This window comes from Coprococcus sp. OM06-34AC, from assembly GCF_003462545.1.
Lineage (GTDB): Bacteria > Bacillota > Clostridia > Lachnospirales > Lachnospiraceae > Coprococcus > Coprococcus aceti.
The window spans coordinates 286,707-344,377 of the sequence record NZ_QTZF01000003.1; the positions used below are offsets into that span (position 1 = coordinate 286,707).

Here is a 57,671-nt window from a genome sequence, read left to right on the forward strand (position 1 = left end):
TGGAGATTCAAGACACATCTTGCAAATCTTCCAATCTACTATGAATACAAGGCTGATGGAATCGATACTACAGATGCGATCAAGGGTACATATCTTGATAATTACAAAAATGTATGGGATCTGTACATCAACAACTCAACAACCGATCCAAAGCAGCTCAGCACAAAGACTGGTGATGATGCGGTTGCAGAGTTTGTTTCAGGACAGGCAGTATTTTATCAGAATGGTACATGGGCATACGCAGATGTATCATCACTTGGCGATGACAACCTCGGAATGCTCCCTATCTATATAGGAGTAGATGGTGAGGAGAATCAGGGACTCTGTACAGGAAGTGAGAATTACTGGTGTGTAAATGCTAAGGCTTCAGAGGAAGATATCCAGGCAACTCTTGACTTCATGGAGTGGTGTGCTACAAATGACACCGCACTTAAGGCAATCTGTGGTTCAAAGGGCGCTATGCCATCAGGAGCCGATGGAATGGGATTTGTAACACCATTCAAGAAGAACCTTGAGTCAACAAACCTTCTTGTAAACATCGCAAATCAGTATGTAGCAGAGGGCAAGACACCTGTAAGCTGGAACTTCACAACAATGCCATCAGAGCAGTGGAAGAACGACCTCGGATCAGCACTTACAACATATGCGGCAGATCAGACAGATGCCAACTGGGATCTTGTAAAGAGCGCATTTGTAGATGGATGGGCTAAAGAGGCAGCTGCAGCAAAGTCAAAATAAAACATATTAACAAATAAACAATAGTACACAACCCTAAAATAAAAAACATCACAAAATAAAACCAACTTAAAATATGAATAAAGTCCTGCAAGCTGCAGGACACCAGGAAGGCTAACAGCTTTGCAAAGGCAGCTCATACTCAGAGGTGTCAGACTAGAGATGGATATGTATTCATATGCAAATATGTCTACATATCCATTTTTAGACTCAGAAGATATTGGAAAGAAAATTGATATGCAACAGAGTGGAGGTTATCAAAAAAATTATGGAGAAAACGATAAAAAGATATTGGCCGGTGTTTCTGATACCGACAATGGCTGCGTTTCTTATAGGATTTATCGTGCCATTTGCCGAGGGAATATATCTGTCCTTCTGTAAGTTCACGACCATAAGGGACGCTGAATTTGTAGGATTTCAGAATTATATAGACGCATTCAAGGACTCAACATTTCCGGATGCATTTAAGTTTACAACATTATTTGCGATTGTCACACTTGTGCTTATAAATGTTCTTGCATTTCTTGTGGCACTGGCACTTACACAGAAGATCAAAGGAACTAATATATTCAGAACGGTATTCTTTATGCCGAATCTTATAGGTGGTATCGTACTTGGATATGTATGGCAGCTTATATTCGATGCCATATTCTCAAAGTTTGATACAGCCCTGAAGCTCAATGAAGTCCTCGGTTTCTGGGGATTGGTTATACTTGTGTGCTGGCAGCAGATAGGATATATGATGATCGTTTATATTGCAGGACTTCAGGCAATACCTGAAGACATTCAGGAAGCAGCCATGATTGATGGTGCAAATAGAACACAGAGACTTTTCAGGGTTACGATCCCGAACATGATGCCATCCATAACTATATGTACATTCCTCACAATAACCAACTCATTCAAACTGTTTGACCAGAACCTGGCACTCACAGGAGGCGAGCCACTCCATAAGACAGAGATGCTAGCGCTCAATATATATGAGACGTTTTATGGAAGAGTAGGATATGAGGGAGTAGGTCAGGCCAAGGCAGTCGTATTCTTCATACTGGTAGTAGCGATAGGACTCATACAGCTTAAGATTACAAGATCAAAGGAGGTGCAGCAGTAATGGCGAAGATACAGAAAACAGTAAATACAGCGGATAAAAAGCCTGTATACAGAGTGAAAGAAAAACCAACGTTGACGGGAATTCTGGCTACTTTATTCTTTACCATTATTTCCATAATATTTGTTTCACCGATAATAATCGTAATTATAAACTCGCTGAAAGCCAAGACATTTATCAGTCTGGAGACATTTGAACTGCCAAATGAGCACAGCTACATAGGCTTGGACAATTATAAAACGGCTATAACACAGTATGATTTCATTAAGGCAGTGGGCTGGACAGTTGTGATAACGGTTCTCTCAGTAGTGGCAATTTTGCTGTTCTGCTCTATGACAGCCTGGTATATAACCAGAGTCAAGAATATAGCGACAAAGATCATATATCTGCTCTGCGTGTTCTCTATGGTAATACCTTTCCAGATGGTTATGTTTACTTTGGCTGGAACTGCGGATGCACTTCACCTTAATACTCCATGGGGAATCGTGATCGTGTATCTTGGATTTGGAACAGGTCTTGCAGTATTCATGTTCTGCGGATTTATCAAGTCCATTCCTTTGGAGGTCGAGGAGGCTGCGATGATAGATGGATGTACGCCGCTCAAGACATTTTTCAGGGTTGTTATCCCTATCATGAAACCTACTTACATATCAGTAGGAATACTTGAGGCTATGTGGATATGGAATGATTTCCTTCTTCCGTATCTGGTACTCGACATCAAGAAATACAAGACGATATCTATAGTTGTCCAGTATATGAAGGGCAGCTACGGAAGAGTAGATATGGGAGCGATCATGGCGTGCCTTGTTATGGCTATCATTCCGGTTGTTGTATTCTACCTCTGTGCACAGAAGTACATCATCAAGGGTGTTGCAGCTGGTGCTGTAAAGGGATAGTAATATAATATTATTAAATGTAAAAAACAGGCGGTTGTGAGATTCGCAGCCGCCTGAAATTGGTTAAAAGGAGAGATTTCAGATGGAAAGATCAGCAGGAATACTGCTTGCTATATCAAGCCTCCCGTCAAAGTATGGAATTGGCAGCTTCTCAAAAGAGGCATATCGTTTCGTTGACTGGCTTAGGTCTGCACACCAGAGTTACTGGCAGATACTTCCCATGGGGCCCACCGGGTATGGGGATTCGCCGTATCAGTCATTTTCGACATTTGCTGGAAATCCATATTTTATAGATCTTGATACACTTGTGGATCAGGGACTGCTCACAGACCGCGAGTGCAGAGAGATAGACTGGGGCGACGATGGCAGATATGTGGATTATAGGACAATATATGAAGGAAGATATCCAATCCTGAGAAAATCATATGAGAGATGGAAAATGACTGACAGCATGGAGTTTTCCATGTTCATGGATGAGAACAAAGAGTGGATATATGATTATTCACTATTTATGGCTGTAAAGGATTCGCTTGGTGGAATTTCGTGGACAGAGTGGCCGCAGGATATAAGAAACAGGCAGCCTGATGCGGTGCAGCAGATGCAGATTAAGCTTGCGGATGAGATACATTTTCAGCAGTACATGCAGTATTTGTTTTATACTCAGTGGAATGCGCTAAAGAGCTATGCCAACAAGAACCATATAAGGATCATAGGAGATATCCCAATCTATGTAGCTATGGACAGCGCAGATGTATGGGCACACCCGGAGCTTTTCAGGCTTGATGAGGACAGGCGACCATACGAGGTTGCCGGATGTCCGCCTGATGGGTTTTCGGAGACCGGACAGCTGTGGGGAAACCCAATATATGACTGGGAGCTGAACAGGCAGACCGGTTACAGCTGGTGGATAGCCAGAATGAGACATAGCTATAAGCTTTATGATGTAGTCCGGATTGATCATTTCAGAGGCTTTGATGAATATTATGCCATTCCATATGGTGAGGAAACAGCTGTGAATGGCAAGTGGAAAAAGGGCCCTGGGATGGATCTGTTCAGGAATATAGAAAAAGCTCTGGGTAAGAGAGATGTCATTGCCGAGGATCTTGGTTTTGTGACTGATTCGGTCAGAAAGCTTGTGCATGATTCCGGATTTCCGGGAATGAAGGTTGTGGAGTTTGCCTTTGATGTGAGAGACACCGGGGCGGCATCTGACTATCTTCCACATAATTATATACGAAATTGTGTTGTATATACGGGAACCCATGACAATGAGACCCTTATTGGCTGGTGGAGCAGTATAGATCAGAGATCCAGAGACATGGCAAGGGATTATATGGCAGCTCATTATACACCGGACCGTCTGATCAATGTCCCATTTATCACGCTTGCTATGAGAAGTATTGCAGATCTTTGTATTATACCGATGCAGGATTATTTGGGGCTAGACAATAAATCGAGGATGAATAAGCCATCCACAGTTGGCGATAACTGGAGGTGGCGAACTATATCTGATGATACGGATGATGATCTTGCAGAGGAAATAGGCAGCCTTACACTGATGACCGGGAGAAGCAAGATGTGAAAAAGTACTCTCTAAAAATATTTACCGGGAAATGATAAGTAGAGTATTTTCTTGACCTCCACATAGCAAGATAATATAATTATTGGGAATAAAAGAGAAAAGTGGGATACAGCTTATGACAATAAAGGATATTGCGCGTATATCAGGTTATGGTATCGGAACCGTGTCCAGGGTGATCAACAATCAGACCGGAGTCAGTGACGCAGCCAAAGAGAAGATACTTAGAGTTATAGAGGAAAGTGGGTTTGAACCAAATGTCAATGCCAAGCACCTCAAAATGGCAACGAAATCGGCGGTTGTAGTCATTATAAAAGGAAACCAGAACATGCTGTTTGCAGATATAGTAGAGCGCATACAGAGTCAGCTTGCGGGATATGATGAAGATGTCATAGTGGAATATATAGATGAGGATGGTGATGAGATAGAGTATGCCATCAAACTAATTCGGAGCGTGAATCCAAAGGGGATCATGTTTTTGGGTGCCAATCTTGCACTTTTTGATGAACGTGTGGAGGAGATGAAGATACCTGGAGTCATAATTACAACCAGCGGAGATATTCTTGCAAATGACAACATATCCTCCATAACGATAGACGATACGACAGCGACATATGATATGACAAGGTATCTTCTTAAAAAAGGCCACAGGTACATCGGAGTCATAGGAGGACAGGTGTCCGAGAAACAGATAAGTTTCAACAGATATAAAGGCTGCAAGAGGGCTATAGATGAGTGGCAGCATGACGACCGGGCGGAGTTTACATATATTCCGTGCAGATATTCTATGAAGGCGGGGTATGAGGCCACGAAGCGTCTCTTGGAGGAACAGCCGGAGGTTACAGCAATCATGGCTCTCAGTGATACGATAGCGATCGGCGTCATGAGAGCGGCTGCTGATCTGGGCAAACATATTCCGGAGGAGCTGTCAGTTACTGGATTTGATGGAATAGAGCTGGCAGGATACTGTGTACCAAGACTTACAACAATAAAACAGAATACAGAGATCATGGCATCGAGAAGTGTTGACATCATGCTCAAGCATATAAATTATGCAGCAGCTGGTGAACATGAGATAGTACCATATTCCCTGATAGAGGGAGAAAGCGTTAAGAGCATCGGCTAGGATTCAGGGAGAATCTTTTTTATTAAGTTTGAATTCGCCTTATACTGATATATAATATACCAGTATAAGGCGAATTTTTTAATGAGATAAAAGTTTAGTAAGGCTCTGAGATTCGTATAGAGTATTTATCACAGTTTGGAGATGAGAAGATGGATCAGAATATAGAATCGGAAATATTAGAAAAACGCAAACTATGTAAAGTGCTTAAGGTGTTTAAGATTGTTTCTTTTATAGGAATATTTGCGTCATTTGTTGCGTTTATGGTGGTATCTAGAAATGGCTATGAATTAGACTCTGCTTGGCTGCTGATTCCGGCTTTGTTTGTAGGCGGATTTTTCCTGTTCTCATATATGGAGACAAATAAACTTAAAGACCTCAAGGAACTCATGGGACAGTATGTTGTACGGAGTGTCCTTGGAGAGCACTTGCAGGTGATTGAATACATGCCAAATGGATATACAAATGAGGCATTTTTACATAATTGTCCGATTCTTCCTTCATTTAATAATATGGATGGTTCTGACTTTATACATGGAATATACAGGGGAGTAGAATTTACATTCAGTGATCTCACACTCAGAACGGAAACAAAGGGTTCACCGGACGGCGAGTCCCTTGGCGATAATGTTGCCAATTTTAAAGGTCAGCTCATAATGGCTACTTCCCACAAGAATGTTAATGGTTTTGTACATATCCAGGAGAGAATTAGTCCAAGAATGAAAAACGAAAAGAAAAGTGGCATATTATCAAGAGTATTGGGTTCTGAGAATTCACGTAACAGTTTTATGACGGGCAACGCGTCATTTGATAACAGGTTCGATATATATGCCTCTGACAGCCAGCTTGCTTTGAGGGTATTGACGCCACAGCTTATGCAGGGACTTATGGGACTTGAAGGATTTATGGAGATACAGATCGCTGGCAATATGGTGGCAGTAGCGATAAAGAATGACAGAGATTTATTTGAACTTAGTAACAATGGCAGGGATAATGGTGACATGGAGGAGTATCGTCAGAAATTTAGGGATGAACTTTCCGATATTTTGAAAGTTATTGATGTCTTTGGTATGAATACAGATCTTTTTCAGTAGTTGGTTAAATGATAGAATGTTTATATACAGTGAGAATGTGTTAAATATAGGAAATAAGCGGGGAAAATGAGGGAATCTATGGATTACATAATAGACAATGTAGAATTTATAACGGAGCTTGTGAAATCAGCTTTTATCGGTATTGTGGGGATATTCTTTATCGGACTTGCGATATGGATAAAGACAAAGGAGGATCGCTGGAACTTCAAGAATATCTGTATCGGACTTCTGGCTGGTGGCATGGCACTTTTGCTAATCAGTGTATCTATGGTGGTAGATAGTCTGCAGGATGGAGGGGTAATAGCTATAGATAGGAATAATCCTGTATGGGTTATCCTGGATGTGATCAAGGTGCTGGCGTGTGTACTGATATTTGTGATAGCTGGGTATATTATGCGGTCAAAACGCATAAAAGAGAATGATATGTATGACATGGAGATAACCGGAAAGATCATAGGATACGATACCCTGACCGGCAGGACAAAATTGCCGGGATATGCACAACCCACAGTGGAATACATCGATCCATACAGCGGTGAGCCGGATTCTTATGTGGTTAATCAGGATATAAACAGAAAGAAACATCCAATCGGCAGTGAGTATAGACTGCTTTACTCCAGGGAGGAGAGAAAGGCATTTGAGAAAAAATCAAACAAGGTGTACAGGGAGATGGAGGTATTCTTTTTCGGACTGGCGGGGCTGATTTTTGTCGCGGGGGTAGTGAAATTGATAATGAATGTGTTATAAAATTTATGTTAATATGGATGTTGTAACCAGAATTTATATATGTTATAATATCGGCAGATATAAAAGGTAATAAGAGTATATCATTGTGCTTTACACAATACAGGCGCAAGCGAAAACCCCAGAGGTGGCACCCTCTGGGGTTTTCTCCGTCTATCGTGTAGGACGACGTATTTCCTAGGCTGGTTGCCGATTACTTATCTTTGTCCAGCCATTTGCAAATATAGTAGGCAACAATACTTGCTATGACAGAGATAATAAAGGTAATAAGAAGTGTTATCATATGTACTTACCCCCTTTCTGAGCCAGTATAGGGGCGGCAACAGAAATAGTATATCATAATATTATGAAAGCTAAAATCACAAAATAGATGTGTAACAATGTCATGAAATAATATTGTAATCACCGCCGATACTATGCTAATATAGATATGTTTGCGAAAATGACAAATTTTTATCACTTCAGGAGGAAAACAATGGGTGGATTTTTTGGAGTAGCGGCAAAAGATGACTGTGTGTTTGATCTGTTCTTTGGAATAGACTATCATTCACATCTTGGAACAAGGCGCGGAGGCATGACAGTGTATGGAGATAAGGGATTTGACAGATCCATACACAATATCGAGAATGCTCCATTTAGAACAAAGTTCGACAAAGATATGCAGAACATGAAGGGCTATTTTGGAATAGGATGTATATCCGATTATGAGCCACAGCCACTCATAGTGCGTTCACATCACGGAACATATGCTCTGACAACTGTCAGCAAGATCAACAATGTTGACGAGATATCCAAGGAGATATTTGATCAGGGACATTCACATTTCCTTGAGATGAGCGGAGGGGATATCAACAGCACAGAGCTGGTGGCAGCCCTTATCAACCAGAAGGATAATCTGATAGACGGAATAAGATATGCGCTGGAGAAGATAGATGGTTCTCTGTCACTCCTGCTCATGAACCAGAATGGAATATATGCAGCTAGGGATATGCACGGAAGAACTCCTGTGGTTATAGGCAAGAAGGATGGTGCATTCTGTGCGTCATTTGAGAACTTTGCCTACAAGAACCTTGGCTATCATGACTATAAAGAACTCGGTCCCGGTGAGGTTGTTGTACTAACACCGTCCAACTGCGTGACGCTTGTGCAGCCGGGCAAGGACATGAAGATATGTACCTTCCTGTGGGTATACTATGGTTACCCTGCAAGTTCATACGAGGGTATGAGTGTAGAGCAGATGAGATACAACTGCGGAGCCAGCATGGCAAAGAGAGATAACGTTAAGCCTGATATCGTAGCCGGAGTTCCGGATTCAGGAACAGCGCATGCAGTCGGCTATGCCAATGAATCAGGAATACCTTTTTCAAGACCATTCATCAAGTACACACCGACATGGCCACGTTCATTTATGCCGACCATACAGAGCCAGCGTAACCTCATCGCGAAGATGAAGCTTCTGGCAGTTGAGGATCTTATAAAGGATAAGAGCCTTCTGCTCATAGACGATTCCATCGTGCGTGGAACACAGCTCAGAGAGACAACCGAGTATCTGTTTGACAGCGGTGCCAAGGAAGTGCACATCAGACCTGCATGTCCACCACTTGTATACGGATGCAAATACCTTAACTTCTCAAGATCATCATCAGAGATGGATCTGATAACAAGAAGAGTTATCGAGAGACTTGAGAATGGAAATGTGACAGATGAGGTACTTCAGGAGTACACAGATCCTGATTCAGAGAAGTATGAGAAGATGGTTGATGAGATCTGCAAGGAGCTGCATTTCACATCACTCAGATTCAACAGACTTGACGATATGCTTGAGGCGTGCGGAGTTGAGAAGTGCAAGCTTTGTACATACTGCTGGGATGGCAAAGAGTAGAGCAGGAAAACAGCCGCATAACCTGGCATATATGGTTAGGACAGAACATTTTATGACAAATATTAAACGGTGGTAGAGATAAGGCATAGATAATATGGGTAATAGTGCAGAGAATATATCAGAGATCACAATAGAAGAGATGCAGGAACTGGATAAGGACTCGTATCTGATGGTTGATATCAGAGATGAAGTTGAGATATCCCACGGAGCGATACCGGGTGCGATGGCAGTCCAGACGGACAGGCTGATGCCAGGGAATCTGGCGGAGACAGCCAGTGAGATATTCCCGGTTGAGAAATATATGCCCGGGGACAACTCAAAGGGAAAGAAACTCATAATCTGCTGCACCCACGGAACCAACAGCATTCCGCTGGCGGAGAGACTTACAGAGCTGGGATACGATGCGGTGAGCCTTAAAGGCGGATATATATCATGGCTGCTCTACACCATGGGCAAGCAGGAACAGACTGATATATGTGCCGACGTTGAGAAGAGCCTCCGCAAGAAGTTCCACAAGAAGATATGGTGCAACTTCACAAAGGCTATCAACAGATATGAGCTGGTGAAGGAGGGCGACAGGATAGCCGTATGTATATCGGGCGGCAAGGATTCCTTCCTCATGGCAAAGTGTTTTCAGGAGCTGAAAAGGCACAACAAGTTCCCATTTGAGCTCAAGTTCATAGTTATGGATCCGGGTTACAGCCCGGCAAACCGCAAGGTCATAGAGGATAATGCCAGGATGCTGAACATTCCTATTCAGATATTTGAGTCTGATATATTTGACTCGGTGTACAACGTTGAGAAGTCACCATGTTACCTCTGTGCCAGGATGAGACGTGGACATCTGTACAGCTATGCTAAGGAGCTTGGCTGTAACAAGATAGCTCTCGGACACCACTACGATGATGTCATAGAGACCATACTCATGGGTATGCTCTACGGAGCGCAGATGCAGACCATGATGCCGAAGCTCCACAGCACCAACTTTGAGGGCATGGAGCTCATCAGACCTCTTTATATGGTAAGGGAGGACGACATCAAAGCGTGGAGAGATTACAACGAGCTTCATTTCATACAGTGCGCATGTAAGTTCACTGACACATGCACAACATGTAACAATGAGGAGACGAAGTCCAAGCGTCAGGAGATCAAGCAGCTTATAGCGACACTCAAGAAGACAAATCCGTTTGTGGAGGGCAACATATTCAAGAGTGTGGAGAATGTCAATATCGATACCCTTATAGAGTACAAGCAGGGAGGCGTGCGACACAGCTTCCTTGATACCTACGATGAGAAGAGCGGTAAGACAGAATAGATAAAAACAGCATTTGAGAGCCGTTATTTACATTTTGCAGATGTAAGTGACGGCTTTTAATGTTATTTTCATAAAAGCATGGCAATATATATCTGTTCAGCGATCGTGCAGCGATATACTGTAGTGGCCAACAGATGAAAATGACAGGGAGGATGGATGTATGCGTGTACTTGTAGTTGAAGATGAGAAGGATCTGAACAGCATAATATGCAGTAAGCTGGTCAAAGAGGGCTATAATGTGGATGCCTGTTATGACGGACAGGCGGCACTTGATTATATGGAAGCGGAGAATTACGACGGGGCGATCATGGATATAATGATCCCGAACAAGGACGGAATAACAGTCCTGCGTGAGATGAGAAATGCGGGGATACAGGTTCCTGTGCTTTTCCTCACGGCCAAGACGGAGACACAGGATATAGTCAGGGGACTGGATGCCGGAGCCAGCGATTATATGACAAAGCCATTTGAGTTCTCGGAGCTTATGGCAAGACTCAGGGTCATGCTGAGAACCCAGAATCCGGTAAATGAGAATGTGATAACCTGTGGTTCACTGGTGGTCGACATGAACAACAGACAGGCGATCAGGGATGGAAAGGTAATTGATCTCACGGTCAGGGAGTATGCTATCCTTGAGTACCTTGCTAGAAACAGAAATGTGGTAGTAACTAGGGAACAGATACGGGTGAACATCTGGAACATAGATGACGATGTCAATTCAAATGTGATAGATGTGTATATCCGTTATCTGAGAAGGAAGATAGACGATAATTATGAGGAGAAGCTGATCCATACTATAAGAGGTGTCGGCTATAAACTGGAATGTTAAAGAGAAAAATATCATTTGTAACATACACTGTTATAATCACAGCGCTTATTCTGGTGGTGGGTATATCTTGTCTGCTGGTCATCCAGAACAATCTTATGAAGGATGATATGAACCTGATGGCTTATAAGAAGCTGACACAGGAGGTAGCCCAGATCAGACGATACATAGTGTATGATTCACAGAAGAAGCCACATATAGATGATGGATTTTACGACCGTGAGGACGATCCGGACAGTAATGAGCAGATATATGTGTTCCTTCAGGAAAATGACGGCGAGATCCTTGACGGCGAGGTGCCTGAGGGATATGCGGATAATCCGGATATAAGCATAAGAGATCTTATGCATATAGATGCAGGGAAGGTCAAGTATTTTGCGGTCGTCAGGCAGGGAAGAACAGACAAAGAGTCGCTGAAGAAGACTTCTAAATACAAGATCTGTGTCATGGTATCCGTCAGGGATATAGAGAGCAATTACAGTGAACTGTTATATAAATCATACTGTGTTATTGGAATCGTGCTGATAGCATTTGTGATATATGCATTTGCTTTGAGGAAATTGATAGCAGTTCCAATGGGAAGCCTGAACCGTTCGATAGATAAGAGCGTGGACAATCTTGATTTTACAGAGAATCTGGAGTATGACGGTCCGTTCAAAGAGCTTGATATGCTGACCGATGCGAATAACAACCTGTACAGAAAAGTCCATCAGGAGCTTGAGAGACAGGCCGAGTTCAATGCAAATGTATCCCATGAGCTGAGAACACCTGTAGCAGTCATGCATGCCCAGTGTCAGCTTTCCAGGGAGATCGCGGAGAAGAATGGCGATGAGGAGATGCTTGAGAGCATAGAGGTATTCGAGAGACAGACCTCACGTATGAAGGGGCTCATAGAACAGCTTCTTCAGATGTCGGTCATGGACAATGAAAACGCAGTCATAGCGGTTGAGGATGTAGATCTGCTGGATGTGGTGGAGTCTGTGTGCGATGATGTGGAGTACATCTGTAAGAAGAATCTTAAGTTTACCTACGACCTGAAGCCGACGATGGTCAAAGCGAATATGAACCATATAGTTATCGTCGTGAACAATCTGATGTCAAATGCGGTGAAGTACAGCAATGATGGAGGTAGTATCCATGTGTCCTGCGGTGTGAAAAATGACAGCTATTTTATCTCGGTCAGGGATGAGGGCCGGGGAATGGATAAGAGCACAAAGGAAAAGATATTTGAGAGTTTTTACAGAGGTGAGCCAGACAGAAGTGCGGAGGGTTTTGGCCTGGGTCTGTCACAGGTAATGCAGATCGCCAGATATTACGGCGGAATCGTGGATGTTGACAGTGAGCCCGGAAAAGGAAGCCTGTTTACATTTAAAATCCCGGTAAATGCAGAATAATGTCTGTGGATTTTAATATATATTAATTTTTTTAATGAAAGATTAATCTTAAATGTGTATAATTTAAAATCAGTGTTTTATTGAAAATAGGAGCTATATTTATGAAAGAACGAAAGAGAATAGTACATTTACTGATCGGCCCATTGTTATTCGGGCTGTTTACGGCACTTTTGCCACACGGAGTATTCACGACATTTGAGTCAAGAGCAGCGATAGGAACCATCATGTGGATGGCGTACTGGTGGGTAACAGGCCCGGTGGACTATGCGGTAACTGCATTCCTCCCGATAGCCTTAAATGCGATATTTCAGATGACTGACATGTCGGCGGTCATTTCCAACTACGCAGACGAGACGATACTGCTTCTTCTGGGAGCTTCCATCATAAGCGTGATGTGGGAGAATACCGGGCTTGACAAGAGGATAGCCATTACATTCCTGAGACTTATCGGCAGCAGTTTGAGGATACAGCTTGTGTTCTGGTTTGTGTTGTCTGCAGTTCTGTCAGCGGTGCTTCCAAATGCAGTGGTATGTGCGACGATCACACCTATAGCGATCGCCATGCTCAAGTATATAGGAATGGACGACATCAAGACAAACAAGACTGCGTCAAAGATACTTCTCACGATAGCATATGCAACCGGACTCGGTGGTCTGGCATCGCCGCTCGGAGGTGCGATGAATCTTGTGACGGTCGAATATATACAGCAGATAACAGGCGAGGAGTACATGTACTCTTCATGGGTCGTAAGATTCCTGCCTATCATGCTCATACTTGTGCTTGTAAATATCCTGTTCATGATCCGTGATGTGAAGAAGACAGAGATGCTTGGCGGTTCAAGGGAATACTTTGTAGCAAAATACAAGGAGCTTCCTCCTATGAGCTACGAGGAGAAGATAGCACTTGTGTTATTTGTTCTTGCCACGGTGCTTGCATTTACCAGACAGCTCTACCAGAGCATACTTCCGGGACTCAAGCCGGCGTATGTATTTATCATATGCGCCATAGTATCATTCCTTCTCACCAACAAGAACGGAGAGCGTATTATGGTGTGGAAGAATGTTCAGGGTAAGATCATCTGGGGACTTATGTATATATTTGCCGGTGGACTTGCCGCCGGAACACTCATCAACAAATCCGGTGCTGCAGAGGCACTTGGTGAGTGTATATCAAAGCTTGATATGAAGGGCGGATTTATCACAGTGTTCGTGATACTTGCCGTTACACTTCTCATGTCAGATGTGACATCTAACACAGCCACGGCTGCGGTAGCCATGCCGCTGGTAATATCCATCACACAGGGCTGCGGACTCAATCCGATACCGTACATATATGTGGCATCTGTGGGAGTCAACCTGTCATACATGCTTCCGACATCCATCAGGGCGATACCGGTTGGATACGGCCTGTCGCCAAAGTATATGTTCAAAGAGGGCTGGAAGATAACTCTGCTGGTTCTGGCGGTCATGTCAGTAGTATGTGCGCTGCTGTTAAAATACTGGCCGGCGTTTAGCAGTGTATAAATAATTTTTACTTGTAGAAGAGGGAGAGGACATGTCAGTAGTAACTTATACATTTATAGTTTTTTTATTGTGTACAATAGTGCTATACTACATAGTTCCAAAGAAGATACAGTGGGTGATACTGCTCCTTGCGAGTCTTGTGTTCTACGGATATGCCGGGATAGAGTACTTGTTTCTGGTCATTGTCACGGCTGTTGTCGTTTATCTGTTCTCACTGAGGCTGCAGAAGAGTCTGGACGAGCAGGAGGAGCTGGCAAAGGATGCGGACAGAAGAACCGCACGAAAGATCAAGGCTGCTGAGAAGGCGAAGAGAAAGAAGTTCCTTGTGTGGGCACTTGTCATAGTTATCGGTGTTCTGGCGGTGTTCAAGGCATTTGGCTTTGTGCTCGACAATATAAAGAGATTCATACCATACGACGGATTGCAGAGCATTCCTGACTGGAATCTCATAGCACCTTTGGGAATATCATTTTACTCATTCATGATGATCTCATATCTCGTGGATCTGTATAACGGACGAATATCAGCGCAGAAGAATTTCTTCAGATACCTGTCATATGTGCTTTATTTCCCACATGTTACCCAGGGACCTATAGCCAGATATGAGGAAGTAGGACATCAGCTCTGGGAGGAGCACAGCTTCAATATGGACACTATCATGAGAGGTGTCTGGCTCATGCTTTGGGGATTTGTGAAGAAGATCGTTATAGCTGACAGGATAGGAGCTTTTACAACAGAGATATTTGGGCATACATTTGATTATCATGGCGGAATATTCCTGGCAGTGGGAATCGCATATTCCATCCAGATATACTGCGATTTCTCAGGATGTATGGACATAGTAAGGGGCACTTCAGAGTGCTTCGGCATCGTTCTGGGAGAGAACTTCAGAAGACCATACTTTTCACAGACACTTCCTGAGTTCTGGAGAAGATGGCATTTGTCACTGGGTGCATTCTTCAGAGAATATGTATTCTACCCGGTGTCAACATCAAAGCTGTTCCTCAAGCTCAATGTCAAGATAAGAGATCACCTAGGAAATGTGATAGGAAAGGTATTTGCAGCGAGCATACCTATCCTGTGTGTGTGGGTGCTGACCGGTCTCTGGCACGGCGCAAAGTGGAATTATATAGCATGGGGCTTGTATCACGGAGTGCTGATATGCATGTCGACACTTTTTGAGGAACCGCTGGCAAAGCTTACAAAGGCGCTCAGGATAAAGACTGACTGCATAAGCTGGGAGATATTCAGAATGCTCAGGACATTCATCCTCTGTGTCATCGGACGTCTTATATTTATGGGACAGGGAATCCGAAGTTCGATCTGGATGATCCGTTCCATGGTGTTTGATCACTCAAAGGTGTATAATATTGTGGATGAATTTTCACTTTCAGGAAGAGAGTGGAGAGTTTTGATATTTGGATGCCTTCTCCTTCTTGCTGTGTCTATCGCGCAGGAGATCATGGAGAGAAGAGGCAGCACAGGCGATGTCAGAGAATGGCTTGCAAAGCAGAACATAGTATTCAAATGGCTGGTCATGGCAGCAGGTCTGGCATTCATTGCCATTTGCGGAGTATACGGCTCCGGTGCGGGCGCATCATTTATATATGAACAGTTCTGATGAGAAGGGAGAAAGATATGCCAGCGTGGATAAAATATACAATATCAGTATTTTCGATATGTACAGTGCTTTTCCTTGGCTTGAACAAGGCGGGAGAACTGGCAAGGCCACAGGATTTTGACGCAGATGTGTGGACAAACTACTATGCGGAGGAGGATAACACCATCAATACGGTGCTCATCGGCTCCAGCTCGATGTACAGATACTGGATACCGACTCAGGCGTATGAGGAGCAGGGGTACACATCGATGCTCATAGGTACTGCGGCTCAGGATATAAGACTTGCGCCGTATCTTATGGAAGAGGCTGCAAAGACTCAGGATCTGGATCTGTTTGTGGTTGAGGTCAGAAGTATTATCATACGAGGCGATGTCACAAAGATAAAGGATGAGCATTACAATTATCGTATGGAAGTCATGACATCGGGCATGAGACCATCATCGACGAAGTTTGAGATGATACAGAAGTATTACAGAGCGGACGAGAAGTCCAAGTTCGAGCTCATGTTCCCTATTCTGAAGTATCACGATAATCTGCTGACATTTGACAGACAGGTGCTTATAGACAGACTCAATCAGGGAACGGACGAGTTCAAGACAGGCAGGCAGAGGGCGAAGATCACGAAGATCAAGGAGCCTGTGTTTGAGTCTGACGGACAGCTTCATCTGTCGGATGAGACACTCGGATATATAGATGACATAGAGGCAAAGGCAGAGGAGCTCGGAGTTAAGGTCCTGCTGGTTGCAACACCTTACTATCCATCAAAGGGCCAGGCGTCCAAGCAGCTTCAGCTTGACGAGTACATAGCCTCAAAGGGATATGATTATCTGAACATGAACAATGTTCTTGATGAACTGAATCTGGATTATTCCACAGATTTCTACAACAGCAAGCATGTAAATATTGCGGGTGCCAAGAAGGTTACCACATATCTTGCACAATATATAGAGGACAATTACGGCCTGCAGAGTAAGCTTACAGATGAGCAGAAGCAGAGCTGGACTGATGCCTGTGATGCCTGGGCAGATGAGGAAAGCAGTCTCATGGCAGAATGGGAGAAGTACAAGAAGGAGAACGAATAATGTATAAGCAGACGGTATTACATTATATTCAGGAGTATGCCCAGACGCAGCCGGACACTCTGGCGGTGTGTGAGCTAAGAAAGACAGTCACATACGCAGAGTATTGGAGCAATATAAGAAAGACTGCACACGTTTTGCAGGATATGGGCATATGCAAGGGCGATCATGTAATGATCAGATGCACACAGAACATAGATTATCTGACAGTGTTCACTGCACTGCAGTACATGCAGGTGCTTGTCGTGCCGATAGAGAAATCCACATCCGCAGAGAGGGCAGTTGAGATAGGCCAGAGAGTTGACGCAGCATGTCTCATATCAGACAAGCCTGTGGATGGAATAAAGTGTATAAGCCAGAAGAAAATAATAACCAGGATGAAGGATGAGAGCGAGGCAGAGCTTGAGCTTCCGGGTGAGGAGGACAGATCGATGCTGCTCTTCACAACGGGAACTACTGGATCTTCAAAGGGCGTTGTCATGCACCACAGAGGTGATGTGGGAATAGCCGGCAATGTCATCGAGGGAACAGCCATGAAGAAGGGCAATGTGGAGATAATACCAATGCCTCTCAACCATTCATTTGGAATAAGAAGATACCAGTCAGACATGGTAAATGGCGGCACAGTATGTCTGATGGACGGAATGGTATTTATCGGAACGCTGTGGAAGCTCATAGAGAAATACGGAGTGACATCCATGGCGATATCACCGGCATCACTCGGAATGATATTCCATTTGTCGGATGACAGGATCGCGGATTATGCAGATCAGCTTGATTATATACAGATAGGCTCAGCACCTCTTGCCGAGTCAGACAAGGAGAAGCTGCTCAGATTGCTTCCACATACAAGACTGTATAATTTCTATGGTTCATCTGAAGCCGGATGCGCATGCATACTGGAGTTCAGTGGCAATGGCAACAAGACAGGATGTATAGGAAGACCTACCGTGAACTCGGTCGTAAGATTCTCTGACGACGAGGGTAACGTGGTTACAAATGGCAGCCCGGAGTCACCGGCACTTCTGTCCTGGGGCGGTTCTATAGTCATGGAAGGCTATTACAATGACCCCGAACTCACTGCTGAGACCATTGTGGATGGATATGTTAGGACAAAGGATCTGGCATATCTGGATGAGGATGGCGACTGCATACTTGTAGGCAGGGCCGATGATGTGATAAACTATGGTGGAAGCAAGATATCTCCTGCAGAGATAGAAGACCTTGCACTTGGATATGAGCATATAGATGATGTGGCTTACACTTCAATCAAAGACCCGATCACCGGAGAGCTTCCGGTCATACTGGTCGTGCAGAAGGATGGCTATGAGGAAGCTGATTTTGAAAGCTTTCTTGCTGACAGACTTGAGAGCTACAAGCTTCCAAGAAAGTATATCTATGTTGAAAGTATACCAAAGACGTTCAAGGGTTCAGTTCTGCGAAAGGAAGTAAGAAAGCTTGCAGAGCAGAACGTATAGATGGTTTGCAGAGAAGATCATACAAAGGAGAATTGAACAATGAAAGAATTTATTGAGATGCTCAAGAAGATCAAGCCAAATGTTGATTTTGAAAATGAGGAGGCACTCGTTGACGACGGAATCCTGGAGTCACTCGATATCATCTCTATCATTTCAGAGATAGCAGATAAGTACGGAGTTGTCATCCCAAGTGATGAGATCATACCTGATAACTTCAACTCAGCGATCGCTCTCTATGAGCTTGTGGAGGATCTGAAGTAGGATCTGAAACATGATCTGAAAGTGGAATCAGATATATCTGGAACAAAAACCTGTGTATATGTTATATACACAGGTTTTTTAAAATGCACAGATGTTCATATAAATAAATTTTAAAAAGAATAGCATTTTACTGTTGACATATAATTAAATACATGTTTAAATGTTCATAGATTCAATGAGAACAATGAAAAGGAGATAACTATTATGAAGAAGTATAAGATTGAAGTTGATTGTGCAAACTGTGCAGCAAAGATGGAGGAGGCTACAAAGAAGGTAGCAGGTGTTAAGGACGCAACAGTGGCATTCATGGCACAGAAGATGAGCGTTGAGTTCGACGATGGAGCTGACGAGGCTGAGGTTATGAAGAATGTACTTAAGGCTTGTAAGAAGGTTGAGCCTGACTGCGAGATCTTTATGTAACCAAAGGCGGTTATGCATGTGCATGCTGACTGCCGGATTATGGTATAGCAGGTTGTTTAGTCACGGCTAACTGTGAAAGATCTGTGCTCTATCAGATAGGAGGATGTTATGACAAAGAAACAGAAAAAAGTGCTCAGAAGAATTATAATATCGGCGGTTCTTCTGGTTGCCATGGCTGTCACATTTACGGTGCTTGACAAGACCGGGATGGTGGATCTTGAGAATCCGTCAGTTATGTGGCGATGCATAGAGATCGTGGCTTACCTGATCCCATATCTCGTCATAGGTTACGATATACTTAAAAAGGCATTTCTCGGAATCATACACGGAGAGGTATTTGACGAGAATTTCCTCATGGCGATTGCCACTGTAGGTGCCATGGTGCTCGGTGAGTACAAGGAGGCATCAGCGGTTATGCTGTTCTACCAGGTAGGTGAGCTGTTCCAGAGCTACGCGGTGGGCAAGAGCAGAAAGAACATTACCGCACTTATGGATATCCGTCCGGATTATGCCAACATAGAGAAGGATGGCAAGCTGGAACAGGTTGATCCGGATGACGTTCAGATCGGAACAGTCATAGTTGTACAGCCTGGAGAGAAAGTACCTATCGATGGAAAGGTTGTTGAGGGAGTTTCATCACTCAACACCAGTGCCCTCACAGGTGAGAGCGTACCTAGAGAGGTTCATGTGGGTGATGAGATCATCAGTGGATGCGTCAACCTCAACGGACTTATAAAGATCGAGACAACCAAGGAGTTTGGAGAGTCGACCGTATCTAAGATCCTTGATCTCGTTGAGAACTCAAGCATGAAGAAGTCCAGATCAGAGAACTTCATCACAAGATTTGCAAAGTATTACACGCCGGCTGTATGTATAGCAGCACTTGCACTTGCAGTGCTTCCGCCATTGGTAAACATTATCATGGGTAATTCTGCAGCATGGTCCAAGTGGATCATCAGAGCACTGACAACACTTGTTATAAGCTGTCCATGTGCACTGGTAATATCCATTCCACTGAGCTTCTTTGGAGGAATCGGCGGAGCTTCGGCAAAGGGTATTCTGGTCAAGGGTTCCAACTATCTTGAGGCTCTCTCATACACAAAGTATGTCGTGTGCGATAAGACAGGAACACTCACAAAGGGTGTGTTCCAGGTTACAGAGATACATCCTGAGGGAGGAATGAGCGAAGCTGATCTTCTTGAAAAGGCAGCGCTGGTCGAGAGCTATTCCAACCATCCTATCAGCAAGAGCCTGAAGGAGGCATATGGCAAGGAAATCGACAACAACAGGGTCACAGACGCAAAGGAGATCAGCGGACACGGTGTGTCAGCGGTTGTTGATGGTCATGAGGTTGCCGCAGGAAATGTCAAGCTCATGAAGCAGATGAACATACAGGCAGCGGTTCCTACATCGGTTGGAACAGAGATACATGTTGCCGTGGATGGAAAGTATGCAGGATATATTCTCATATCAGATGTTGTCAAGCCAAATGCAAAGGAGGCTATAAGTGGTCTCAAGGCAGCAGGCGTGGAGAAGGTAGTCATGCTCACAGGTGATGCGAAGAAGGTTGCAGATGCAGTCGGAAGCGAGCTTGGCGTGGATGAGGTGAGAAGTGAACTTCTCCCTGGAGACAAGGTGGATGAGGTCGAGAAGCTCATCGCAGCCAAGGGAGAGAAGGAGAAGCTTGCATTTGTCGGAGATGGAATCAATGACGCCCCTGTACTTTCGAGAGCAGATATAGGAATCGCCATGGGAGCCCTTGGTTCCGATGCAGCTATCGAAGCTGCGGATATCGTCCTCATGGATGATGATCCTGCAAAGATAGCGACAGCCATGAAGATATCCAAGAAGACACTCAGGATCGTACACCAGAACATAGTATTTGCACTTGTGATCAAGTTTGCATGCCTTGCACTGGGCGCAGTTGGATTTGTCAACATGTGGTGGGCAATATTCGCAGATGTAGGAGTTATGATCCTTGCGGTATTAAATGCGACAAGAGCACTGAGCTTCAAAGAATAGGAGGAGACCGCATGGGAGAGATACATTTGCCGCATTGTCACTGCGACAATGAGAACAAGATCATAAAATGCATGCCGTCTGTGGAAGATTGCAGCAGCATGGCAGATATATTCAAACAGCTCAGCGATGGCACAAGGCTCAGGATACTCTGGATGCTGTGCCACCTCGAGGAATGTGTCAGCAACATAGCGGCGGCCATGGAGATGAGTGATCCGGCCGTATCGCACCACCTGAAGCAGCTCAAGGGCAGCGGCCTGATCGTGAGCCGCAGAGAGGGCAAGGAGGTATATTACAAGCTGGCAGACACGGAGACAGCCAGACTTGTACACAAGGTGTGTGAGGAGATGTTCCAGATAACATGCCCGCTTGAACAATAGAATAATATGACAGATAAATCCCCGCCGGTACCGAACAGATCAGTGCCGGCGGGGATTTTTTGCGTGGACAAGGAGATGAAGATATTATTATTTTAGGGTTTAGAGTAAAAAGTTGTTGACACATATCTGTACATAGTGTATATATAACATATAAACAGTTGAGAACAGTTTAAGGAGGTGTACATATGAGACTTTCTCAGAACTCAGGAGTGCCTATATATCAGCAGATAGCAGACAGCTTCAAGTCGGACATTCTGGCGGGCAAATATGCCCAGGGCGAATATCTGCCGTCTATCAGGGGGCTGGCACGGGATCTGAAGATAAGTGTTATCACCACCATGAAAGCTTATGAGCTGCTGGAGCAGGAGGGGCTGGTCACCGCTGAACAGGGCAAGGGCTTTTATGTGAATGCACAGGACAGTGAGATGCTGATAGAGCAGCATCTTCGAAAGGTAGAGGCATCTTTGACGGAGGCCATAGCTGCGGCACGTATTGCGGGGTTGTCGGACGATGAGCTCAAGAACATGCTTGATGCTCTGCTGATGGTACAGGACTGACGATTTGACAGGCAGAGAACAAAGTGGACAGAGAATAGGGAAAAAGAAAGACGTGAAGAGAGTTTAAGGTTTAATGGAGGATTGGATGATGAATTATGACTGCGCTGTAAAAGGGGAGAATATTTCCAAAAAGTTTAAGACATTTACACTGGATATACCTGATTTGAGGGTGCCAAAGGGATTTGCGACAGCACTCATCGGAGAAAATGGAGCGGGAAAGACGACACTTATCAATATGCTTTCAGGAATAAGGCTTGATTACAAAGGTGAGCTGACTTTCTTTGACAAGTATTCATCGGAGGAAAAGGAGAGAAGGGCGGATGTAAAGAACAGGATAGGCTATACGGGAACAGGCAGATATTACCTTCCACAGTGGACTGTATCTGATGTGGAGGAGATAAGCAGTCTGCTCTTTGACAATTTTGACAGGGACGAGTTCGAAAGATATTGCCGAGAACTTGCGATATTTCCTGATTCCCCGGACGGTGTTGCTCTGAAGAAAAAGTGTTCAGCACTCTCTGATGGAACCAGAACTAAGCTGATGCTTGCCGGGGTTATGGCGAGGGATACAGACCTGCTGCTGCTCGATGAGCCGGCATCGCCTCTTGATCCACTTATGCGAGACAAGCTGTGCCAGATGATCGGCGATTATATAAGCGACGGAGCGGGGGAGAAGAGTGTATTGTTCTCAACACACAATATATCCGATATGGAGAGTATCACTGATTATGCGATCATCATGGAACATGGAAATGTGGTCGAGTGCGGATTTGTGGAGGATCTGAAGGAGAAATATATACTGATAAAGGGAGATGCCCAGGATGCGGAGGCGGCATCAAAGATCCTTTATACCATGACTAAGAATCCTTATGGCTTTGAGGGAATCTGTCTTGCAGAGAATCTGGACAAGCTTGCAGGCATGAATGTGAGCAAGGAGATACCATCGCTGTTTCAGATAAGTGTGGCGGTCATGAAGAATAATACAAAAATGGTATTAAAGTAAAAACTGCTTAGAGTGTTTCACGTATTTATAGGAGCGTAATTATGAGGATGATAAAGGATTACAGAGCCATTACGAATGGAAAATACCGGCTAGTGTGTAATGTGTTGATACCGATCATACTGGGGGTGATACTGGCATTGATCGATATAGGAGTGAGAAAATATTATGTAACAGCGGTCATGCTCGGTGTGGGAGCGGCGCTCATGACTGCGATCGAGGTTATGGCTGATTATTGGGGATTCGGTGCAATATGTGTGAAGGGCTGCCTTGGAATGGATTATCTGAAGACGTCAACAAAGGGGAAAGCCATGTTACGGAATGCGCTTACGGCGGATCTGCTTGTCCGACCGGCGAGGATCGCGATATGCATGGTGATAGTGGCCGTACCATATGAAATTATGGTGGGTAACCCGGTAAGACTGCTTTGCCTGTCGATACTGCTCACAGCAGATATTTCCGTGTGGGCGCTGAACATTACGAGATATGTCCAGAATGTTCAGGTCATGAGTCTGCTGTCCATGCTGTCATCAGGAGCATCGGGAGCTGCGGTTATATATATAACGATATCTTCGGGATTGCAGAAGTTTACATGGCTCATAGTTGCAGCACTGGCGGTATTGCTGCCGGTTGGAATATATGTGACGCGCAGACATATGTACCGCAAGGTTGAGGCGTCTTATCTGGATATGGATTAACAGATTGTTGTTCAAGGCTGGAAACGGCTTAGACTATCCGCCCCGCCTGCCGGCGGGAGGAATGATATATATTAGACAAGGAGGATTAAGGGATGAAAGATTTGATACTTGGTTTTAAACTTCTCAGATATGGATATAAGTTAAAGACAAATGTGATGATGCTTATTTTGTTCACTGCAATAGGGTTTGTGGTCGAACTGTCATCACACGGAACGAATATTCTGGGCGGTTTCTATTTTATGCTGACTGGAATGTTTGCCTACCAGATGATAATATACATGAATGCATCGGACTATGTGCAGTCAAGCGTGATGAAGAGAAAACTGGAGGTGGGAATGCCAGTGATCGTCAGCACAGTTGTGTATCTTGTACTTTTCACAATACTTGTTGCGGAGAAATATATACTTATCAGAATGTATCCGGAGAATACAGAAAACTATCAGGATACATTGTTTATGATCATATTTATATTGTTCGGAGCTATGATATTCTGCGGTGTATGTTACAAATATTTTGTGGCAAGCTTTATTGTGTTTATGTTGGTGATAATAACCTGCATGTCGACAATCAGTTCCTGGCTGTGTCACCATCATATATCAGAGGTTATAGGCCTTGGGCTTGTAAAACTTGCTGTCCTTGGATATGCGGCCATCCTTTTGGGTGGTGTTATAGAGTATTTGATCAGTTCACTTCTCTACAGAAAACAGTTGTCAGAGTATGCAATGGGCGGACTCAGCAAGAGCATGAAGTAAATGAAAATACAACTAAACTTAATAAAATAGACGGAACAGAGCCGGTTGCGGATTGTGCAGGATTGCCGAAGAGAGGGCGGTCACAGCAGAAGATTTGTAACCGGCTCTATTGCTATTATCAGGTGAGTGGAATATAATATTTAAGAATGTGCGCACTGGAAAAATCCGGCAGCTGCGCATAAGAGTAATGTATAAAATACAGAACCATAATGGCAGACATTGATAAGTCAGCATATGAATTTGAAAAGAAAGATATAAGAAAGATATAAGAAAGATATAAGAAAGATATAAGGAAGATATAAGGAAGTTATATGGTACAGAACATATTGTTTGATCTGGATGAGACACTGCTGGACTTCAAGCGCAGTGAGAGCAGAGCGCTCTCCAATATGCTCAGGCATATAGGGGTGGAGCCTACAGAAAAGGTCATATCCAGATACAGCGAGATCAACAAATCGAGATGGAAGCTGCTTGAACAGGGGCTGCTCACAAGGCAGCAGGTTAAGGAGAGCAGATACGAGATACTATTTGCAGAGCTGGGAGTTGACTACTCTGCTGCAGAGGCGACAGCCTACTATGAGGATCAGCTCAGCCAGAAGGGATTTGTGTTCCCTGATACGATAAAGCTGCTTGATACTTTGTATGGACGATACAAGCTGTACATTGTGTCAAATAGCGGAGCATACGTACAGACTGGAAGAATGGCAGACTGCGGTATAGTAAAATATTTTGAGGATATATTCATATCTGAGGATGCCGGAGCGGAGAAACCGTCCAGAGAATTCTTTGACTATTGCTTTGGTAGGAGACCAGAGATAAAGGCAGATGAGACTGTGATCATAGGAGACAGTCTGACATCAGATATTCAGGGCGGAATAAATGCTGGGATAAGGACGATATGGTTCAACCCTGATGGTCAGCAGGCGGCGGATATACATCCGGACTATGAGGTGAAAAAACTTATGGATATTCCGGCGCTGCTTGAAGAGTTGTAAGCAAAAAAACAAAATTATTTATCGGGACCGGATACAAATGAGTCCGGATATAAATGAGTCCAGATTGAAATAAACAGTAATAGTCAAATATACAGAGGTAGTACATGAAGATAAGAGATTTGATAACACAGGACAAGGCGACACTCTCATTTGAGGTGTTCCCGCCAAAGAAGGATACAGACTTTGCGGATGTTGAGGCAGCGGCGCTTGGTATAGCGGCATTTAAGCCGGATTACATGAGCGTTACATATGGTGCCGGGGGAAGCACCAAGGGACATACGATCCAGCTTGCCCAGGAGATCCAGGAGAAGTACGACGTGCCGACCATAGCACATCTGACATGCGTGTGTGCCAGCAAAGAGGGCATCAAGACTGCGCTTGCTGACATGAAGAATGCCGGTATAGAGAATATACTTGCTCTCCGCGGCGATATACCGAAGAACTATGATGGACAGGTATTTGCAGAGTTCTCACATGCATCAGAGCTGGTGGAGCTCATCAAGGAGACAGGAGATTTCTGCGTGGGCGGAGCATGTTACCCTGAGGTACACCCAGACTCGGCAAATAAGCACGAAGACATAATTGGGCTTAAGAAAAAGGTCGATGCTGGATGTGATTATCTCACGACCCAGATGTTCTTCGACAACAACATATTCTTTAATTTCATGTACAGAATCAGAGAGGCGGGAATATCAGTGCCGATCATACCGGGCATTATGCCTATAACAAGAAGAGTACAGGTCAAGAATGCTGTCAAGCTCTCAGGTTGTAACGTGCCGGAGAGATTCAAGAGCATAGTCGATGCATTTGGCGATACTGAGGCTGCGATGAGGCAGGCGGGAATTGCATATGCCACAGACCAGATCATAGATCTCATGGCAAATGGAGTGAAGCATATACATGTGTATTCCATGAATAAGCCTGAGGTTGCGGCAGGAATACAGAAGAATCTATCGGAAATACTTAAGATATAAAATTTATTGACAGACCTAGAGTCGGGACATCATGAGGGACAGCAATAGGATGGTGTTCAATGAAAGGAGTATCGGGTTATGAAACCGGTTATATCAGTGATTTTTACAGCCGGAAGCGGTGTGGAGACATGCCGGACAAAGCTGGCTGGCCAGACATTTAAGGAGTACGAGATAATAGAAGCGGACAGATTCGCGGGGATTGAGCGCGCGCATGGAGAATATATACTGTTCGTGGATGGCTCGGAGGTTTATCCGGAGAACATGCTGGAGAAGCTGCATGACGCCGCAGAGCAGAGCGGGGCGGACATGGTGATTTCGAACTGCGAGCTTATAGACAGTGACGGTGGGAAGACCTTCGGAAGAGGTGTACATTTTGAGTGGGTTCACGGCGGAAAGCAGGTGTTTAACTGGAAGGACTGCCGTGGCAGGATCATGAATGTGGTACGACCATTAGTTGGCAATAAACTCTACAGAAAGCAGTTCATAATAGATGCAGGACTGGGCATTGCCGGTTGTGACAGCGAAGCGATATATTCGGCAATTGGAGCTGTAGCGGCGGAGAAGATAGCATATATAAGCAATCTGACATTTTCAAGGAATGTTGTTCCTGAGAGTGAGGCTGAGAAGCTGCCGGATGTTCCGAAGACCGTTGACTGTGTGACGGAGCATGTGAAGGGCATGGCAGACAGGACTGATCTGTGGAATGCTGTTATGTACTTTGCCATACGTCAGTATGTGGACAATTATGAGAAGTATTGCAGAGAACTGGATTCTGCAGAGAGAATAGAGTTTTACGAGAAAGCGCACAGCGTATTTAACAGTGAGATATTTGACGGATTGACAGAGAAGGGACTCAATGATGACAAGTTATTCCGCAAATATTCCATCATAAAGAAACATGATTCATCGGAGCTGAAAAAGCTCAAGACGAGAAGGATAATAGTGTCGCTCACATCCTATCCCGCTAGAATTGCGGGCATAGCACAGATGCTTGAGTCGATATATTCACAGACCAGAAAGGCAGATAAGATCGTTTTGTGGCTGGCGGAGGAGCAGTTCCCTAATAGGGATGACGATCTCCCGGATGATCTCAGAAAGCTGCAGTTTGAGGATAAGCTGGAGGTCAGATGGTGTGATGATCTGAAGCCGCACAAGAAGTATTTCTATGCGCTGCAGGAGTTCACGGACGACGTGGTCGTGACGATAGATGACGATCTGCAATATCCTCCATACATGCTTGAGAATCTGTATATGTCATATTTACAGTATCCAGAGGCGGTATCCGCTGTGAGGACACACTGGATGGTCATTTCGGATAAAGGGCAGCTTATTCCGTACAGGTATTGGATGAAGGAGACGGTTGCCTGTCTGTACAGACCAAAGATGCAGTTATTTGCAACCGGGGGCGCAGGAACTTTATATCCACCAGGAATTTATGATGATAAGTGGTTCGACAAAGACAAGATGGTGGAGATGTGCCTGTGGGCGGATGACATCTGGCTTAAGCTAATAGAGATCATGTCAGGAGTTCCGGTTGTGGCGGCTATGCCATGTGAGGATCTTCGGTACTTACCGGGCTCACAGGAAATAGGCCTTTACCATAAGAATGTGGACGCCGACCAGAATGACGTTCAGTTACAGAAGATAGAGGAATGGCTTAAACCTGAATATGGAGATAATGCACTTGCGAAGAAGATTCTTGAATATGATGGAGAGCCGGTAGAGGATGCACTGATCAGGGTATGTGAATGTCATGAAAAAGAACGCAGAGAATTGAGGGATGAGATTGGTAGAAATTCCAGACAATTAAAGAAACGCATTGAAGAAAATGAGCGTGCCTACAGGGAAAAGTCAGAGATAAATGCCAAGCTTCAAAGAACATACAAGGAAAAGTCGGAGATAAATGCAAAACTACAGCAGACATATAAGGAAAAGGCTGACAGGGGTATCCGGATAAAAGAACTTGAGAAGGAGAAATCTGATCTTCAGGCAAAACTTGGAGAACTTCAGACAGAAAAAGCAGATATTCAGAAGAAATTGGAACAGCTTCAGGCAGAGAATGTTGTTTTGCAAAAGCAGCGTTCAATATGGTATAAAATAAAAAAGTGATAAAAATAAAGAAAGAAGGAAATAAAAATGACACTTGAGAAGTTACAGAAGGATATGATAGCAGCAATGAAGGCAAGGGATAAGGAGAGAAAGGACAGCATCTCATCCCTCGTATCAGCAGTTAAGAAGGTCGGAATCGATAACGGCTGCAGAGACAACATTCCTGAGGATATAGTTGACAGTGTTATCCTCAAGGAGATCAAGTCTGTAAAAGAGCAGATCGATACCTGCCCTGCAGACAGAACAGATCTTCTGGAGCAGTACAAGGCAAGATATGATGTGTTCAACGAGTATGCGCCAAAACTTCTGTCAGAGGATGAGGTGAGAGATATCCTCACAACAAAATTTGCAGATGTGATAGCAACAAAGAATAAAGGCCAGATCATGAAGGCTGTTATGGCTGAACTCAAGGGCAAGGCAGACGGCAAGGTCATCAATCAGGTTGTGGCAGAGCTTTGCAAGTAGAGGAGAAAGTGTTTTGAAATTTGTAGGAATTGAAAAGAAAGAACAGGGAAAGTTCATCACACGATACGATGTTCAGTACGAGACTGTAGACGGAATAGTTAAGAACTATGAGATGATAAGCAGGAATGGAGAAATCACCGATTTCGAGGGACTTCATGGCAAGGCAGCAGATGCGGTGGTCATCATCGCCACAGACGAGGCAGATGAGAGGATCCTTATAGATAAGGAGTTCAGACTTGCTCCGGGTGAATGGGTATATAATTTCCCTGCCGGACTCATAGATCCGGGGGAGACTCCTGAGGTCAGTGCCAGACGTGAGCTTATGGAGGAAACGGGACTTGAGCTGTACGAGATCAGTGACACAATAGGGACAAGCTACAGTGCTGTAGGATTTTCAAATGAGACAAATATGTGTGTTGTAGGCAAGGCGAGAGGCGAGTTCAAGCCGAGCACTTCAACTCTGGAGGAGATCACTCCAGGATGGTACACAAAGGCAGAGGTAAGAGAACTGCTCAAGACTGAGAAGTTTGCAGCCAGAACACAGGCCTTCTGTTATGTGTGGAGCAGACAGTGATATGAGAATGAAAAAGGAGAAATAATCTATGGAAAAATTACCTGGAAAGGGAATGGTGACGGCATCGTCGCTTATCATGCTCATATGGGGGCTTGTAAATGCCGGATATTATGACATTGCAAAGCTTGTGCTTGCAGATGAGCCATCGACAAAGGCTGTCGTATGTGGCGTTGTGGCCGGAATAGCATCGCTTGCAGCCATCATAGGCGGTATATTTGGAATAGCCGGAAGCAACAAGGTTGCAAAGGCGTCTGCCATAGTTGTATGGGCAGCATTTCTGGTGATACTTGCGATAATAAGCGGTATAGTGACACTGGTGTCCGGTGACAGCAAGCTTATAGCCGTTGTCATGATGATCGTTGGAATAGTTGTTCCGGTTGTCATGTTTATGGGAGCCGCGAAAAACAGAACAATCAGATAATTAATTGCTTTTTAGATATTGTCAAGCTATAGATAGTTGATAATAAAGATGTGGATTACAGGAGGAGATTGATGAGTAAGCAAAAAACTCTAAGACAAAAAATGATCATCATTGCATTGGCATTTTTGTTACCGGTTATTATAACGTTGATTGTTATGGCTGTGTGCGGAGTGGTACCATTTGGTAACAAGTCTACGATGATCTGGGATTCATTGCTACAGTATAAGGACTATTATGGATATTTATGGGATGTGTTTCATGGAAATTCAGGTATAGAATATTCTACAGGAAAAGCACTTGGCGGCAGGATGATAGGGATAGTAGCTTATTATTTGTCTAGTCCATTAAATTTGTTTATTGTGTTTTTTTCAAAGGCGCAGATACCACAGTTTATGGCATTTATGATTTTGCTCAGAATTGGTTTGTGTGGAATAACAGGATACATATATGTTGATAAAAGGTTCAAAATATCGGTGATACCAGGCCTTGTATTATCATCGTTATATGCACTTATGGAATATAATGTGTATAATTGTAGAAACGTTATGTGGCTTGATGGAGTTATTATTTTGCCATTGATAGCACTAGGAGTATGGAAGTGCGTTGATAAGAAGAAAACGGGGCTGCTATTTACTTCTGTATTCGTTGCAATTTTCTGTAATTGGTACACTGGCTATATGGTATGTCTGATGTCAGGAATATTATTTATTGTTGAATATCTTAATGCAAATGACTTTAGTATAAAAAAAGCGTTGAAAACAGAATGGAAAAGTATATTTAGATATATAGTAACAATGTTATGTGGAGTGTTGGCGAGTCTGTGTATACTTCTTCCTGCGTGTATGGCGCTTGTTGGAGGAATTGCAACAAATAATACCGTTGGATTGAGCCGTATAGTTAATATGGATATAACACAGTTCCTTAGTGGATTTGATGTTGGTGCGAAAGTGAATGCGCAGGATGCACCCCCTATTTTTACGGGAACCATCGTTCTTATTGCTGTTGTTGCATTTTTCTTTAATTCTGCTGTGAAGAAAAAAGAAAAAATCTGTATGGCATGTCTGCTTGCTTTGTTGTGCAGCTGTTATTGTCTTAGAGATTTAGAACTTGTGTGGACAGCCTTTGTTAGAAGCACTTCATACTTCTTCAGATTTAGTTTTGTACTCTCTTTTGTAATGATAATGATCGCTGCAAGAGAGGTTCAATTATGGGAAAAAGACCAGGTATCAAAAAAAGAAGTAGCTTCTGCAATGGGGGTTGTTGCAGTAGGTTTGGCATTTTTATATTATATAAAGAAAATAAATTCACCGCGTAATATAGTCATTATTTATATGGCAATTTTGGGTATAGGGATAATAGTGCTGTTATGTGGTAACAATAGAAAAAATGTTTCCAAGGTAGTATGCTTTGGAGTGGCATGCCTGACTGCGATAGAAGCCGGTTATAATGTGTACATTGCTTTTTCTGAATACAATAATGATGCAAGGAGTTTTTCTGATTACACAGTTGTTGCCGAGAATATAGTCGATAGTCTTAATGAGACTGAGAAGGGAAGCTTTTTCAGATATGAAAATGATTATAATTATCTAAAGACTATTGGAAGAGATATAGCGACGGGGGAGTCACTGCTGTATGGTTATAATAGCATAGAGCATTATAGTTCAGCTTATGATTTTAATGTTGACAGATTTCTAGCTTATATGGGATATTCTGATATCCCTGGGGAGAAGCTTTTTTTACGTGAGACATATTGGAATAGTCCTATGTTGCTGACAGATTCTTTGCTGTCAATAAAATATGTCCAATTAAAGAGTCCGGCATCAGGATACGAGAAAACGGATCTGAAGACTCAGTATGCACAGGTATATAAAAATAAATACGCTTTGCCCCTCGGCTATCCGGTGAATGACGATATAAAGAAGGTTTCATTTGGCAATGACCCATTTGAAAATCAGCAGAACCTGTTATCCGCTATGCTTGGTGAAGAAGTAGATGTATATGAGAATGTTGATTCAGAATATATACATACTGACAAGAATGGTAATGAAGAATGGAAATTGGATGTAAAAAAAGATGGACCGGTATACGTGTTTGTTGATGGAAGCAAAACACATAGTAGCTTATATGATAACAATTGTGAGGTATATGTAAATGGCGAGTTGATTCAGAATGCATGTCACAGGTTTGAAATCAACAGCATGTACATTGGTGAATATAAGGCTGGAGATCAAATAGATTTAGTTATAAAGAGAAAAACCAATAGGGACAAGAAGCATACATTGTATGTATCGCAGCTGAATACAGATGTGTTTGAAAAAGCGATCAATATTCTTAACACTGGATATAAAACAGATTTAAAAATTTCTAAAAATAGAATTACTGGTGAAGTAGATGTTGACGATGATACAGAAATACTGCTTTCAATACCTTATGAAGATGCATGGTCTGCTGTTGTGGATGGTAAAGAGGTTAAAATTGATGAGCTTGCAGATACTTTTATGGGAATAAAACTTGATAAGGGTAAGCATACAGTACAAATGGTTTATCATACGCCAGGTTTGAGGCTGGGGCTGATCATGTCACTTGCTGGATTCCTGATTTATGCAGGTGTAGAGATAGTTAAGAAAAAAATGAAAAAACAGAAAAATAAAACGGCATAATATATTATGGAAAATAGTTATAAATTTTTTCAGAATACACAATGTGAGTTTTTCCCGTGTCATAAAGTGGAGAAAGTAGAGAACTTTAATTGCATGTTCTGCTACTGCCCACTTTATCGCGAGGAACGGTGCCTAGGTAATCCTGAGTATGTGATCAGCCGGAAAGGGCAGCGGATAAAAGATTGCAGTAATTGTCTTTTAGTACATCAGCCAGAGATGTATGATATGGTTATTGGACGCCTTCAGAGGGAAGATGAGCTTTTGCATATAGATCTTCGAAAGCTCAAGACTCAGGTGAAAGAACGATTGATGCAGATTACCCATATAAATGAAATAGATGCAGATATGAAGTATGAGCATCAGATCAATATTGACAGAATATTGGATGGGGTTATGAAAGATATGTCTGGATCTTGTGCGGTGGATGTTCTTTTACAGGAATTTGCTCCTGAGTGCATTTGCCCCGGCTATTTTACTTTTTGTGGGAAAAAGATAGAGTGCGGAATATTGACACAGCTTGACATCAGTCTTATTGATAAAGGTTACATTTATGCATTTCATGCACCGGTTGTAGATCTGGAAAACACTGGTTCTGTGCTTGACCAGTATTACATGGAGGCATTTCAGGTGGCATGCATAGATGTCATAAGAGGGTGGCTGCAAGGATATCTTGAGAGAAAGAACAGTGTATATGAGAAGAAGTATTGCAGTCCGTCGTTCGGTCCAGGATACTATGGAATGGGCATGGAGGCAGTACCTGAGCTGCTGGGGCTTATGGATGCATCACAGGTAGGCGTGTCATGGAACGGAGAATGCATGTCGCCGAAGATGAGTCTTGTTGGAACATATCTGATCGCGGGTGAAGATGTGTTTGAGATAGATTCTGATTGCAGAGACTGTATTGGACATAGCGGTGGCTGCGAATTCTGTATAAAGCACTGATTTTATACCAAGTAGGAGCAGGAGTGTTCTGCTCCTACTTAGAATTATAGTTATTAGTCCAAATCGAAACTAAAGACCGCTTTGTCGAAATTGCGGTTCTTTAAATCTTCATCTGAAATGATCCAAAAGATATTCCATAGACAACCAACGTTGTAACCATATTGAAACAGTAGATGAGTTTTTGTGTTTACATCCGGTATATTACCCCCCGTAGGATAACCGAATAATTTGTTTCCGTCATACGAAAGATATTCGATATCATAATCTGGAGCAACTTCTTCAAGACGGTCAAATAGGTCACAGTCAAGCACATCTCCCAGTGGCTGATAATCTGTGGTGAGTTCAAACTCGACGGCCTTTTCCTCAAAAGTTTCTGTAAAATACTTTGAATAATATGGAACAGGCGGCTCAGTTCTCTTTAAATTTGACAGGTCGCCATTGTACCAGATCACCTTGTGATAAGCCGAATTTTCGGGGGCGTCAGCAACGCTTTCAACCCATTTGTTGGTCTGGTGAATTGAGTCGATTTCTCCGCTCCAGAAAAAATATAAAATACCCGTGTGCGGAAGCTTGTTTTCAATATCTAAGTCGGCAATGTCCGCAAGATTGATTTGAGCAACAAGCTGCATTGCTGATTTTTCGTACCGCTCAGTGTCATCTCCGCGCTTGCAGGAATAGCCCGACATTGTGGGATATGGAATTTCGGGCGGAAGATCGGGAAAGCCGCCGATTTTACTTGTGCCTTTTGCAATTACATTTTCCTCATCCTTCATACACATTTTAATAGTATTTTTTCGGTAGTCTTTAATACTTTCTGCAATATCAGTGTGTCCTTCTTTAATAAGGAATTCAATCAAATCCATTTCGTGCATTTTCGCCTTATACCCCCTAATCTCTATTTGTTAAAGTCAACACATCCAGTATATCTCATATCGCCTAATTTGCATACACATGTAATGGACATCCTACCTTTTAGATTCCCGTGCCAGAAATACAAGACTGACGGTAAGTGTCACAGCCTCGGTCGCAGGTGCAGCAAACCACAAACTGTTGCCACCGGTCAAAACTGGGAACGTCAGTATACACACGCTGCTGAGTATGATGTTTCGGAGCAGTGATATACACAGCGACTGCCCGGATTTCAGTATGGCCTGGAGATAGTAGGAGGTCATCAGGTTGATCCCAAATGGCACAAATGCAAAGAAGTACGCTCTGACACCAAGATCAGCAATGACACCAAGGCCTTCATTCATATCTATAAATACATTGCACAATGTTCGTGGAAAAAGTATTCCAATAAGTGAGAACAGTGCACCCATGATCAGGATGGTTGTGTAAGCCATTCTTTTTATGGCGTTTATTCTGCCTATGTTATTTGCTCCGTAGTTGGTCGAGATCACAGGCTGCACAGACTGACCAACTCCTGTGAACAGAGAATTGAACAGGATGACGCAGTTGGAGATGACGCTGTATATGGACAGGGCATCCTCGCCGCAGTACTTCAATATCTGTATGTTAAACAGCAGTACTATAAATCCATTTGCAAATTCATTGAAAAAGCTCGGGATACCGGCTGTCACGATATTCTTCATGCTGTTCAGGAGCCTGTGTGGCATTATGAAACGCAGCTCATTCTTCTTGCTGAGAAAATGCGATGAGGCGACAAGTACCTGGATCATCATACCGATAACAGAGGCAAGTGCGGCTCCGCCGATTCCCTGCTTCAGCGGGAATACCAGTATGATGTCCATCACGATATTGAACACTCCGCCTAGCAGGACTCCTGCCATGGCGCGGTTCGGATCATTGTCAGCTCTCACAAATATAGCTACGAAGTTGGAAAATACTGCAACCGGCAGGAACATATTTATATAGTGCATGTATGACATGGCATATGGGTATAGAGTGGCATTTGCACCCATGAGCCTCAGCAGTGATGGCATACATGTTACGTACAGTATCCACAGCAGTGCGGTGATTGCCGCGATCATCATGAATGACACGGTGAAGTAACGGTTAGATTTCACTGTGTTGCCACTTCCTCTGTGCACGCTCATCTGTACTGATCCACCTACGCCAAAGAGAATTCCGGTTGACATAAGTATGCACAGCAGAGGCGTTGTGATGCTCAGAGCGGCCAGGGCATCAGCTCCAACACCTTTGCCGATGACGATGGCATCAGTCAGGGTGTATATGGACATGACCATGGCACTTCCAAGGGAAGGAATGAGGAATTTGAAGTAAAGCTTTTTCAGATCGTCTTTTAATAGATTCATTTGTAAATCTCCTTAATAAAAAAAGTTTATAATTGAAAAAATGAAAAGCATATGATCGCGGGTACACATTATCCTGCCAGCTGCATAAAAAAAGAGCCAGATAAGATAATCATCTTATCTGGCTCATGAAAATTCTGATATATTGTATCGCGATTCATGTTCCATCCGGGAATCCTGCATCTGCAGAACACCTTGCAAGGTATATTAATATTCAACATACCGTCCGACTTGTGTTATTATAACAGGAGGCATAAAAATGTCAAGGATTAATAAGGGGGTATTATGGAGTATAGAGTGACAGATGCAAATGATATAGATATGCTGATGGATGTCAGATTGTCCATGCTTAGGATAGTCAATGATCTTCCTGCAGATTACATATTTGATGATGAATTGGTGGTGAGCAGCAGAAGGTATTTTCTTGAGGGTGATCAGACAACAGTTGTAGCTGTCAATGACGGAAGATGTGTGGCGTGTGCCAGTATGTCTTATATTGAAATAATGCCAACATTTTCTCACTCATCAGGAAAGAGAGCACATCTCATGAATGTATATACAGAAGAATCCTATCGGAGGAGGGGAATCGCCAGACAGCTTGTGAATATGCTTATAGAGGATGCGCGTGTACATGGTGCCACGGAGATAAGTCTTGATGCCACGGAAAGCGGCAGACCGCTGTACGAATCAATGGGATTTAAGGCATCTGAGGAGTGCATGGTTATAGATATACAGCAATTATGATGCTTTGGATAATATACGGTTTACATACATATATTTACGGAGACAGACGGAGGCAGACATAGCTATGGAGGTAAGAGATAGCATAGAAAAAAGACACAGTATTAGAAGGTTTAAAGATACCCCAGTGGAGCCGGCGATTATAAGACAGCTTATCGAGGTGCGGCGATCCAGAACCTGTTGCAGAGAATCCGGAGATGCGGCCTGGAAAGAAAATGGATGAAGTGCTAGAATACAGATAATTACAACAAGGAGGACGTACAGCCATGTCACTGGAAAAGGCAGAAAAGTTTCTTGAAGATAAAGGATATGGAGACAGGATCATACTTATGGACGCTCCGACGTCAACTGTTGCCATGGCGGCGGAGGCGCTTGGAGTTGAGCCGGGCATGATCGCTAAGACCATGGCGTTCATACAGGATGACAAGATAGTACTCATACTCACCGAGGGCATAGCCAGAGTTGACAATAGGAAATATAGAGACAGATTCCACGTCAAGGCGAAGATGGTGCCATTTGATAGCGTGGAGGAGCTTGTCGGACATGCACCGGGCGGAGTGTGTCCATTTGGAATAAATCTGGGGATAGATGTATACCTTGATGAGAGCCTCAAGAGATACGAGAGGGTTTTTCCTGCGGCGGGCAATGACCACAGTGCAGTGAATCTCACCATCTCTGAGCTTGAGGATGCATCTGGGGCTGCCGGCTGGGTTGATGTGTGCAAGGAGCCGGAGAAGTAAGCTGTTAATCAGGTTAATATGAGTCTGCGGATGGTGCTTATTATACGAATTAAGTATTTGGGAAAGGAAGAATGGGTGTATGGACATAACGATGCTTGGAACAGGAAGTGCACTTGTGACAGAGTGTTATAATACATGCTTTGTGCTGTCAGATGGAGACGAACATTTTCTAGTGGATGGCGGCGGTGGTAACGGCATACTGTCACAGCTTAAGAAAGCGGGTTTTAACTGGCAGGACATGAGGACAATATTTGTGACGCATAAACATATGGATCATATACTCGGCGCGGTGTGGATGATCCGCATGATATGCCAGCATATGAAAAAAGGTTCGTATGAAGGCGAAGCCGTTATATACGGACATGACGAGGTCATCGCTTTACTTAGGGAGATGGCAATGCAACTTCTTAATAAGAAGGAGACAGTATATATTGGTGACAGACTTCATCTGGTTGAGGTGAATGACGGCGATACGAAAGAGATAATGGGCAAAAAGGTCACATTTTTTGATACTGGTTCAACTAAGACAAAGCAATTTGGATTCTGTATGGATATGGGTGATGGCGCGAAAATTACGTGCTGCGGAGACGAGCCTTACAATGATTGTGAGGAGAAGTATGCGAGAGGCAGCAAATGGCTGCTCCATGAGGCATTCTGCCTGTATTCTGAGGCGGATATATTTGATCCATACGAGAAACATCACTCAACAGTCAAGGATGCCTGTGAACTTGCAGAAAAGATTGAAGTTCAGAATCTGTTGCTATATCATACAGAGGATAAAAATATAACACATAGAAAAGGATTGTACGTGGCAGAGGGCAAAAGGTATTACAGTGGCAACCTGCATGTGCCAGATGATTTGGAGAAAATAAGACTTTAGAGATGGGCAGGAAAGAATATAGTCAAAATCTGAGAGAAATTAGAAGATGAATGACTTTCTTGAACAATAGAATTGTTTGAAAATTCAGGCAACTAGAAAAGAGTTTGCTAAAGATAGGCGATAAAAAGGAGAGATCGAAATGTACAATCCAATAAAAGAACTGACTAAGCGGGAATGGCTTATCTGGCTGAGTTCCCTGGCTATAGTGCTGGTGTCGAATCTTCTCACTGCAGATCTGGACATACTCACACTTGCGGCGGCACTCATAGGTGTGACATCGCTTATATTTGCGGCAAAGGGAAATGTGTGGGCGCAGATATTGATGGTCGTATTCAGCATATTATACGGTATCATATCCTTCAGGTTCCGTTATTGGGGGGAGATGATAACCTACCTCGGGATGACGATGCCGATGGCGGTGTGGTCAGCCATAACATGGTTTAAGAATCCATCGGAGGGCAACAGCAGTGAGGTAGCCATACAGAAACTGACACGCAGGCATGTGATATGGCTCACTGTCAGCACAGTGCTTGTAACGGTTGTATTCTACTATATACTCATGATACTTGACACGCCGAATATAGTATTCAGCACAATATCCATAGTCACAAGTTTCCTGGCGGCTGCGCTCACCATGCTGAGATCGTCATACTATGCGGTGGGATATGCAGCAAATGATGTAGTACTCATAGTATTATGGGTTCTCGCATCTTTTGAGAATCCGTCATATATTCCTGTAGTTGTAAACTTCGTCATATTCTTTGTGAACGACATGTATGGATTTGTGAGCTGGAAAAAGAGAGAAGTGAGGCAGGCTGTGGATATGTAGCAGATAAAGGAGGTGCAATTTGCAACATAAATAGACAGTAGTACAATGTTTAAAGTGCTGACAGCTATATGCCCATAACTGTCAGCACCATAATCTGATTATTATTGCTGAATATCGGCAATATACACTGTTTTGATGTATACATAGTGCGCTGCCAGACAGAACGATATAATAATAAATAGAACATAAGTGAAATCTTATCATAATAGGAGGACGCATAGATGAATATAAACATAAGAGAGTACATGGCAGCAGATGCAAAGTCAGCATCAGAGATCTGGAACCAGGTTGTGGATGATGGCGTGGCATTTCCACAGGAGGAAGTCCTGACACCGGAATCAGGAGATGCATTTTTCAAAGAGCAGACATATACCGGTATCGCCGAGAACGCAGAGAGTGGTGAGGTGGTAGGACTCTACATACTTCATCCGAACAACGTGGGAAGATGCGGACATATATCTAACGCCAGCTATGCCGTGAGACGCGACGTCCGCGGTGAACACATAGGAGAAAAGCTTGTGCTTGACTGTATCTCCATGGCAAAGAAGAAAGGCTTTGGAGTGCTCCAGTTCAATGCCGTAGTAGCATCAAATGTACATGCACTCCATCTGTATAAAAGGATTGGTTTTACTCCGCTGGGCGTTATCCCGGGAGGCTTCAGAATGCCGGATGGACATTACGAGGATATCATTCCGCACTATTATGACCTTAGAAAAGATGCAGATCAGTAATGAGTTGCAGCATATGGTGTAACATCACAGAAAAATATGTTGATGTTACGATCTGACAGCGGTATACTTGTTGTCAGAGAATTGGATAGTATATGGGGAGCTGGCGAGTTAGCCGGCTGAGAGGAGGCTGAACGCTTCGACCCACAACCTGATGCGGATAATGCCGCCGTAGGGATACGTTTGATACATACATAATGATGTAAGAAAGAAGAGACGCATTCCCTCGTCTCTTCTTTCTTTTTTCATAAGGAATAATCCACGTGAGTGGGATGTTCCTAAAGTGGCTGATTGGGGGCACCACCTTCCGCCACTATAAAAGTGTAAGAGAAACAAATATTAGATCTGGAACAGATTTATAAAGCCGGATCAGATTGGAGGAACAGATGAGGAATTACACAACACAGATGGACGCAGCAAGAAAAGGCATAGTAACTCCTGAGATCGAGAAAGTTGCCGAGAAAGAGCATATGTCCACTGAGGCGCTGATGAAACTGGTAGGAGAGGGCAAGGTAGCGATACCAGCTAACAAGAAGCACACATGTTTAAACCCAGAGGGAGTTGGAAGCATGCTGAGGACCAAGATCAATGTCAACCTCGGTGTGTCAAGAGACTGCAAGGATTATGGTATCGAGATGCAGAAGGTTATGAGTGCTGTCGAGATGGGAGCAGAGGCGATCATGGATCTGTCAAGCCACGGCAACACACAGCCGTTCAGACAGAAGCTCACTTCAGAGTGTCCGGCTATGATAGGAACTGTGCCGGTATATGACAGCGTTATTCATTATCAGAGAGATCTCGCAACTCTTACTGCACAGGATTTCATCGATGTGGTACGTCTTCATGCGGAGGATGGAGTTGATTTTGTGACTCTCCACTGCGGAATAACAAGAAAGACAATCGAACAGATCAAGAAACATAAGAGAAAGATGAATATAGTCAGCCGTGGCGGCAGTCTTGTATTTGCATGGATGACCATGACAGGCAATGAGAATCCGTTCTACGAGTATTTTGACCAGATCCTTGATATATGCGAGGAATACGATGTGACGGTATCACTTGGAGATGCATGTCGTCCGGGATGTCTTGCGGACGCAACGGATGTATGTCAGATAGAGGAGCTTGTCAGACTTGGAGAGTTGACAAAGCGCGCGTGGGATCATAATGTACAGGTTATGGTTGAGGGCCCTGGTCATGTGCCACTCAATCAGATTGCAGCCAACATGGAAGTTCAGAAGACACTCTGTATGGGCGCACCATTCTACGTACTTGGACCTCTTGTCACAGATATAGCACCGGGATACGATCACATCACAAGTGCCATAGGCGGAGCGGTCGCAGCCATGAACGGCGCAGCATTCCTCTGTTACGTCACACCTGCAGAGCACCTTGCCCTGCCAAATGTAGACGATGTCAGGCAGGGAATCGTCGCATCCAAGATAGCAGCCCATGCGGCAGATATAGCAAAGGGGATACCTGGAGCGAGGGATATAGATGACAAGATGGCGGATGCGAGACGTGTCCTCGACTGGGATGCACAGTTTGCATGTGCCATAGATCCTGAGACTGCAAAGGAGATCAGGGACAGCAGAAAGCCTGATGACGAGTACAGCGACACGTGTAGTATGTGCGGTAAATTCTGTGCTGTCAGATCGATGAACAAGGCGTTGTCAGGGGAATACATAGATATACTGTAATTACCAAGAAACTTAAAATATAAAAAGATCCGGCAGTATATGTCCATCTCGGCATGTACTGTCGTTTTTATATGCATAAAAATATATGGAAATAAGTACAAAAAAACGGGTGTTCAGCCGAAGATGTTTACTATTTTGCCTATTGTAATGCCGGGTGAACGAGTTTAGAATAAAACCGAAAACAGGAGTAAATTATAGAAAAGAAGGGAAAAAAGTGAACAAAGATCTTACTGTGGGAAGACCTGAATCCGTGCTTTGGAGATTCTGCCTTCCACTTTTTGGAAGTGTAATATTTCAGCAGCTTTACAACATAGCGGACAGCTTTGTGGCGGGGCAGTTCATAGGAGAAAATGCTCTGGCGGCGGTCGGCAACAGCTATGAGATAACACTTATTTTCATAGCATTTGCATTTGGATGCAATATAGGCTGTTCGGTCATAGTATCCCAGCTGTTCGGGGCAAAGAAATACAGCGAGATGAAGACTGCGGTCTGGACTACTCTCATAGCAAGCGCGGTACTTGTGGCGGTTCTCATGCTGGTTGGATTCCTGCTTGGAGAGAGACTGCTGGCACTTATTGATACCCCGGATGAGCTGATGAGAGATTCGCTTACTTATCTGAACATATACATAATGGGCGTGCCATTTTTGTTCTTCTACAACATAGCGACAGGAATATTCTCTGCTCTGGGCGACTCGAGAACACCGTTCATATTCCTTGCCATCTCATCGGTGTCCAATATAGCCGTTGATATACTGTTTGTAAAGACATTTGAGATGGGGGTAAATGGAGTTGCGTGGGCTACATTCATCTGTCAGGGCGTGAGCGCTGTACTTGCGATAATAGTTGTGTTCAGACGCCTGACAGCAGTTCGCACTGAGGGGAAGGTCCGTGTATTTTCGGGAAGCATGCTGGGCAAGATAGCAGTCATAGCCATACCGAGCATACTTCAGCAGAGCTTTATCTCAGTTGGAAATATAATTATTCAGAGCGTCATCAATGGATTTGGAGCCTCTGTCATAGCGGGCTATGCGGCGGCTGTAAAGCTCAACAATCTCGTCATAACGTCATTTACAACACTTGGAAATGGAATATCCAACTATACCGCACAGAATCTTGGCGCGGGTAAGATCGACAGGATAGGACAGGGACTTAAAGCTGGAATAAAACTCATATGGGGACTATGCATACCATTTGCGGTTTTGTACTTCTTCTTTGGCCGTTATGGCATGTATCCATTTATGGAGAACAGGACAGGACTTGCCCTTGACACGGGAGTCACGTATCTCAGGATACTGGCGCCGTTCTACTTTGTAGTATCGGCAAAACTTGTAGCTGATGGAATACTAAGGGGAACAGGCATGATGGGCAGATTCATGACATCGACGTTTACGGATCTGATACTCAGAGTGGTGCTGGCGATAGTGCTGTCAAGAGTTATAGGTTCCGCCACAGGAATATGGCTGGCCTGGCCGATAGGCTGGACTATAGCAACAGTCATGTCACTGTTATTCTGTGTGAATGGTATTAAGAAGCTGAAAAGAGAAAAAACAGGGAGGATAGAATAGATGACAGATAAAATGACTCAGAAGAGCCATGAAGATATGAGTAAAGAAATAAACAAAGATGGTGTGGCGGTGCGTACACGGGGATATCATATATGGAGAGTTATATTCTGTATAATAGGCGTGCTGGGAATGCTGATGTTCATATATCCGGTGTTCAGAGGTTGCCATGTGAATATAGGAACCCTGCTGGGAACAGGCGTGTTTGCACTTCTCACATTGTATGGAGTATTCAGGGCAAAGATAGACAAATCTGTCAGAAAGCTTTGGGATAAAAAAGCAGGAAAGATATGCTTAAGTTTCGTGCTTGCACTTGTCACTGCTGCGCTTGCCCTTGTTGTGGTCATCACTTATCACATGGTCTATGCGGCTCATGTAAAGCCTAAACAGGATGCCACAGTCGTAGTGCTCGGATGCGCAGTTAGAGGCGGTGGACCAAGCCTTATGCTGAGGGAGAGACTTATAGCAGCACAGGATTATCTTGAGGAGAACCCGGAGGCCGTATGCGTTGTATCCGGTGGACAGGGCGCAGATGAGAGCATGTCGGAAGCTCAGTGCATGTATGAATACCTTACAGAGCACGGAATTGCTCCGGAGAGAATATATATGGAAGACAAGTCCACGTCCACAAGGGAGAACATAAAGTTTTCGGCTGAGATCATCAGACAGAACGGACTGCCGGACAAGATGAATATAGTGACAAATGAATTCCACGAGTACAGGGCAAAGCGTATAGCGGACAAACAGGGCATAGAGACGGGATCCATAGCCGGAAGCACTGCATGGTGGCTGCTTCCGACATACTATGTCAGGGAGATGGCAGGCATACTGTATGAGTGGATCAGTGGCTGATACGTGGACAGGTGCGCTGCGAGGCGGACAAAGTGAATACAATGATCCGCCGGACACCCATGCAGGTATATTTGGTCGAAATGCACAGATAACCTTGAAAAAACCTTGTAATATTTCTTGAAAAATGCATGTAAAAACGTACTTCTAAATAGAAGAAATTATGTTATAATGGCTCTGTATGATACAAATACAGTATCCAGTTAAAAGGAGAATGAGATGAACAAATTAGAACTTCAGAAAAAAGCTGTAGAAGTTCGCAAGGGCATTGTCACAGGTGTATACAATGCAAAGAGCGGACATCCAGGCGGCTCATTATCAGCAGCAGACCTGTTTACTTATCTTTATTTCGAGGAGATGAATGTGGATCCTAAGAATCCTGAGGACGAGAATCGTGACAGATTCGTGCTCTCAAAGGGACACACAGCTCCGGGCTACTACGCAGCACTTGCGTTAAAAGGCTTTTTCCCAATAGAAGACTTAAAGACACTCAGACATGTTGGATCTTACCTTCAGGGACATCCTGACAAGAAGCACACTCCAGGAGTGGACATGTCATCAGGATCACTGGGACAGGGACTCTCAGTTGCAGTAGGTATGGCACTTGCAGCCAAGATGCAGGGCAAGGATTACAGAACATACTGTCTCTGCGGTGATGGAGAGATCCAGGAGGGACAGATATGGGAGGCAGCTATGTTCGCAGGACATAGAAAGCTTGACAATCTGTGCGTTATAGTAGATAACAACAATCTTCAGATTGACGGAACGGTTGAGGATGTATGTTCACCATATCCTATAGATGAGAAGTTCAAAGCATTCAACTTCCATGTTATCAATATCAATGGCAATGACTTTGACGAGATCGACAGGGCATTTGCTGAGGCAAAGTCCCACAAGGGTGAGCCTACAGCGATCATCGCCCACACGATCAAGGGCAAGGGTGTATCATTCATGGAGGACAAGGCCGGCTGGCATGGAAAGGCTCCGAATGAAGAAGAGTACAAGATCGCCATGGAAGAACTTGAGAAGGAGGCTGCAGCATTATGATAGAGAATAAAGCAATCGCAACCAGAGAGAGCTATGGCAATGCCTTAGTAGAGATCGCAAAGGAGCACGATGATCTTGTTGTTTTAGATGCAGACCTTGCAGAGGCAACCAAGACAGTTATTTTTAAGAAAGCTTATCCTGAGCGACACGTTGACTGTGGCATCGCGGAGGCGAACATGGCAGGAATAGCTGCCGGAATGTCAACATGCGGATATGTTCCATTTATGAGTTCATTTGCAATGTTCGCTGCAGGACGTGCATTTGAGCAGGTGAGAAATACTATCGGATATCCACATCTGAATGTGAAGATCGGTGCAACCCACGCAGGAATCTCAGTAGGTGAGGATGGAGCAACACATCAGTGCTGTGAGGATATCGCACTCATGAGAGAGATCCCGGGCATGGTTGTCATTAACCCATGTGATGATGTAGAGGCAAGAGCAGCAGTGAAAGCTGCATACGAGTATGTTGGACCTGTATATCTCAGATTCGGAAGACTGGCAGTTCCAGTACTCAATGATGAGAGCACATACAAGTTTGAGATCGGCAAAGGGGTTAAGCTCAAGGACGGCAAGGACATATCTATCATAGCTACAGGACTTTGTGTATCTGAGGCTGTGAAGGCTGTGGATATGCTCGCTGCTGACGGTATAGATGCTGAACTCATCAACATCCACACTATCAAGCCTATCGATGAGGATATCATCGCTGAGACAGCTCAGAAGACAGGAAGAGTGTTCACAGTTGAGGAGCACTCCATCATAGGTGGTCTCGGAAGTGCTGTTGCAGAGGTGCTTGCTGAGAAGTGTCCTACAAAGCTGACAAGGATCGGTGTGAGAGATACATTTGGTGAGTCAGGCCCTGCAAAGGAACTGCTTCACAAGTACGAGCTTGATGCAGAGGGTATCTACAAGCAGATCAAGGCTGCGCTGTAATCCTAATGTGATCATTTGGAGACATAACAGAGAACACAAGATAAATAGCTGATACTAAATATCTGTGAAAGATATAGAGAGTTATATACAGATGGGGGAGCCTGCCGGTGGCAGGCTCTTTCCATATATACATATGAACTGTCAGATGGGCGGTAGACACTGCAGGCATCCGGCAGATTCTGTGATTAACATACACAAGGGCTGAAGACCAGATGAAACTGGAAACTTTACAGAAAAGAGGTAGGAATCATATGGGCAGAGAGTATGTAGAGGAGCTTAAGAACCGCGTGCTGAATGGTGGAGCGGAGATCACATATGATGAGGCTCTAAAGCTTGCACATGAGGATCTGGATATACTGGCGGCTTCAGCAAATGAGATAAGAGAGCATTTCTGCGGAGACCGGTGCGATGTGTGCTCGGTCATAAGCGTGAAGGAGGGCAGATGCACAGAGAACTGCAGATACTGTGCACAGTCCAGGATAGCGAAGAAGGATGTACCTGAGATAAATCTTCTGGGTGAAGAAGCGGTTACTGAGGGTGCATCGATTGACTGTGGCAAGGGAAGCTTCAGGTACTGCCTTGTGGCTGAGGGCAGGAGACTTTCAAAGCGTGAGGTCGAGCTTGCTGAGAAAACGGTCAAGGATATACACGACAATGTGGATATCAACATATGCGCGTCATTTGGCCTGCTGGATCAGGAGGACTTCACGAAGCTTAAGGGTGCGGGACTATCGATGATACATAACAACCTTGAGACCTCTCCGGCATATTTCCCGGAGGTGTGTACCAGTCACACACAGGAACAGAAGAAGGCGGCAATACGCGCTGCAAAGGATGCGGGACTCATGGTGTGCAGTGGCAGTCTGTTCGGCATGGGCGAGACACTTGAGGACAGGGTGGCACTTGCATTTGAACTCAGAGAGCTTGGCGTGGATTCGGTTCCGATGAACCTCCTCAATCCGAGGGAGGGAACGCCGTTCTATGACAAGACACCTCTCACTGAGGAGGAGTACGTCAGAACGATAGCGGTATACAGATTTGTCATGCCAAAAGTCATGATAAGGCTTGCGGCCGGAAGAGGAAGATATGAGGACAACGGCGAGGCTGCACTTGCAGCCGGGGCAAATGCGGTCATAAGCGGTGACTTCCTGACCACCGATGGCACATCATTTGACCTTGACTTTGACATGATAAGAAGAAACGGATTTGTCACGGACAGAAAACATTCATAGACATTAGTGGGTGCTCCGTGCGCAAGGCAATTGGATGAGAAGGATTAACTGCACGCAAATAAGAGAATATAACAGGCAGAATAAGTTTTAGAAGGAGAATTATATGAAGATTTATGACAGGATCATGGGACTTGGAACAAAGATGACAGACATGGATGCATCCACATATCAGGGCGCATTCATAGGCAAGATATCCTACACAGTAGACAGAGAGAAGGCAGAGGCTGCCGATAGCATCACATATGAGTATGGTGATGTTAAGGAGAACGCATTCATGTACATACTCTCTATCCTTGGAAAGGTAGAGGGAGAAGAGACTCCTGTTGAGAAGATGACCATCACACTCGTAAAGGCATCAGACAAGGAGAAGGAGATCAAGAGAGTGGAGAAGACGGATTATGAGGACGAGAAGCCATTCCACACATTTACAAAGGAAGAGGTTTATGCATTCAGCAAGGAGACAGGAGACGAGAATAAGATCCACCTCACAGACCATCCTGTAGTTCAGGGAATGTTGCTCCTCCGCACAGCAGCATGTGCACACGAGGACCTGAAGAGACTTGACGTTAAGTTTGTAGAGCCTTCATACGCAGAGGAAGAGCTCATGTGGGGCAGCAATGGCAGAGAGCTTGTGCTTTATGCAGATGGCTATGTAAAGGCTTCATTCAAGGTTGTGAAATAGTTTCCGCTAACAGACGATCATTATGATAGATACAAAATAGGCGTCATACCTGATCAGGTATGATGCCTATTTTGTTGTTTGAATTAAGACTAGTTTATTCTTATGAAATCGGATCTTACATATCCGGTGTATTTCTTTGAGCCCTTGGTGTAAGTGATCTTATACCACGCATTCTTGCCGGAATATTTGCAGCCGCTGATCTTGACCTTTGATCCTCTGGCAAGTTCCCGGATGATACGTTTGTTGGTTCCTGCCCCTGCCCTGAGACGGACCTGGCTGTCAATGACTGTTCCGCTCAATGAGCTGGCTTTTGCGGGAGCTTTTGAAATGTCGCCATATACTATCGAACCATTGACATTCTTATATGCAAGAATCCTGTAGCCGAAGCCGCTCTTCAAAGCAGGAAGTATACAACTGGTTGTTTTGTAAGAGAATATTTTCTTTACTCTTGTGTATTTGTTATGGGCAATATCATATTTGTATATGATGTAGCCGGATACATTTGAAAGCTTCTGCCAGTGCAGACAGCGATACGAACCGAGAGGAGTATACTTAAATGAAGATGTAAAGGTTCGTGGCTTTGTACATTTGCTGAACTCCAGGCGGTTGCTGTACATGATCACACCGTTGTATTCATAATACGCCCTCACGCCGAATTTGTATGTTGTGGCGGGAGAAAGTCCGGTAAAGTTATAACTTCTGGATTCGTCGCCTATGCATCTTGCAATTCTGTCATATTTACCAGTGGACGTGTTGTATTTGTACACGAAATAGCCTGTGACTCCGGAAATCTTGCTCCAGCGGACATTAATGGAACTGGAAGTCCTGTCTGCTATTGCGGCCTGGGCAGGCATGTCCGGGGCGGTATCGAAGATTGGAGGTTCAGGATCTGTCGATGCAGTTACAGCCTCTGCATAGATGGCGGTGCAGCTATATTCTTGCGAGTAAGCTCCGAATACAGTGCCGGTATTTAATTTATGGTATCCGCGCACCATGTAGGTATATTTTTTACCGCTGGTGAGACCGTTATCAGTGTAGGTCAGAGTGCCGGCCCCCTTTGTTGTTCCAATCGACACATATTTTCCTTCGGCCTCATCGTAACGCACTATCTGATAACCATATACCTCAGGAACCTTATTCCAGGTGAGGGTTATGGATGAGCTGGTCGATGACTTAAATGTGAGTTTTGTAGGTGCTGCCGGTGTATTTACATATTTGAAATCAAGATCCGTCGGATAGCTTATTCCGGCGACGGTTCCGTTGTCATCGTACTGCCAATATGAATGAGTGGCGGTCAGCGTGTCTGAATCGTTGTACTGCGCATTCCATATTGGGTATTTGTTGTTTATACTGGTGATGTTCATGTCATCGGTTATAACACTTTTGCTCGCATACAGCATGCCCACGTAGCCACTTGCTTCCACTGTACTGCAAAAAGTGTTGATGACCGTGGTGGCAGCGCTTTTGGACAGGTGCGCATTGTAGAGCCTGCCGGTCAGTCCACCCTCCCATGCGTATTCGTAGTCCATGACGATGGGAAGTGTAAGGTTGTAAGAGGATACGATGTTCAAGGTGTATGCCGCCTCCTGCCTGGCCTCGGTGGCGTTTATGGCCTGAGAGTAGAAGTACGCTCCGACATCAATCCCTGCCGCAGTTGCATTCTTGACATTCTCAGCAAATTTGGAGTCGACGAAATATGCACCTGAACCATAGTACCTTCCTCCAGCCCTGATAAAGGCAAATGTAACGCCGCTGGATTTTACCTTGCTCCAGTTGATGGAACCGTTCCACTCCGATACATCTATCCCCTTCATGACAGTGGAGTTCTTGAACTGGGATGCGTGTGTATATGTTGTCGATGAGAGCGTGGCAACACCATAAGGATTAGCGCTGTCTGACTGCTTTTGCAACTGCCTTATCGTCTCAGGATCGTTGCCGTAAATACTATATATGTGGTCGATCTCGGCATCGGTCAACTGAGTGTAGTCAAAGTTACCTTCATCCACAACCTCTTGGACCTCAGATCTGGTCGATGATGTTGAGATGGTGGAGGTGTCAGCCGCGTATACTGTGGCAGAGTGGAAGATATTATCTGCCGCAGTCAGTATAAATATTCCAAGGGAAATAATAAAAAGTTGTTTAGATAATCGTTTTATTCTCATGTAAGCCTCCTAATATAAATGTTACAATTATATTACAAAAAGATTATTAAAATATTATTAATAAAAGGCCTGCGTGAGAAAAATATTGAGAAAAATATAAAAAAATAGGGGAAAGCAGGAGATACAAAGTATGTATGCTTTTCCCTATTTTAATTGTGTAAGTATAAGAATTACTTGACACGTATGAAATCAGATCTTATATAGCCGGTATATTTTCTGGAGCCTCTGGTGTATGTGACCTTATACCAGATATATCTTCCAGACTTTGCATAGCCGGAGATCTTGACTTTTGAACCCCTTGCAAGCGTTCTGACTACTCTGCTGTTTGTTCCGGCTTTTGCACGGAGGTTTACGCTGCTGTCAGTGATTGTTCCGGTAAGAGATGTATTCTTGACCGGTGCATTTGACATTGCTCCGTAGTATATCTTGCCGTTGTACTTCATGTAAGCAAGAACACGGTAACCGTAGCCTCTTCTGAGGTTAGGAACAAAACAGAAATTTGTCTTGTTGGATGTTATCTTCTTAACTCTTGTGTATTTGTTTGCCTTCTGATCATACTTGTATACGATGTAGCCGTCAGCGTATGACAGCTTTGACCACTGGAGGAATCTCTGCGATCCAAGTGGTGTGTATTTGAAGGATGATGTAAAGGTTGCCGGGAGAGTGCAGGAGCTGAAATCCTTGCGGTCACTGAAGCCTGTGAATCCATTCCGCTCTGTGTATGCTCTCACTCCAAATTTGTATTCTGTTCCGGCTTTAAGTCCTGTAAATGTGTATGTTCTGTTGCTGCTTCCGCTGATACGTGCCACCTGCTCAAATGACTTGCTGGACGTATTATATTTGTATACCGTGTAGCCCGTGGCATCAGAAATCTGTGTCCATCTTATGGTCACGGATTTGGCTGTCCTTGATGCGGTTGCGATCTGGGAAGGAACAGCAGGTCCGGTAAATCCGCTCACTGCGCTGGCTGTCTCTGTGTAGTGGTATGTTCCATTTTTCTTGTAATATGCACATACCGTGTAGCTGTACTCGGTTGAATGAGGAAGTCCCTTGTGTGTGTATGTGTCAGTAGACTTGGAAGAGATCTTTGCAAGCCTTGTCCAAGTAGCATTGGATGGCTCCCATACATATACGATATATCCGTCAACATTTTCCTGCTTATTCCACTTCAGTGTAAGTGAGCTTGTGTAGGCTGAAGTGATCTTGAGCCCTGTAACCTCGCCTGGGTCGGTGGTTATGGTCTTGGCATCTGACAGAACGTGCCAGATGGTGTTGGTATCAGTTGTTGTGTATGCGCGTACCTTGTAGTTATATTTTGTGCCAGGATTGAGCTGGCTGTCGGTAACGTCGCAGTCGTCAGGAGAATTGGTCGTGGCAATCGTCTCGTAGCTGCCTGATGAACCGTTGCTTCTGTATACTCTGTATCCTGTTGCTGCAGGGATAGGTGACCATGAAAGTTTTACAGATGTAGGCGCTGTAACTGTAGCCGCAAAGTTCTCTATGGTATCAGCTATTGTAATACCGGTACACTCTGCTGAGTAGGTTCCGTAGATGGCTCCTGAGCTCAATTTGTAATATCCGCGTACCTTGTATGTATACTTTTTACCGTCCTGAAGATTCTTATCTGTAAATGTAGTTGTTCCGGCACCCTTGGCAGTTCCCACGGAGACGTATTTATCTTCGGAGCTGTCGTAACGCACGATCTGGTAAGCATAGACCTCAGGGATCTTCGTCCATGTCAGTGTGATAGTGGAGTCTGTGCACGCTGACTGTGTCAGAGATGAAGGCGCGGCAGGAGATTTGACATATCTGAAATTCATATCAGTTGCATTGCTGATTCCTGACACCTTGCCGACGTCGCTGTACTGCCAGTATGAATGTTTCACTGTGAGAGTGTCCGTGTCGTTGTACTGGGCATTCCATATAGGATATGACTGTGCGATCGAAGATGCGTTCATGTCGTCTGTGATGACAGTCTTGCTGGCGTAGATCATGCCTACGTAGCCCTTTGATTCAACTGCCGCACAGAATGCTTTTATGACATTTGTAGCTGCGCTCTTGGAAAGGTGGGCGTTGTACAGACGACCGCTCAGACCTCCATCTTCCCATGCGTATTCATAATCCATGACAACGGGATAAGTTATGTTGTAGCCTGAGATCAGGTCGGTAGTGTATTTGGCTTCTGTCTTGGCCTCCGATGTGCTGATGGCCTGTGAGTAGAAGTACACACCCACGTCAACACCTGCATTCAGTGCATTTTTGATATTATCCTTGTATGTAGAATCGATGAAATATTTTCCTGAACCGTAGTAGCGTCCGCCCACACGTATGAATGCGTAGGATATTCCTGCGGCTTTAACCTTTTTCCAGTTGATGTTGTCGCCGTTCCACTCGGATACGTCTATGCCCTTGATGACTTTGTAGCCATCGAACATAGAAGAGTGGGTATATCTGGCACTCAGCGTAGCTATATCGCCGGTGGCGTTGTAATCGGATTGACGCTGGAGCTGTTTGATGGTTTCGGGATCATTATTATACAACTCGTATATGTGATCGATCTCTGTACCGTCCAGCTCTGTGTAGTGGAAGTTTCCATCGTCCACCACCTGCTGTACATCCTCCCTCGTCGATGTAACGCTTATGTCGGACATGTCTGCGGCATAGGCTGTTTCGGGCACGTTGCCGGCAAATGCGAATACACTTATACCCAGAGCAGCGCCCAGAATTATCCTGGTAAATTTTCTGATAATCATGAATTCCTCCCGTTTTGTAAAAAGTTTTTAGCACAGTTTACATAATATAATGTACGCTATGAAAAGTCAATAAAACTGCACTGATTTGTTACGAATATATTACAAAATGCTTATTAAAATCCAGCTAAAACATAAAGCCTGAATGAAAAACAAGAAAAAAGTCGGTAAAGGTTGATGTTTTTCATATTAAATACATAAAGTCTATGTTATAATTAGCAGGCATATGAAATTTGGAGGACAATAACTGTTGGATGATAAAAAAAGAGTTGGATTTTTAGGCGCGCTGAAGAACATGTTCGTAGGTGTCGTAAAACCGGAAGCTTATTACAGAAATGGACGATTTGGACGGATGTCATCGGCGATGCTGATAACATTTATCATGAGCACACTGACTTATCTGGTGATATTCTTTATTCCATATAACCAGTTGTTTGGCGGCGGAAGGTTTGCGGACAGGATAGACCGGAATATGGAGGATTTTTCACTGACCGGAGATGGTTTTTACTACGATGGGACATTCGACTGGTCGGATGATGAGAACATGTCCTACATAAAGATCGACACATCGAAGACGAAAGTGGATGAAGCTGTTGCAAGAGACCTTGCTGCAGACGGCGGGTATCGTACCGTATTCATCATATCAGCGGATGAGATACTCACATATAACTCAGGAAGAACACAGATCATAAGATGTAAGGATATATATGAATCCCTGAATGAGACATATGGATTCAAGGCTGTTACAAAGCAGGATGTGATCGATCTCATAAATAAGCTCGACACACCAGTGCTTGTGCTTGCATGGGTATTTCAGATAATTGTTGGATTTGTGCTCACGTTGTTCTGGTCACTGCTCATAACGGTAGCGGGACTGATAGCGGCATCCATGAAGAAGATAGAGGTATCATTTGGCACTATTTACAAATCTGCCATATATATAAGGTTATTATGGTATTTCCTCATGATGGTCATTGCAACATACATATGGCCGGCGAAGAGAACGATGGGGATGCTGGCGCTTTTCATATCTGTGATATACATATTTGCCGCTGTATCGCAGTATCATAAGAATACCCCGGATGACGATCCACAGGAAGGTCCGGCACAGGTAGAACAGAATGATCTGGCGCAGGAATTTGCCCAGTATGAGCAAAGGTAAATAATTATAGAACACATTCAAATACAATATATAAAACAGTAGGAGGAGTATTCATATGAATTTGAGAAAGACAAAGATAATTTGTACATTGGGACCGGCGACGGACGATGATGAGGTGCTCAGAAAGCTCATGATCGAGGGTATGGATGTTGCCAGATTCAATTTTTCTCATGGTGATCATGCCCAGCACAGGAAGAACAAGGACAGAGTGGAGAAGCTTCGTGAGGAGCTTGGACTTCCGGTTGCAACACTGCTTGATACTAAGGGCCCGGAGATAAGGGTTGGGGACTTCAAGGAGGGCAAGGTTGAACTCGTAGAAGGACAGACATTTACACTGACGACAGAGGATGTGGTGGGCGACCAGGCAAAGGTATCCATTACATACAAGAATCTTGTGAACGATGTCAAGCCGGGAGATACCATACTCATCGATGACGGCCTTATAAATATGAAGATAGAGAAGGTTACTGATAAAGATATCGTGTGCCGCGTGGAGAATGGCGGACCTGTATCAAACCACAAGGGTGTAAATGTTCCAAGAGTTAACCTCACCATGCCATACATAAGCGATGTAGACAGGGCGGATATAATCTTTGGTATTGAGAATGATTTCGATTTCATCGCTGCATCATTTGTAAGATCAGCCGACGATATACTTGAGATCAGGAAGATCCTTGACGAGTATGAGTGTGACAATATCAATATCATCGCCAAGATTGAGAATATGCAGGGCGTTGACAATATAGACGACATAATCAGAGTGTCCGATGGAATCATGGTCGCAAGAGGAGATATGGGTGTTGAGATACCTCTTGAGGATGTGCCTATCATCCAGAAGATGATCATCAAGAAGGTATACAATGCGGACAAGCAGGTCATAACAGCTACACAGATGCTTGACTCCATGATGATACATCCAAGACCTACCAGAGCAGAGGCGACAGATGTTGCAAATGCCATATATGACGGAACAAGTGCAATCATGCTCTCAGGAGAGACCGCAGCGGGCAAGTATCCGGTTGAGGCTCTTCACACCATGAAGACCATCGCAGAGAGAGCAGAGCGAGACATAGATTACAACAAGAGATTCTTCAACAGGGATGCGGTGCAGAATCCTGATATAACGAGTGCTATATCACATGCGACATGTACAACGGCCATAGACCTTGCAGCGGCAGCCATCATCACTGTTACAAAGTCAGGAAAGACAGCGAGAATGCTCTCAAAGTACAGACCCAAATGTCCGATCATCGGATGTACCCCTGTTAAGAAGGTTGCCAGACAGATCAATCTTTCATGGGGAGTTCAGCCTCTTCTTATAGGTGAGGAGAACAACACTGACGATCTCTTCGAGCATGCTGTTGATGCGGCAAAGAAGCACGGCTATGTTAAGGACGGTGAGGTGACTGTAATCACCGCCGGAGTCCCACTTGGTGTGACCGGCACGACAAACCTGATAAAGGTACACGTTGTAGGACATATCCTTGTAAAGGGCTTCTCTATAAATGAGAGATCTGCAACCGCACCGCTCTGTGTATGCGAGTCAGAGGATGAGCTCATCAAGAACTATAAGGATGGAGACATAATCGTCATAAATGAGACCAGCAACAGGATCATGGATCAGCTCAAGACTGCATCTGCGATCGTGTGTGAGAAGAACGGGGGCAATTCACATGCTGCCATAGTCGGACTCAGCCGTGACATACCTGTTATCCTGGGTGCACAGAACGCGACTAAGATCCTTAAGTCGGGCTCTATAGTTACTGTAAATGGCGAGGATGGAGTTGTAATTTCAAACTAGTACATGTAACAAATATGTAACAAAAAATAAATACAAACGTATAAAACAACGCCTCCTGTGTTGACAAATGTAATCATTATTGCTATACTACAATAGATTTGTAACAAAGATGTAATAATTGTTGCGTTAAGATCAGCACAGGAGGTTTTTTATAATGTCTAAAGCAAAGTCATTTAAGAAGACTATAGTTGTTGCTGCAGCGGCAGGAATGATGATCACCACTTCCATAGGAACGGTGAGCGCGGGACAGATATACAGCGATTCAACTGTAGGTATTTCATCTGCATTTGACAGATATGCTAACACCCTTGCGGGCAATGATAAAAACGCAGGCGATGCTGCAAAGGCGGCAACGTCCACAGATGCACAGAAGACTACAGCATCCGCAGGAAAGAATGCTGCGGAGGCCAAGAAGGACAAGACAAGCGAAGAGAACAAGGTGAAATATCCTGATTTCAAGGATAAGTGTCTTGTTGTCACCGAGGATTATGTGAATATAAGATCGGGAGCCGGAACTGATTCAGATGTAGTTGGTATCATAGGGAACAATGGAATAGCAACCATAGAGAAGAAGGGCAAGGAGTGGACCAAGGTCACATCAGGTGACTGTACAGGATACATAAGGAATGACCTGCTTCTTTTTGGAGATGATGCGGGAGCCTATGCCGAGGCGAACTGTCCGAAGCAGGTAACTGTCAATACAGAGACACTCAATGTAAGAACAGAGGCTGATGTGAACTCCGACTGTATAACACAGGTTGGATCAGGCCAGAGCTTTGATGTCATATCACAGGATGACAAATGGGTGCAGATAGCACTTGACGACGAGACGAATGGTTATGTCAGCACTGAATTTGTAGATGATACATATGCATTTGCAACTGCCAAGTCCATGGAGCAGATCCAGGCAGAGCTTGATGCGAAGGCTGCGGAAGAAAAGGCGGCAGAGGAGCAGGCAAGACAGGAACAGGAGAGCGCAGACGAGGCAGAAGCTGAGGACGCATCAGATGACAGCCAGAGCACAGAGGATGATTCCTACACGCCAGATCAGCCGGATACAGATTCTGCAGATCAGTCATCGGATACATCAGACGACACATCATCTGACAGCAGCGATTCAGACGATTCACAGAACAATGTAGTGGCACCGAGCGGCCAGACAGGAATAGACCTTGCGAACTTTGCAACACAGTTTGTGGGTAATCCATATGTATATGGCGGATCGAGCCTTACGGATGGAGCTGACTGTTCAGGCTTTGTCATGGCTGTATACGCTCAGTTTGGATATTCACTTCCACACTCAGCGGGAGCACAGTCACAGTATGGAACAAGAGTAGACACTTCAAGTCTTGAGCCTGGAGACATACTTTTCTATGGAGACAGCTCTATAGAGCACTGCGCTATATATATCGGAGACGGAATGATAGTACATGCCAGCACAGAGGAGACCGGTATCAAGATATCCTCTGCATTCTACAGAGATCCGCTCTGTGCAGTCAGAATCATAGGACAGTAGACAAGCTGTATATAATAGGGTATAATGAATACATTGAAGCGCACATGGTATACATGTGCGCTTTTTGTGTAAAATGGCGAAAACATGACGGCGAAAACAAATAAAGTTGTCAATATGCACATAAAAATACGTCAAATATATTGAAAAAAAGACTCGTTGTGGTATAATAGTCATATCAATTTGGATTATATCCAAAAAAGAAGGAGTTGGGCATCATGAATTACATAATCAGCGGTAAGAACATTGAAGTTACAGAAGGACTTAGAAATGCAGTACAGGACAAGCTCTCAAAGCTTGAGAAGTACTTTGCAGCTGATACTGGCGCACAGGTCACATTCAGCGTTGAGAAAGATAGACAGAAGATAGAGGTAACGATTCCTATGAAGGGACATATTATCAGAGCCGAGCAGGTGAGCGATGACATGTATGTTTCGATCGATCTCGTTGTAGAGGTTATTG

At 44.2% G+C, this 57,671-nt stretch carries 51 protein-coding genes and 1 riboswitch (2 of these 52 cut by a window edge); of the genes, 47 read left to right on the top strand and 4 right to left on the bottom strand.

Annotated features, from left to right (window positions below):
• From DXB91_RS07435 to DXB91_RS07585, 31 genes are all read left to right on the top strand, one after another.
• A protein-coding gene (locus DXB91_RS07435) for an ABC transporter substrate-binding protein (RefSeq protein ID WP_118017319.1) crosses the window boundary here: on the top strand, window positions 1-738 show its 3' portion. Its footprint begins 600 nt before the window's first position; only the last 738 of its 1,338 coding nucleotides appear in the window; its start codon lies off the left edge, out of view; it ends in the stop codon at window positions 736-738.
• 265 nt (window positions 739-1,003) lie between these two features.
• Entirely contained in the window at window positions 1,004-1,846 is an 843-nt protein-coding gene (locus DXB91_RS07440) for a carbohydrate ABC transporter permease (RefSeq protein ID WP_117874577.1), read from the top strand.
• On the top strand, window positions 1,846-2,739 hold the full coding sequence (locus DXB91_RS07445; protein WP_118017322.1) for a carbohydrate ABC transporter permease: 894 nt from the start codon (window positions 1,846-1,848) through the stop codon (window positions 2,737-2,739). The genes DXB91_RS07440 and DXB91_RS07445 overlap by 1 nt, the downstream gene beginning before the upstream one ends.
• Before the next feature lie 82 nt (window positions 2,740-2,821).
• Complete coding sequence (malQ, locus tag DXB91_RS07450) at window positions 2,822-4,321, top strand: 4-alpha-glucanotransferase (RefSeq protein ID WP_118017324.1); 1,500 nt, start codon at window positions 2,822-2,824, stop codon at window positions 4,319-4,321.
• A 115-nt stretch (window positions 4,322-4,436) separates the two neighbouring features.
• Complete coding sequence (locus DXB91_RS07455) at window positions 4,437-5,444, top strand: LacI family DNA-binding transcriptional regulator (RefSeq protein WP_243003543.1); 1,008 nt, start codon at window positions 4,437-4,439, stop codon at window positions 5,442-5,444.
• A gap of 149 nt (window positions 5,445-5,593) precedes the next feature.
• The gene (locus DXB91_RS07460) at window positions 5,594-6,535 is read left to right on the top strand and encodes a DUF3137 domain-containing protein (protein ID WP_118017328.1); all 942 of its coding nucleotides are present in this window, start codon (window positions 5,594-5,596) and stop codon (window positions 6,533-6,535) included.
• 78 nt (window positions 6,536-6,613) lie between these two features.
• The gene (locus DXB91_RS07465; protein ID WP_118017330.1) at window positions 6,614-7,282 is read left to right on the top strand and encodes a hypothetical protein; all 669 of its coding nucleotides are present in this window, start codon (window positions 6,614-6,616) and stop codon (window positions 7,280-7,282) included.
• A gap of 472 nt (window positions 7,283-7,754) precedes the next feature.
• Window positions 7,755-9,161, top strand: coding sequence for an amidophosphoribosyltransferase (locus DXB91_RS07470; protein ID WP_015533815.1), 1,407 nt, complete (start codon window positions 7,755-7,757; stop codon window positions 9,159-9,161).
• 94 nt (window positions 9,162-9,255) lie between these two features.
• Window positions 9,256-10,476: an ATP-binding protein gene (locus DXB91_RS07475; RefSeq protein WP_118017332.1), complete on the top strand. Its 1,221-nt coding sequence runs from the start codon at window positions 9,256-9,258 to the stop codon at window positions 10,474-10,476.
• A 160-nt stretch (window positions 10,477-10,636) separates the two neighbouring features.
• Entirely contained in the window at window positions 10,637-11,305 is a 669-nt protein-coding gene (locus DXB91_RS07480) for a response regulator transcription factor (RefSeq protein WP_015533818.1), read from the top strand.
• Window positions 11,299-12,696 carry a sensor histidine kinase gene (locus DXB91_RS07485; RefSeq protein WP_118017334.1) on the top strand — a complete coding sequence of 466 codons (1,398 nt, stop codon included), beginning with the start codon at window positions 11,299-11,301 and terminating at the stop codon, window positions 12,694-12,696. The genes DXB91_RS07480 and DXB91_RS07485 overlap by 7 nt, the downstream gene beginning before the upstream one ends.
• Before the next feature lie 101 nt (window positions 12,697-12,797).
• Complete coding sequence (locus tag DXB91_RS07490; protein ID WP_055273732.1) at window positions 12,798-14,219, top strand: SLC13 family permease; 1,422 nt, start codon at window positions 12,798-12,800, stop codon at window positions 14,217-14,219.
• A 31-nt stretch (window positions 14,220-14,250) separates the two neighbouring features.
• A complete protein-coding gene (locus DXB91_RS07495; RefSeq protein ID WP_118017336.1) occupies window positions 14,251-15,840 on the top strand; it encodes an MBOAT family O-acyltransferase in 1,590 nt (529 codons plus the stop codon).
• A gap of 17 nt (window positions 15,841-15,857) precedes the next feature.
• Window positions 15,858-16,922, top strand: a complete 1,065-nt coding sequence (locus DXB91_RS07500; RefSeq protein ID WP_118017338.1) for a hypothetical protein — start codon at window positions 15,858-15,860, stop codon at window positions 16,920-16,922.
• The gene (locus DXB91_RS07505; protein WP_118017340.1) at window positions 16,922-18,397 is read left to right on the top strand and encodes a class I adenylate-forming enzyme family protein; all 1,476 of its coding nucleotides are present in this window, start codon (window positions 16,922-16,924) and stop codon (window positions 18,395-18,397) included. Before DXB91_RS07500 ends, DXB91_RS07505 begins: the two co-directional genes overlap by 1 nt.
• 39 nt (window positions 18,398-18,436) lie before the next feature.
• Window positions 18,437-18,658, top strand: a complete 222-nt coding sequence (locus DXB91_RS07510; RefSeq protein ID WP_015533823.1) for a phosphopantetheine attachment site — start codon at window positions 18,437-18,439, stop codon at window positions 18,656-18,658.
• A gap of 201 nt (window positions 18,659-18,859) precedes the next feature.
• Window positions 18,860-19,078, top strand: a complete 219-nt coding sequence (locus DXB91_RS07515; protein ID WP_055146474.1) for a cation transporter — start codon at window positions 18,860-18,862, stop codon at window positions 19,076-19,078.
• A 108-nt stretch (window positions 19,079-19,186) separates the two neighbouring features.
• Window positions 19,187-21,100 carry a heavy metal translocating P-type ATPase gene (locus tag DXB91_RS07520; RefSeq protein ID WP_118017342.1) on the top strand — a complete coding sequence of 638 codons (1,914 nt, stop codon included), beginning with the start codon at window positions 19,187-19,189 and terminating at the stop codon, window positions 21,098-21,100.
• Window positions 21,101-21,111: 11 nt separating this feature from the next.
• The gene (locus tag DXB91_RS07525) at window positions 21,112-21,477 is read left to right on the top strand and encodes an ArsR/SmtB family transcription factor (protein WP_022216672.1); all 366 of its coding nucleotides are present in this window, start codon (window positions 21,112-21,114) and stop codon (window positions 21,475-21,477) included.
• 185 nt (window positions 21,478-21,662) lie between these two features.
• Entirely contained in the window at window positions 21,663-22,034 is a 372-nt protein-coding gene (locus tag DXB91_RS07530; protein WP_022058324.1) for a GntR family transcriptional regulator, read from the top strand.
• A gap of 85 nt (window positions 22,035-22,119) precedes the next feature.
• The gene (locus DXB91_RS07535) at window positions 22,120-23,037 is read left to right on the top strand and encodes an ATP-binding cassette domain-containing protein (RefSeq protein WP_243003544.1); all 918 of its coding nucleotides are present in this window, start codon (window positions 22,120-22,122) and stop codon (window positions 23,035-23,037) included.
• Window positions 23,038-23,078: 41 nt separating this feature from the next.
• Window positions 23,079-23,732, top strand: a complete 654-nt coding sequence (locus DXB91_RS07540; RefSeq protein ID WP_015533830.1) for a hypothetical protein — start codon at window positions 23,079-23,081, stop codon at window positions 23,730-23,732.
• Between the two features lie 92 nt (window positions 23,733-23,824).
• Window positions 23,825-24,484: a hypothetical protein gene (locus tag DXB91_RS07545; RefSeq protein ID WP_118017346.1), complete on the top strand. Its 660-nt coding sequence runs from the start codon at window positions 23,825-23,827 to the stop codon at window positions 24,482-24,484.
• A 311-nt stretch (window positions 24,485-24,795) separates the two neighbouring features.
• The gene (locus DXB91_RS07550; RefSeq protein WP_117874589.1) at window positions 24,796-25,479 is read left to right on the top strand and encodes a YjjG family noncanonical pyrimidine nucleotidase; all 684 of its coding nucleotides are present in this window, start codon (window positions 24,796-24,798) and stop codon (window positions 25,477-25,479) included.
• A gap of 104 nt (window positions 25,480-25,583) precedes the next feature.
• Window positions 25,584-26,453 (top strand): methylenetetrahydrofolate reductase [NAD(P)H], encoded by an 870-nt coding sequence (gene metF / locus DXB91_RS07555; protein WP_015533832.1) that lies wholly within the window; start codon window positions 25,584-25,586, stop codon window positions 26,451-26,453.
• Between the two features lie 78 nt (window positions 26,454-26,531).
• A complete protein-coding gene (locus tag DXB91_RS07560) occupies window positions 26,532-28,562 on the top strand; it encodes a glycosyltransferase (protein ID WP_118017348.1) in 2,031 nt (676 codons plus the stop codon).
• A gap of 27 nt (window positions 28,563-28,589) precedes the next feature.
• Window positions 28,590-29,027, top strand: a complete 438-nt coding sequence (locus tag DXB91_RS07565; RefSeq protein WP_015533834.1) for a GatB/YqeY domain-containing protein — start codon at window positions 28,590-28,592, stop codon at window positions 29,025-29,027.
• A gap of 13 nt (window positions 29,028-29,040) precedes the next feature.
• On the top strand, window positions 29,041-29,601 hold the full coding sequence (locus DXB91_RS07570) for an NUDIX hydrolase (protein ID WP_055146459.1): 561 nt from the start codon (window positions 29,041-29,043) through the stop codon (window positions 29,599-29,601).
• A gap of 28 nt (window positions 29,602-29,629) precedes the next feature.
• On the top strand, window positions 29,630-30,022 hold the full coding sequence (locus DXB91_RS07575) for a hypothetical protein (protein WP_117550643.1): 393 nt from the start codon (window positions 29,630-29,632) through the stop codon (window positions 30,020-30,022).
• Between the two features lie 71 nt (window positions 30,023-30,093).
• Complete coding sequence (locus DXB91_RS07580; RefSeq protein ID WP_118017350.1) at window positions 30,094-32,682, top strand: YfhO family protein; 2,589 nt, start codon at window positions 30,094-30,096, stop codon at window positions 32,680-32,682.
• A 6-nt stretch (window positions 32,683-32,688) separates the two neighbouring features.
• A complete protein-coding gene (locus DXB91_RS07585; RefSeq protein ID WP_117550639.1) occupies window positions 32,689-33,624 on the top strand; it encodes a cysteine-rich small domain-containing protein in 936 nt (311 codons plus the stop codon).
• Window positions 33,625-33,677: 53 nt separating this feature from the next.
• Here the strand turns inward: DXB91_RS07585 and DXB91_RS07590 are convergent, their stop codons facing one another.
• Both DXB91_RS07590 and DXB91_RS07595 read right to left on the bottom strand, forming a co-directional pair.
• Complete coding sequence (locus DXB91_RS07590) at window positions 33,678-34,496, bottom strand: DUF1963 domain-containing protein (protein ID WP_117550637.1); 819 nt, start codon at window positions 34,494-34,496, stop codon at window positions 33,678-33,680.
• 93 nt (window positions 34,497-34,589) lie between these two features.
• Entirely contained in the window at window positions 34,590-35,900 is a 1,311-nt protein-coding gene (locus tag DXB91_RS07595; RefSeq protein ID WP_118017352.1) for an MATE family efflux transporter, read from the bottom strand.
• Between the two features lie 282 nt (window positions 35,901-36,182).
• Between DXB91_RS07595 and DXB91_RS07600 the strand changes: the two genes are divergently transcribed.
• The 12 genes from DXB91_RS07600 to DXB91_RS07655 all read left to right on the top strand — a co-directional run bounded on the left by DXB91_RS07600 (window position 36,183) and on the right by DXB91_RS07655 (window position 47,821).
• Window positions 36,183-36,641, top strand: a complete 459-nt coding sequence (locus DXB91_RS07600; protein WP_118017354.1) for a GNAT family N-acetyltransferase — start codon at window positions 36,183-36,185, stop codon at window positions 36,639-36,641.
• A gap of 263 nt (window positions 36,642-36,904) precedes the next feature.
• Window positions 36,905-37,378, top strand: a complete 474-nt coding sequence (locus DXB91_RS07605; protein ID WP_055223190.1) for a YbaK/EbsC family protein — start codon at window positions 36,905-36,907, stop codon at window positions 37,376-37,378.
• A gap of 79 nt (window positions 37,379-37,457) precedes the next feature.
• On the top strand, window positions 37,458-38,258 hold the full coding sequence (locus tag DXB91_RS07610) for an MBL fold metallo-hydrolase (RefSeq protein WP_055223193.1): 801 nt from the start codon (window positions 37,458-37,460) through the stop codon (window positions 38,256-38,258).
• Window positions 38,259-38,397: 139 nt separating this feature from the next.
• On the top strand, window positions 38,398-39,087 hold the full coding sequence (pnuC, locus tag DXB91_RS07615) for a nicotinamide riboside transporter PnuC (RefSeq protein WP_022216111.1): 690 nt from the start codon (window positions 38,398-38,400) through the stop codon (window positions 39,085-39,087).
• A gap of 221 nt (window positions 39,088-39,308) precedes the next feature.
• Window positions 39,309-39,818, top strand: coding sequence for a GNAT family N-acetyltransferase (locus tag DXB91_RS07620; RefSeq protein WP_118017356.1), 510 nt, complete (start codon window positions 39,309-39,311; stop codon window positions 39,816-39,818).
• Between the two features lie 83 nt (window positions 39,819-39,901).
• A riboswitch (TPP riboswitch) is annotated at window positions 39,902-40,010 on the top strand.
• Window positions 40,011-40,201: 191 nt separating this feature from the next.
• The gene (gene thiC, locus DXB91_RS07625) at window positions 40,202-41,512 is read left to right on the top strand and encodes a phosphomethylpyrimidine synthase ThiC (protein ID WP_118017358.1); all 1,311 of its coding nucleotides are present in this window, start codon (window positions 40,202-40,204) and stop codon (window positions 41,510-41,512) included.
• A gap of 214 nt (window positions 41,513-41,726) precedes the next feature.
• Window positions 41,727-43,079, top strand: a complete 1,353-nt coding sequence (locus DXB91_RS07630; RefSeq protein WP_118017360.1) for an MATE family efflux transporter — start codon at window positions 41,727-41,729, stop codon at window positions 43,077-43,079.
• A complete protein-coding gene (locus DXB91_RS07635) occupies window positions 43,080-43,928 on the top strand; it encodes a YdcF family protein (RefSeq protein ID WP_055223200.1) in 849 nt (282 codons plus the stop codon).
• 216 nt (window positions 43,929-44,144) lie between these two features.
• Window positions 44,145-44,972, top strand: a complete 828-nt coding sequence (locus tag DXB91_RS07640; protein ID WP_004850272.1) for a transketolase — start codon at window positions 44,145-44,147, stop codon at window positions 44,970-44,972.
• Entirely contained in the window at window positions 44,969-45,907 is a 939-nt protein-coding gene (locus DXB91_RS07645; protein WP_015533848.1) for a transketolase family protein, read from the top strand. Before DXB91_RS07640 ends, DXB91_RS07645 begins: the two co-directional genes overlap by 4 nt.
• A gap of 251 nt (window positions 45,908-46,158) precedes the next feature.
• Window positions 46,159-47,139, top strand: coding sequence for a biotin synthase BioB (gene bioB, locus DXB91_RS07650; protein ID WP_118017362.1), 981 nt, complete (start codon window positions 46,159-46,161; stop codon window positions 47,137-47,139).
• Window positions 47,140-47,242: 103 nt separating this feature from the next.
• Complete coding sequence (locus DXB91_RS07655; RefSeq protein ID WP_022215816.1) at window positions 47,243-47,821, top strand: hypothetical protein; 579 nt, start codon at window positions 47,243-47,245, stop codon at window positions 47,819-47,821.
• An 89-nt stretch (window positions 47,822-47,910) separates the two neighbouring features.
• On the opposite strand, the gene DXB91_RS07660 is transcribed toward DXB91_RS07655, so the two are convergent.
• Entirely contained in the window at window positions 47,911-49,983 is a 2,073-nt protein-coding gene (locus DXB91_RS07660) for a GH25 family lysozyme (protein WP_118017364.1), read from the bottom strand.
• Between the two features lie 170 nt (window positions 49,984-50,153).
• Window positions 50,154-52,736, bottom strand: a complete 2,583-nt coding sequence (locus DXB91_RS07665; protein WP_118017366.1) for a fibronectin type III domain-containing protein — start codon at window positions 52,734-52,736, stop codon at window positions 50,154-50,156.
• A 247-nt stretch (window positions 52,737-52,983) separates the two neighbouring features.
• Here DXB91_RS07665 and DXB91_RS07670 point away from each other — a divergent pair, with 247 nt between their 5' ends.
• The 4 genes from DXB91_RS07670 to hpf form a co-directional block, all read left to right on the top strand.
• Window positions 52,984-53,895: a DUF1189 family protein gene (locus DXB91_RS07670; RefSeq protein WP_118017368.1), complete on the top strand. Its 912-nt coding sequence runs from the start codon at window positions 52,984-52,986 to the stop codon at window positions 53,893-53,895.
• Between the two features lie 55 nt (window positions 53,896-53,950).
• Window positions 53,951-55,696, top strand: coding sequence for a pyruvate kinase (gene pyk, locus DXB91_RS07675; protein ID WP_015533853.1), 1,746 nt, complete (start codon window positions 53,951-53,953; stop codon window positions 55,694-55,696).
• A 154-nt stretch (window positions 55,697-55,850) separates the two neighbouring features.
• A complete protein-coding gene (locus tag DXB91_RS07680) occupies window positions 55,851-57,212 on the top strand; it encodes a C40 family peptidase (protein ID WP_118017370.1) in 1,362 nt (453 codons plus the stop codon).
• Between the two features lie 215 nt (window positions 57,213-57,427).
• On the top strand, window positions 57,428-57,671 hold the start of the coding sequence (hpf, locus tag DXB91_RS07685) for a ribosome hibernation-promoting factor, HPF/YfiA family (RefSeq protein WP_022215810.1). The gene runs 284 nt beyond the window's last position; only the first 244 of its 528 coding nucleotides appear in the window; the start codon lies at window positions 57,428-57,430; the stop codon falls past the right edge of the window.

Excerpts from the sequence above, each read along its gene's own strand:
- DXB91_RS07440 (WP_117874577.1), top strand. The coding sequence starts at position 1,004 with ATGGAGAAAACGATAAAAAGATATTGGCCGGTGTTTCTGATACCGACA.
- DXB91_RS07445 (WP_118017322.1), top strand. The coding sequence starts at position 1,846 with ATGGCGAAGATACAGAAAACAGTAAATACAGCGGATAAAAAGCCTGTA.
- malQ (WP_118017324.1), top strand. The coding sequence starts at position 2,822 with ATGGAAAGATCAGCAGGAATACTGCTTGCTATATCAAGCCTCCCGTCA.
- DXB91_RS07455 (WP_243003543.1), top strand. The coding sequence starts at position 4,437 with ATGACAATAAAGGATATTGCGCGTATATCAGGTTATGGTATCGGAACC.
- DXB91_RS07460 (WP_118017328.1), top strand. The coding sequence starts at position 5,594 with ATGGATCAGAATATAGAATCGGAAATATTAGAAAAACGCAAACTATGT.
- DXB91_RS07465 (WP_118017330.1), top strand. The coding sequence starts at position 6,614 with ATGGATTACATAATAGACAATGTAGAATTTATAACGGAGCTTGTGAAA.
- DXB91_RS07470 (WP_015533815.1), top strand. The coding sequence starts at position 7,755 with ATGGGTGGATTTTTTGGAGTAGCGGCAAAAGATGACTGTGTGTTTGAT.
- DXB91_RS07475 (WP_118017332.1), top strand. The coding sequence starts at position 9,256 with ATGGGTAATAGTGCAGAGAATATATCAGAGATCACAATAGAAGAGATG.
- DXB91_RS07480 (WP_015533818.1), top strand. The coding sequence starts at position 10,637 with ATGCGTGTACTTGTAGTTGAAGATGAGAAGGATCTGAACAGCATAATA.
- DXB91_RS07485 (WP_118017334.1), top strand. The coding sequence starts at position 11,299 with ATGTTAAAGAGAAAAATATCATTTGTAACATACACTGTTATAATCACA.
- DXB91_RS07490 (WP_055273732.1), top strand. The coding sequence starts at position 12,798 with ATGAAAGAACGAAAGAGAATAGTACATTTACTGATCGGCCCATTGTTA.
- DXB91_RS07495 (WP_118017336.1), top strand. The coding sequence starts at position 14,251 with ATGTCAGTAGTAACTTATACATTTATAGTTTTTTTATTGTGTACAATA.
- DXB91_RS07500 (WP_118017338.1), top strand. The coding sequence starts at position 15,858 with ATGCCAGCGTGGATAAAATATACAATATCAGTATTTTCGATATGTACA.
- DXB91_RS07505 (WP_118017340.1), top strand. The coding sequence starts at position 16,922 with ATGTATAAGCAGACGGTATTACATTATATTCAGGAGTATGCCCAGACG.
- DXB91_RS07510 (WP_015533823.1), top strand. The coding sequence starts at position 18,437 with ATGAAAGAATTTATTGAGATGCTCAAGAAGATCAAGCCAAATGTTGAT.
- DXB91_RS07520 (WP_118017342.1), top strand. The coding sequence starts at position 19,187 with ATGACAAAGAAACAGAAAAAAGTGCTCAGAAGAATTATAATATCGGCG.
- DXB91_RS07525 (WP_022216672.1), top strand. The coding sequence starts at position 21,112 with ATGGGAGAGATACATTTGCCGCATTGTCACTGCGACAATGAGAACAAG.
- DXB91_RS07530 (WP_022058324.1), top strand. The coding sequence starts at position 21,663 with ATGAGACTTTCTCAGAACTCAGGAGTGCCTATATATCAGCAGATAGCA.
- DXB91_RS07535 (WP_243003544.1), top strand. The coding sequence starts at position 22,120 with ATGATGAATTATGACTGCGCTGTAAAAGGGGAGAATATTTCCAAAAAG.
- DXB91_RS07540 (WP_015533830.1), top strand. The coding sequence starts at position 23,079 with ATGAGGATGATAAAGGATTACAGAGCCATTACGAATGGAAAATACCGG.
- DXB91_RS07545 (WP_118017346.1), top strand. The coding sequence starts at position 23,825 with ATGAAAGATTTGATACTTGGTTTTAAACTTCTCAGATATGGATATAAG.
- DXB91_RS07550 (WP_117874589.1), top strand. The coding sequence starts at position 24,796 with ATGGTACAGAACATATTGTTTGATCTGGATGAGACACTGCTGGACTTC.
- metF (WP_015533832.1), top strand. The coding sequence starts at position 25,584 with ATGAAGATAAGAGATTTGATAACACAGGACAAGGCGACACTCTCATTT.
- DXB91_RS07560 (WP_118017348.1), top strand. The coding sequence starts at position 26,532 with ATGAAACCGGTTATATCAGTGATTTTTACAGCCGGAAGCGGTGTGGAG.
- DXB91_RS07565 (WP_015533834.1), top strand. The coding sequence starts at position 28,590 with ATGACACTTGAGAAGTTACAGAAGGATATGATAGCAGCAATGAAGGCA.
- DXB91_RS07575 (WP_117550643.1), top strand. The coding sequence starts at position 29,630 with ATGGAAAAATTACCTGGAAAGGGAATGGTGACGGCATCGTCGCTTATC.
- DXB91_RS07580 (WP_118017350.1), top strand. The coding sequence starts at position 30,094 with ATGAGTAAGCAAAAAACTCTAAGACAAAAAATGATCATCATTGCATTG.
- DXB91_RS07585 (WP_117550639.1), top strand. The coding sequence starts at position 32,689 with ATGGAAAATAGTTATAAATTTTTTCAGAATACACAATGTGAGTTTTTC.
- DXB91_RS07590 (WP_117550637.1), bottom strand. The coding sequence starts at position 34,496 with ATGCACGAAATGGATTTGATTGAATTCCTTATTAAAGAAGGACACACT.
- DXB91_RS07595 (WP_118017352.1), bottom strand. The coding sequence starts at position 35,900 with ATGAATCTATTAAAAGACGATCTGAAAAAGCTTTACTTCAAATTCCTC.
- DXB91_RS07600 (WP_118017354.1), top strand. The coding sequence starts at position 36,183 with ATGGAGTATAGAGTGACAGATGCAAATGATATAGATATGCTGATGGAT.
- DXB91_RS07605 (WP_055223190.1), top strand. The coding sequence starts at position 36,905 with ATGTCACTGGAAAAGGCAGAAAAGTTTCTTGAAGATAAAGGATATGGA.
- DXB91_RS07610 (WP_055223193.1), top strand. The coding sequence starts at position 37,458 with ATGGACATAACGATGCTTGGAACAGGAAGTGCACTTGTGACAGAGTGT.
- pnuC (WP_022216111.1), top strand. The coding sequence starts at position 38,398 with ATGTACAATCCAATAAAAGAACTGACTAAGCGGGAATGGCTTATCTGG.
- DXB91_RS07620 (WP_118017356.1), top strand. The coding sequence starts at position 39,309 with ATGAATATAAACATAAGAGAGTACATGGCAGCAGATGCAAAGTCAGCA.
- thiC (WP_118017358.1), top strand. The coding sequence starts at position 40,202 with ATGAGGAATTACACAACACAGATGGACGCAGCAAGAAAAGGCATAGTA.
- DXB91_RS07635 (WP_055223200.1), top strand. The coding sequence starts at position 43,080 with ATGACAGATAAAATGACTCAGAAGAGCCATGAAGATATGAGTAAAGAA.
- DXB91_RS07640 (WP_004850272.1), top strand. The coding sequence starts at position 44,145 with ATGAACAAATTAGAACTTCAGAAAAAAGCTGTAGAAGTTCGCAAGGGC.
- DXB91_RS07645 (WP_015533848.1), top strand. The coding sequence starts at position 44,969 with ATGATAGAGAATAAAGCAATCGCAACCAGAGAGAGCTATGGCAATGCC.
- bioB (WP_118017362.1), top strand. The coding sequence starts at position 46,159 with ATGGGCAGAGAGTATGTAGAGGAGCTTAAGAACCGCGTGCTGAATGGT.
- DXB91_RS07655 (WP_022215816.1), top strand. The coding sequence starts at position 47,243 with ATGAAGATTTATGACAGGATCATGGGACTTGGAACAAAGATGACAGAC.
- DXB91_RS07660 (WP_118017364.1), bottom strand. The coding sequence starts at position 49,983 with ATGAGAATAAAACGATTATCTAAACAACTTTTTATTATTTCCCTTGGA.
- DXB91_RS07665 (WP_118017366.1), bottom strand. The coding sequence starts at position 52,736 with ATGATTATCAGAAAATTTACCAGGATAATTCTGGGCGCTGCTCTGGGT.
- pyk (WP_015533853.1), top strand. The coding sequence starts at position 53,951 with ATGAATTTGAGAAAGACAAAGATAATTTGTACATTGGGACCGGCGACG.
- DXB91_RS07680 (WP_118017370.1), top strand. The coding sequence starts at position 55,851 with ATGTCTAAAGCAAAGTCATTTAAGAAGACTATAGTTGTTGCTGCAGCG.